Genomic DNA, 56,047 nt, shown 5'->3' with positions numbered 1-56,047 from the left:
GTCGAACTTGCCAAGATCGACGTTATCCGCGGTCCAGGTCAGCTGGTAGTAGTGGTTGCCGTCCCCGTCGGCCACGGAGCTCGTGCTGAAATAGATCGAGTCCGGCGAGCTCATCCGCACCGCCCCCGTGGATTCACTGAGGGTGAAGCCATCCACCGTGTTGCCGCCGGTGTTGTTGGTCCAGTAGATGTCGCCCAGCGACTGGTTTGCCGAGGGTAGCGCCAGCAGGTCGGCATAATCGGGGCCGCTGTCGGAAGCCCAGGGGCGCTGCGTCTCGATGCTGCCGGTGTGGGCTTCCAGCGTCCAGTTGCCGCCCAGGGCCGCGGCGCCGGTGCGATCGGTGGAGGCAGCCACGTCGGCGCGGGTGAGCGCCGATAGCTGCTGAAGCAGCACTTCGCCGGAGCCCTTGGCCACGTCGCAGCCGTACAGAAGTATGTCGCCATCGGCGTCCAGGCTGTCGCCGATGGCGGACAGCTGCGAAGCCTTGCTGGCCAGGTTGTCGGCGCTGAGCACGGTGTTGCCCAGATGCACTTCACCCTCTTCGCCGTGGCTGAGGATATGGATGGCGTCGATGCCGGTGCGGCCGTTGAGGTACTGGGCAATCTGCTGCAGGCCGTCCTTGTTGCCGTCGAGCACCACCACTTCGGTACCCGGCTTCAGGCTGGCGACCAGTTGCTGGTAATTGGCGACCTTGCTGTCGACGAACACCACTTCATGGCGCTGGTCGGAGGAAGCAGTGGGGGCTGCGGCGAGGGTGTCGTGGGAGGACGAGTCGGTGGGTGTCTTGTCCTGGGCGGCGGGATGATCGGCGCCCTGGCTGGCGGCGGTATCCGCGACGGTGGCGGCGACCGCGCCGTCGAACATCATCCTGGCTTCGAGGCTAAGGGCCAGTGGGGAGCGCATGGCGCCGGACTGATGCTTGCGAACGGCCGATGACGCGAACCAATGCCTGAACATATGGCCTCCTCCCTGAGAGCACACACGCAAAGCCGCACCGGCTCCGGTACGACGACTGCAAGCTGGCAAATTGTTATTGGATTGATCTCACCATAATGCCTGATGGAAAGCTGACGTCAATGGCCCGATAGCCGGCATTCGCCGGCAATTCGCTCAATAACCGCGAGCCCGACGCTCTCATGGATATCGTCTATGTTTCCTCTCGGCCCGATCGCCAGCGGAATGGTCGGCGGGCCAGTCCCGTGATGAAGCGATAACAACTCAAAGTAGGGAAATGATCATGAGTGAACAGTCCTATCTCGGCTCGATCAGCGGCTGGGCCCCGAACTTCGCACCGCGCGGCTGGATGATCTGCGCCGGGCAGATCCTCGCCGTCCAGCAGAACTCCGCGCTGTTTTCGCTGCTGGGCACCAACTTCGGCGGCAACGGCCAGACCACCTTCGGCCTGCCCAACCTGCAGGGCCGCGTCCCCGTCGGCGTGGGCCAGTCGCCGGGTACATCCATGTACGCGCTCGGCCAGGTGGGGGGCACGGAAAGCACCACCCTGACCACCGCGCAGATGCCGATGCACACCCACGCCGCCACCGGCACCCTCAGCGCCTCGTTGCCGACCAGCAGCGCAGCAGCCACCTCGGCCACGCCCAGCGCCACCTCGGTGCTGGCAGCCGCCAATGGCGCCTACGGCCGCGATGCCGTCGACGTGAAGATCTACGCGCCAGCACCGGGCTCGGTGAACCTGCCGCTGTCCAGTTCGGCGACGGTCAACGTCCAGATGACCGGCGGCTCCCAGCCGTTCTCCATCCTGCAGCCGTTCCAGGCCATCAACTACATCATCTGCGTTTCCGGGCTGTATCCCTCGCGCAACTGACGACTCAAGGAGCACCACATGGATGTCGAAAGCTATATCGGCGTCGTCGCGCCCTTTGCCGGCAGCTTCGCGCCGAGAAACTGGATTACCTGCAATGGCCAGCAAATGAGCATCTCGCAGAACCAGACGCTCTACGCGCTGCTGGGCACCACCTACGGTGGCGACGGTGTCAACACCTTCTGCCTGCCCAATCTTGGCGGACGCGCCGGCCTCGGCCAGAACGCCAGCTACCCGCTGGGTGCCGTGGCCGGTACGGAACACACCACCCTGCTCACCAGCAACCTGCCGACCCATACCCACGGCGCCACCGCGGAGGCCACCGTGCTGCTGTCGGAGTCCAGCAGCGCCGCCAGCGCCAGCCAGGCGACGACCAGCGATACGCTGGCGCAGTCGCTGGGGGCCGCCGGGCGTGATGCCGTCACGGTGCAGATCTACGGTCCCGCGCCGGGCTCGGTGCAACTGCCGGCACAGGGGCAACTGAACGTGACACTGGCGGCGGCCGGCGGCAGCCAGCCTGTCTCGATCCTGCAGCCCTATCTGGCGCTGACCCAGTGCATCTGCGCCCTCGGGGTCTTCCCCAGCCGCAACTGATCGACCCGGCCCGCTGCCAGGCCCTAGCTGAACAGGGCCTGGTAGTGGCGCTGGTCGCCGGGCGTTGCCGCCAGCGGCGCCAGGTAAAGTTCGTAATCGCGCCCGCTCGGGCTGCTCAGGCGATACTGGGCCTCGAGCAGCAGTACATTCATCGGCGTGGTGAAGATCAGCGAGAAAGGCGTGCGGAAACCACCGCCGACCTCGCGCCCTTCGATCACGTTGTGCAAAGTCAGCTGGACCGGATCGGGAACGGTGTGTGCAGTGAACACCTGGCCGAGTTCAGAACTGAATGCCTGGGCCGTCAGGCCCTGGAGGTCGATGAGCATGAGGTCACTCCCTGATCGTTGAATGGCAGGCTCCGCCGTCGCGAAGCCTGGAAAACCTGAGCCTGAAAATCTGCCCCTGAAAACCAAGGCCTGGAAAACTACAACAGCCCATGAGCGAGATAAAGACCCGCCCCACCCTGCTTCGCCGCCCCGCCGACAGCGCCGACGAACCCTGGCTGAAGCGCCTGTTCGCGCAACTGCGCGGCCTGGACGCGGCGCTGATCGCAGCCTGCCCCGCCCTGCTCGACCAGCAGTGGCAACTGCAGCAGCGCATCTTCGCCAGTGACTATCCAGGCGCCCTTACCGAACTGATCCTGCTCGACGGCGAACCAATCGGCGTGCTGACCCTGGACGACCGCCCGGACAGCCTGCGCATCCTCGAAATCGGTCTCGAACAGCATCAGCGCGGACGCGGTTTGGGTGAACAGCTGCTGCGCGAGGTCGTCGCCCACGCCGACCATCAGGGCAAGGCGCTTGAGCTCGCGGTGATGCGCCACAATCCTGCGGTGCGCCTGTACCAGCGCCTGGGCTTCGCGAGCCTGGGAGGAGCGCCGGACGAGGCGCAATGGCAGATGCGCCGCGAGCCCGTTCAACCCGCCTGATCCCTGCGCAACGCCTCCAGCTCCCGGTAAGGCGCATCGGCCCAACGAGCCACACTGTCACGCAGTAGCGCCGAAGCGGAGTCGCGCTTGTCGCGGGAATCCGCCACGAAAGCCTCGCCCGGACGCTTGGCATTCTGCCGGCTCACCGCCATGGCCTGCTCGACCTGCCCAGTCGTCAGCCGCAGGCGCTCGCGCAGGCGTCCGCCCAATACCTGCGGCAACTCCTCGTAAGCCACTGCCAGGCCGCCCTGTCCGCGGCACGCTTCCACCGCCAGCGCCAGCAACCGCCCCAGGCGACGAGCGATGTATTCCTCGCGGGGTGCCACCGGCTCATCGACCAGGTTCAACGGCGACGGACTCAGTTGGCCCGGGATCATCTGCATGCCCGGCATTTTCAGGTGCGATGCAGCGATCTCCAGCGGGTCGCGGTAGAGAAATATCCACGGCGTTTCGGGGAAGCAACGGCGAATCAGCGGCAACTCGAATAGATTCCACGCATCGAGCTTCACCACCAGATGCTGCGCCGGCGGCCCCGCGTTCTGCGCCAGCGCTGACAGCATCGCGATGACGGCCCGCTCCTGCTGGCCTGCCTCCCACTCGTGGAGGTAGTGACTGCGCAACAGGCTATCCAGCGGACCGGGCTCGGACAGCACCAGGTGACTGTCGAGCCCGGCGAGCATCTGTGCCAACAGCGTCGAGCCGCAGCGCGAGGCGTGGAAGACCAGCAGGCTCGGAGCCAAGCCGGGGCTCGCGCGCTGCCAATCGAGCAGCTCCGTCAGGCCGGTCTCGCGACGGAACGCCAGGTTGAAAGGCAGGCGCAGGGCCTGCTCCACGTCGTCATGGAAGAATGGTCGGGTCAGGCGCTGCTCGCCGAACCAGCACCAGTCCAGGCGCCAGTCCCGTGCGTCACACCAGGCACGAATGGGCCGCCAGCCACTGAGGTCCAGCACGGGGCTCAGGCTCTCCATTGGTCACTCCAGGCTCTGCGGGCCAGGCGCATCGTGGCGCGAACTTCAGCGGCGGAAAAGTGCAGGTCGCGGGCGGCCCCCAGAGCGACCACCCGCGCGACGAAGTCTGCGCTGTCGGTCATCGAGCGCAGCGCCTGGGCGAGCTCAGGCTCCTGCGCGACCTGCACGCGGAACTGCTCGAATGCCAGGGCCGCTCGACCAGGACGCAGGCTCGGCGTATCCGCCAGCCCCTGCTCGATCAACGCCAGCAGCCAGTCGTTGCGCTGGCAGTCGAGGACCAGATGGATGCGCTCCCCGGGCCCCGGATTGTCGACCCGGTGCGGGCGGGCGAGGTCGATGAACCAGCACTCGCCCGGACGCATCGGCACCTGCAGCCCGTCCACCAGGAACTCGACGCCCTCAGGGCTCAGCAACGGCAGGTGCAGGCGCAGGTCACTGTCGGGCAGCCCCAGATCAGGATCGCAGTGCTCGTGAATCCGCGAGCCGCAGCCCAGGCGCAGCAGGCGCGCGCTACGGATAGTCGTGCGGAAGGCGCCCAGTGCGGCCTGCCAGGCCGCGCTGCGCCGCAACAGGTCGCTGGCCAGCGGTGCGCCCTGCCCCGGCGCCAGCGGCATCAGGGCGTCGTCGGGGGTGATCAGCGCAACGCCGCTCCAGTCTCCTTCGTAGAAGCCACGGTTGAAATGCCCTTGCCACGCCGCCTGGTCCACGGCAGCCAATGCGTCGAGCAACGGCTGCAACGGGATGTCCAGCCCAAGCCGGGCGCAGCGGGGTAACGATGTCGCGCTCATGGAACTCTCCCTGCTCCGAGAAAAGCCGCCGCCTCAGAATCCGCTTTCCCTCACACCCAATGCCGCCAGCCGCCGCCAGGCGAGCCCCAGGATCGACTGCCCACTGCCGTCCAGTACGACCATGCCGCGCTGCGGCTGCGCCAGGGCCCACGGGGCATCGCGCAGGCTCAGGCGCACACCGTACTGCGCCTGGACCGGTTCGGCGCGCTGCTGGGCATCGCGGCGCACGGCAATCGGGCCATGATGATCGGAGCTCAACGCCTCCAGTTCGACGAAGACCGCGCCGTTGGCGTCCACTTCATCGAGCTGCACCGGCACGGCCGGGCGGGCCGGGTCGTCGGCGATGAAACGCCCCTGCGCACCGCTCTGCACACGCCACAGGTCGGCCTCCGCCAGATAACCGCGCAGGCGCAGGCCTGGCTCCACCACACGCACCAGCACATCGGCAGGCTTCAACCATCGGCCCGGGCTCAGGTCGGGCAGCAGGTCGCGGATGACCCCGGCCTGCGGTGCGCGCAGTTGCAGGCGCTCGCGTTGGGCAGCGAGGCCCCGGTACTGGGCCACCGACTCCGCCAGCCGTTGTTCGAGAATGCCGACATCGGCAGCCGTCTCGCTACGGCCCGCCTGGCGGCGCAACTGCAACTGCAGCAGATCGATCTCGCGGCGCACGATGAGCTGTCTGGCATCGAGGTCCGGTGAAGTCAGTTCCAGCAGCAACTCGCCCTGCTCCACCGTCTGGCCATCGCGCACCAGCAGTCGCCCGACCCGGGCAGCCGCCGGTGCATGCAGCACCACGGCACGCGTCGCCTCCAGCTGCGCCGGCACTTCCACGGCACTGCGCCAGGGCACGACCAGCAGCGCCAGCAGAGCCAGCAGCGCCAGGCCAAGCCCGACGACCTTGTGCGGTGCAGCCTGCTCGCGGCGCTGCCACCATTCCTGCAGCTCCCGCCAGATCGGCAGGCCGATGAACCAGACCAGCTCCACCAGCATCAGGAAGATGCCCAGCAGCTTGAAGAACAGGTGGTAGACCGCCAGGGCGATACCGAAGAACAGCACCGCGCGCCAGATCCACGAGCCATACCCCCAGATCAGCAGACGCCGGCGCAACGGCACAGGCCAGGGTTCAGGCATAGGCTCTCCATAGCCGAACAGCGCCTCGCGCAACCGCCAGCGACACAGGGCGAAAGCCCGCGCCTGGAGGTTCTCCACGCCGAGCAGATCGGTGAGCAGGAAGTAGCCGTCAAAACGCATGAACGGATTGAGGTTCACCAGCACCGTGGTGATCCAGGTGGCGCTGGCCAGCATGAAGGCCGAAGTACGCAGCGGCCCGTCCGGCAGCAGCGACCAGGCCAGCAGCGCAAGCACTGCCAGCACCAGTTCGGCCAGCACGCCACCGGCGCCGATCAACAGTCGTGAGCGTCGGTCGCTGACGCGCCAGGCGTCGCTGACGTCGGTGTAGAACATCGGCAGCATCACCATGAACGCCACACCCATGCTCTGCACCCGGCAACCGGCGCGCTTGGCCATGAAGGCATGGCCGAACTCGTGGCAGAGCTTGGCGAAGGTCAGCGAAACACCGAAGGCCAGCGCCCCGCCCAGGCTGAACAGATGCGGGAAGGTCGCCAGGAAGCGCTGCCAGTCCCGCGCCACCAGGACCAGCCCGAGGGCGAACACCAGCGGCAAGCCCCAGCGCAGTATCCACCCGCCGTTGCGCTGCAGGACCGGCCAGGCGCGATTGAGAAAGGCATCCGGGCGCCACAGCGGAATCCGGAAGAACAGGTACTGGTGCAGCACCTTCTGCCACAGGCTGCGCTTTTGCAGCTGCGCCTTCTGCCCGTAGCTGGCGCGCTGTTCGGCGTCCACGGCGGCGATCAGGTCATGCCCGCGCAGGAAGCGCAGGAACTCTTCCAGCTCCTGCGCCCCCAGGTTCTCGCCGGTTTCTGCATTGGCCGCCCCCAGCACCCGCTGCGGGTCGCCCAGCGCCCAGTGGCGCAACAGCCGCACCGCAGCGCCGCCAAGTTTGAAGTAGCGCCCGCGCAACGGGTCGGCCAGCGTCCATTGCGGTGCTCCGTCCAGCGCCGGTGCGGCTGGCGACAGCTGCAGGTCCGGTCGCAGCGCCGGCAGCATCACAGGCCCAGGCTCTGACGCGCTGCCGCCAGCGGCCGGCGCAACAGGTAATAGGCCAGCGGGGCGCGATCGCCATACAGCTTGGCGGTGCCGCGCAGGCCGATGCGCGGGGGCGTCTCGTCGAACGCCGCGTCCAGTCGATACGCCAGCTGCCCGGCGGCAGTGGTCTGGGCCTCGTAGGCCGCGCGCTGCAGGCGAGCGTCATGGCGGCGCAGCGGATCGCTATCGAGCAGCAGCACGACTTCCGAACCTGGCTCGAGGACGATGGCGTCCCCCACCGCCAGGTCGATGCGCAGCTCCGCCTGGTGCGGGTCCGCCAGATCCATCAGGCGCTCGCCGGTCTGCACCGGCTTGCCGGTCCAGCGTTCAGCGTCGGCAAACACCGCAATGCCGTCACGCGGCGCCCGCACTTCGGCACGGGCCAGCAGGTCGCGGGCATAGTCACGCTCGGCGCGCTTCTGCTCCACCCGTGCAGCCAGCAGATCGACCTTGGCGCCGGACTCTGCATCGGAAAAAGCACGTTGGGAGTTGGCCTTCAGCTCGGCTTCGGCCACGCCGAGGGAGCGTTCGGCAACATCGGCCTGGGCTTGCAACGTGGTGGCGTCGAAGCGCACCAGCAGGTCGCCGGACTTCACCGCCTGGTTGGGTTTGACCAGCACCTGCTGGATCACGCCATCCAGCGGCGCAGCGATCACCTGGCCATCCAGCGGCACCACTTCGGCCGGCGCCAGCACTGACTGGCGCACGGGCGCAAGCAGCAGCAGGCAGAGCACTGCGGCAATCGCCAGCAGCTTCTTCTTTGGCCAGCGCAGCCGCCAGGGCTTGCGCGGCTGCAGGGCCGTCCAGGCATGCGCGTACGCATCGCCCAACTGCACCAGCAACGCCTGCTCTGCCTCGCTCCACGACTGCTCGCGGGCCAGCCAGAGGCCACCGAAGACTGCGCCCTGACGATCAGCCAGCGGCAACCAGAAGACCTCGCCGGCGGAGAGCTCCTGCCAATCGATCTGCTGCTGTGCGCCCAGCTGCTGGAAGTCCACGCGCTGCGCCTTGCCCAGCGCATCGTGCTGGTGCAACTGGCCGCAAGCCTGCTCGACGAAAGCCACGAAGGGAGCGTTGGGCTCCACCACGCTGATGCCGGTGAGTGCCCGGACCTTGCCCGCGATCAGCAGCGCCGCATGGCGGTAACCGAACAGCGCCTGGGCGTCGTTGACCATGTGATACGCCAGCTGCTCCACCGTCGAGCAAGCCCGCGCCTGCCGCTCCAGGGCGAGAAACTGCGCGAAGACCCGCTCGGCCAGACCGACCTGCGGCGCGTTCATGGCGTCTCCGCGAAGCGCGCGGTGCCACTCATGCCAGCCAGCAGGCCCTTGGCGTCCCCCGGCAGCGAAGCGATCAGCGGAAGCATCTGGCTGCCCTCGTCGATCCGCGCGCCCAGGCGTTTGACTTCTACCTGCAGCGGCTGGCCGGTCTCATCGGGCACGAAGGTGAAGGACTGTCCCACTTTCAACCGGGACACCCAGCGCGAAGGCACCAGCAGGCGGATTTCCAGGCTGCGGTTGTCGACGATTTCCAGCAGCGGCGCGCCGCCGGAAACGCTCTCGAAGGGCTGCGCCTTGCGCTGCACGACCTGGCCGTCGAAGGGCGCAACCACCGCACAGCGGCCGACCTGGACCTTGTAGACCTGAGCCTGCGCCTGGGCTTCGGAGAGCTTGGCCTCGGCCAGTGCGACCTCGAAGCGCCCCACGGAGTTGAGCGCCGCCAGCTGGCGGTTGTGACCCAGCTGTTCGCTGGCCGCCTTGGCGCCGGCCTGGGCGGCATTGAGCTGTGCCTGATAGGCCGAGCAGTCGAAGCGCACCAGCACATCGCCCTTGCGGAAGGACTGCCCATCGGCGAATGGCATTTCCAGGATGCGCCCGGACAGCTCGCTCGACAGCATCGCCTGGTCCCGCGCCCGCAGGATGCCGCGGACATCGCCCGAACCAGCGGAGGACGGCGGGCTCGACAGCAAGGGGTCGTCCTGAGCGGGGTCCGCGGCATAGGCCGCTCCCGCCACGCACAGCGACACCCCAAAACCCAGCCAGATCCCTTTATGCATTGTCAGCTCTCCCTGCAGATCGGCGGAGTCTACGGTACTCCGCAAGCGGCGGATATTGGCCGCAGCAGAATTCCTCCGTAGGCTTGGCTGCCGGTCGGCGCCGGCGAAAACCCGGCTCAACGCGGCAACCGCTCTAGGCCGGGCCCATCGGACAGAGCACAAGGACGAAAGGCAAATGGATGCAGCCAAGCTCGACTACCAGCGACTCCACAGCGAAGGTTACGCCCTGCTGCGCCAGGCGATCCCGCGCGCCCTGCTGGAGGAGCTGCGCGCGGCTTTCGATGCCAACGTCCTGCCCTCGGATCGCTGGCCCGTGCCCCGTGGCGTGGACTGGCGCCACGCGCAGATCGACCTGGAGCCCTGCGCCCAAGCGGCTTGTCGACTGCCGCCGCTGCTGGAAGCAGCCGGCGCGTTGATCGGCGAGCGATTCTTCCTCGCCCAGGCAGAGGGACGTGAACCCCTGCCCGGAGGCGGCCATCAGCAACTGCACCGTGATCTGTCCGCCCTGCGTCCGGGGGACATGGTCAGCGCCCTCGCCTTCCTCGATGACTTCTCGCCAGAAAACGGAGCCACCCGCCTCGCACCCGGCAGCCATCGGCCCGCCCCTGGCCAGCCACCCTTCGACTTCCTTGACGAGTCCCATTCCCTGCAGCTGAGCGGCCAGGCCGGCGACATCCTGGTGTTCGACGTCGACCTCGTGCACGCCGGCAGCCTGAACAGCAGCGGCGCGCGGCGCCGCACGCTCCTGATCAGCTACCGGGCCGAGCCTCTCTATGCAGCGCACCTGGAGACTTTGGGCCTGCGCAATGTGCGGATGAATACCGCCGAGCGTTTCGATCCGCCGCAGTCGTGCTGAGCGGTACGCCGACTAGCCGGCAACCGCAGCGGACTTCTCCCCCAGCCGCTGGACGAACCGCTGCAGATCGATGATCGCGCGACGATGGGTGCCGGCGCCGATGACACCCGCCTCGTCGCGGCACTCGACGCGGAACACCAGCGACTTTCCATCGATGGCAATGAGCTCCACCGCCGCCGTCACCTTCATCCCCACCGGCGTGGCAGCGATGTGGCTGACATCCACCTGGGTGCCCACCGTGCGCTGCTCAGGTGTGAGGACGGGCCGCAGCCCTTCGATGCAGGTCTGCTCGATGAAGCCGATCATCATGGCGGTGGCGAACACCGGCGGCATGTCGGCAAAGCCAGGCCAGTCGGTCGCCACCTGGGGCACCGTGTGCCGCTGCGCCACGATCAGGGTTTCATTGTGAGTCAGTCCAACGGCAAGCACTGGCGGGTTCATACGCGTCCGATCCTCATGTTGATGGGCCAACTGACCCGGTGCCGCGCAGTGGGATCGCCCCAGCGCTCGGCCATGTCGGCTGCGAAGTCATGCAGCAGGTCTTCGCGCCCGGCCTCGCGGGCGCTGCGCACCGCCGACCAGGTGGAGACGTAACCGAGGAACTCCCCGAGGTTCCACTCCAGGCGAATGGCGATCTCCGGGCCGGGAAACTCGGCGAAGGGGAAGTCGAGGGTGGCGTAGCCGCTGTCCACCAGCTTGCGTTCGGCCGGCCAGTAGGGGCCGATCTCCTTCCAGTAGAACTGCTCGAAGCGCTCGCCCAGCGCCCCTTCCAGCCGGAGCACGCCATAGCTGATCAGCGCCAGGATCGCGTTGGGCTCGGCGACCCGCCGCACTTCGGCGTAGAACCTCGGCAGATCGAACCAGTGCGCGGCCTGCGCGGCGGTGATCAGGCTGGCACTGCGGCTGAGCAGCGGCAGGTCCTCGGCCGGGGCACAGGCGTAGTTGACGTTCTCCTGCTGCGCGGTATGGGCGATCTGGTCCGCACTGGGATCGAAGCCGACCACTGCATTGAAGTGCTCGGCCAGTTGCCGGGTCAGTTGGCCGCTGCCGCAACCGACATCGACCGCGAGCACCCGGTCGGGTGCCATCGCTGCCAGATGGGCGGCCAGCTCGACGGGATATTCGGGACGGAAGCGCGCGTAGGCCTGCCCACCCTGGTCGAACCAGTTACGCAGGTCGCTCGACGGGTTACTCATGGCTGGTGGCTCCTGTCTTCAGGGCTTGCTTGGCGTGGCTCAGACGCTCGGAGAAGCCCTGTGCTTCCAGGGCGCGTGCGGCGTCTTCCAGCACGCGACGCAGCGGATGGCCGATCTCGGTTTCCAGCTGCTCGATGGCTTCGAAGGTCGCCGCCCAGTGGGTGTTGAGCTTGCTCACCAGCTTCTTCCCTACCGGCGTCAGTTGCAGCACGCTCTTGCGGCCGTCTTCGGCGCGCTGGCGGGTGATCACACCGTCGGTTTCCATCTGGCCGACGGTCTGGCTGATGGCGCCCTGGGTCAGGTGGGTACGCGCGGTTATCTCGGTGACCGTCTGCGCCCCGGAACGGATGGCGCGCAGCACCGGCGTGTAGCGGGCCCGGTAGTTCATGCCCATCTGCTGGTAATGCTCCTCGGCGCCCAGCTCTACCAGTTCCGAGACGTAGCGCAGCAGTTCACCCAGGCCGGGTTCGTTCTTTCTGTTCATCGCAGCCCTCTCCATCGAGGGCTTCAAATTACATTAGAGCTAATGCAAATGGCAAGCCGGTACGCAGATGAAAGCGGCAGGACCGGCCAGAGCTTGCGCCCTGCCCGGTCCATTGCGCGGTCAGACCTGAGCCATGCCGCCGTCGACGAACAGCTCGATGCCGTTGATGAAGCTGGCCGACTCCGAAGCCAGGAAGGCCACCGCCTTGCCGATCTCCCGCGGCTCGCCCAGGCGGCCCAGCGGCACCTGGCTGGCCAGCGCGTCGAACAGACCCTGACGTGCCTCCTCGGGCACCAGGTCACCCAGGCCGGGAGTGCGCACCGGGCCGGGGCTGACGACATTGACGCGGATGCCACGGTCCTTGAGGTCAAGTGCCCAGGAGCGGGCGAAGTTGCGCACGGCGGCCTTGCTGGCGCTGTAGACGCTGAAGTTGGCGGTGCCCTGGATCGAGGTGGTGGATGAGGTAAGGATTACCGACGCGCCGTCGGTCAGCAGCGGCAGCGCCTTCTGCACGGTGAACAGGACGCCGCGCACGTTGGTGCCGAAGATGCGGTCGAAGTGCTCCTCGGTGATCGCCCCCAGCGGCAGCATGTCGCCGCCGCCGGCGTTGGCGAAGAGGATGTCCAGGCGACCGGCGGACTTGGCGATCTGCGCATACACCGCATCGAGATCGGCGAGCACCGAGGCGTCGGCGCGGATGGCCGTGGCGCTCGGGCCGATGGCTTCCACGGCGGCGTCCAGTTCGGCCTGGCGGCGGCCGGTGATGAACACCCGGGCGCCTTGCGCGGCAAGCTCCTGGGCGGCGCCGAGGCCGATGCCAGTGCTGCCGCCGGTGACCAGTGCAACTTTTCCAGTGAGGGACTTGTTCATGATGAGCTCCTGAGATTCGCGGTTGAGGGTTCTGCCTCGCAGCCTGCGTCTGTCGCGGCTTTGCGGTGAGGCATGGCGCTACTCTAGGGCCCGTCGATTGCTGGAAAAAGCGCATACAATAGAATGACTATCCATATCCATGGATAATCAGATGATCCCTTCAGAGGAATTACCATGGATCAGTTCCAGGCCATCCGCGCCTTCGCCCGCGTCGTGGAGGCCGGCAACTTCACCCGCGCCGCCGACTCGCTGGACATGCCCAACGCCACGCTGAGCAAGCTGGTGCAGGAGCTGGAAGCGCACCTGGGCGTGCGCCTGCTGCAGCGAACCACGCGGCGCGTCACGGTAACGCCGGAAGGCCAGGACTATTACGCCAAGGCCACCCGCGTGCTGCGCGACCTGGAAGACATCGACTCGACCTTCAACATCGCCCGCAGCAAGCCACGCGGCCACCTGCGCATCGACGTTGGCGGCTCCACCGCTCGGGACGTGCTGGTGCCGCTGCTGCCGGACTTTCTCGCGCGCTATCCGGACATCCGCATCGACCTGGGCGTGTCCGACCGCTCGGTGGACCTGATCGGCGACAACGTCGATTGCGTGATCCGCGGCGGCGCGCTGGACGCCTCGTCACTGGTGGCGCGCGGTATCGGCCAGGCAACCATGGTCACCTGCGCCTCACCCGAATACCTGCGCCACAACGGCATCCCCGCCTACCCCGAGGAACTGCGCAACGGCCATCGGCTGGTCAGCTACCTGTCGCCGCAGAACGGCCGGGCGGTGCCCTTCCGCTTCGAGCGCGACGGCGAACGCAGCGAGCTGAAGCTCGAACACCGCATAGGCGTCAACGAAAGCAACGCGCACCTGGCCGCCTGCGTGGCCGGCCTGGGTATCGTCCAGACCTTCTCCTACGCCGCCGGCGCCGCCCTGCGTGATGGCTCGCTGGTGGAGATTCTTGCGGACTGGCGCCCGGCGCCCTACCCCTTCCACGTCGTCTACCCGCACAACCGCTACGTCACGCACCGCCTGCGGGTGTTCATCGACTGGCTGGTCGGGTGCTTCCCGGCGAAGGTCGCCGGCTGAGTCCTCAGGGCTGCTTGTCGGCCAGCGCCTCGAGCAGTTCGGCCGAAGGCACGAAGAACAGGCTGCCGGTCACCGCCTTGCTGTAGTCCAGCAGGCGGTCGTAATTGCCGGCCGGGCGGCCGACGAACATGTTTTCCAGCATCTCCTCCACCGGCGCCGGCGAGCGCGCGTAACCGATGAAGTAGGTGCCGAACTCCCCGGCTCCGGGCCGGCCGAACGGCATGTTGTCGCGCAGGATCTTCACCTCCTGGCCGTCCTTCTCCAGGGTGGTCAGCGAGCTGTGCGAGCAGCTGGGCTTCACATCGTCGCCCAGCTCGATGTCGGCCAGCTTGGTGCGCCCGATGATGCGTTCCTGGGCTTCGGTGGAGAGCTGGTTCCAGCCGGTCATGTCATGCAGGTACTTCTGCACCAGCACATAACTGCCGCCGGCGAAGCCCGCGTCCTCGTCGCCGATCAGGGTGAAATGCGCGACCTCGCGGCCTTCCGGATTCTCGGTGCCGTCGACGAAGCCGATGATGCTGCGCATGTCGAAGTAGCGGAAGCCCTGCACTTCGTCGACCACCGTGACCGCATCGCCCAGGCGCCCCACGAGTTGCGCCGCCAGCTCGAAGCACAGGTCCATCTGCTCGGCGCGGATGTGCAGCAGCAGGTCGCCCGGCGTGGACACCGCGACCCGCTCGCCGCTGCCGATCTCGCGGAAGGCATGCAGGGACGCCGGGCGTGGAGCGCCGAACAGCGCATCCCAGGCCGCCGAACCGAAGCCCACCACGCAGGACAGGTTGCCCGTAGGTACACGCTTGCCGACCGAGCGCACCAGCGCGGCAACGTCTTCGCAGAGTGCGCGCACCGGGCTCCAGTCCTTGCCTGGCGTCAGGGTGGCGACGAGGAAGATCGCGCTGCGGGTGATCGGGCTATCGACGGATTGGGGTTCGGGGGATTCGTTGAGCATGGTTTCCATTCGCCGCCAGTGGAATCAGGGGGATGAGATTATCAAAGCAGCCCGCTCGCAGCGTTGACAATGCGGGTTGCAAAAAACAAAGGGCCGGTCTTTCGGGCCGGCCCTTCGCTCAAACGGATGCAGCGTCGCTCCCTAGCGCATCGCCGCCAGCTTGATGCCAAAACCAAGCAGGCAGGCGCCTGCCAGGCGTTCCAGCAGATTGGCCACCCGCGGGTTGGCGCGCATGCGCTCGGCCAGCTTGTGGGTCAGCAGCACAGCCACCAGCCCATAGAGGAAAGTCACCACCGCCACGGTCGCCGCCATGAAGGCGAAGGTCACCAGCCCCTGGTGCTTCACCGGATCGACGAACAGTGGCAGGAAGGCCATGTAGAACACGATGGCCTTGGGGTTGAGCAAGGTAATCAGCATCGTCTGGCGCAGGTAGTGACCGTTGTCCATGCGGCTCTGCCGCGGCGCATCGCCGGGCTTGCTCATCAGCATGCGCAGGCCCAGCCAGGCCAGGTACCCCGCGCCGAGCCATTGCACCGCGTGGAAGGCCGCCGGGTAAGTCGCGAGCAGCGTCGCCACGCCAGCCACCGCCATCCACAACAAGACCTGGTCGCCGAGGATCACCCCGCAGGTCGCCGCGAGGCCTGCCTTCACACCGCCCTTGCCGGTCGCGGTGATCAACGCGAAATTGCCCGGACCGGGAATTGCCAGGAGCACCACGAAGGCAATCAGGAAGGCGCCGTAATCGGTCACTCCGAACATGGGGGAAGCTCCAGGGCAGGACAAGGCGAGACTTTAAGCGTGCAAGTCTATCACCCAGGGTTGCATGCGGCGCCCTTCGCACCATCGCCCGGCCGCTGCCGGGCGATGGCAGCTTTCGGCTGCGGACCCAGCAGGTCGACGTAACAGCGCACTCAAGGCGAAGGCTTCGGCGCTCCGTGCACGCCAGGGGCCGGCCGCTCAGCCTTTCGGCGCCTGCAATTGCCCTACGGCACCGAGGAAGATCTTCAGGGTCGCCTCCACCACCACGCCGATCGGCGCCGAGTAGCGGCTGCGCACCCAGGCCGCGGCGGCATGGATGGCGGAGCCGGCCAGGGCCGCACCGACCAGGGCCATCTCACGCGGATCATGGGAAGTGATCGGCACGCCCGCGCGCTCGAGGTACTCCATCATCAGCTCGGCGAACTCGCCCATGTGACGGCTGTACAGCTCGTCGACCCGCGGGCTGACACCCAGCACTTCGCGGTGGGTCACCTGGGCGAACTGGGGATTGGTCATGGCTTCGAAGAAGCAGGTCAGGCCCGCACGCAGGCGTGGCTCGACACCGCCCTCCGCCGCGTCCAGCACCTGGCTCAGGCGCTCCCGGTAATCGCCCATGAGCTGCTCGTAGCAGGCCACCAGCAGGTCCTCCATGGTCGCGAAGGACTCATAGAAGTAGCGGTTGGTCAGGCCCGTCGCCGCCGTGAGGGTGCGCATGGTGGTGGCGTGGTAGCCCACTGTACCGAACAGCTCGATACCGGCCTCGATGAAGCGCTGCCGCCGCTGGGCGGCTCGCTCGGCCACTGCCACACCGGAATAGGTGCGCTCCGCCGACGCATCGGCGGGGGAAGGTAATTCACTCATGGCGAAATCTTACTCCTTGACAACAAGCGTTGTCACACTCCAGAGTTAATTGACAACAATCGTTGTCACAACCGTTCGTTGTCACGGCCATTCGTTGTCACAACCAGGGTGCAACTCGATGACTACAACAAAAAACCACTGTCTTGCTTCCGTTGACGTTCTGATCATCGGTGCCGGCATCTCCGGCATCGGCGCCGCCTACCACCTGCAGAAGGACTGCCCGACCCTCTCCTACACCATCGTCGAGGCGCGCGCCGACCTGGGCGGTACCTGGGACCTGTTCCGCTATCCGGGCATCCGCTCCGACTCCGACCTCTTCACCTTCGGCTATGGCTTCAAACCGTGGAAGGAGAACAAGGCTATCGCCGACGGCGCCTCGATCAAGGCCTACATCGCCGAAACCGCCAGGGAGAACGGCATCGACCGGAACATCCGTTTCCAGCACCGGGTGACCGACACCGACTGGTCGAGCGAACGCCAGCGCTGGCAGGTCACGATCCGCCGCGAAGACACCCAGGAAACACAGGTCATCGAGGCGCGCTGGATCTTCACTGCCGCCGGCTACTACCGCTACGACCAGGGCTTCGCTCCCGACTTCCAGGGCCAGGACGAATTCCGGGGGCAGATTGTGCACCCCCAGCACTGGCCGGAGAACCTCGACTACCGCGGCAAGCGCGTGGTCGTCATCGGCAGCGGCGCCACCGCGGTGACCCTGATTCCCTCGATGGCAGACGAGGCCGCGCACATCACCATGCTGCAGCGCACACCGACCTACGTGCTGCCGGTGCCCGCACAGGACCCGATCGCACGCCGGCTGCGCCCGTGGCTGGGCGTCGACCTGGCGTTCGCCCTGACGCGCCGTTTCAACATCGCCAAGCAGCGCTGGGTCTACGCCTTCTGCCAGCGCTTCCCGAACAAGGCGCGCGAGATCATCCACAAGCTGAACACGCGGATGCTGCCCGAAGGCTACCCGGTGGACGTTCACTTCAACCCGCCCTACAACCCCTGGGATCAGCGCATGTGCGCAGTGCCTGGCGGCGACCTGTTCCGGGTGATTTCCTCGGGCAAGGCGTCCATTGTCACCGACCACATCGAGCGCTTCACCGCGACGGGCATCCAGCTTCGCTCCGGCGAGCATCTCGAAGCCGACCTGATCGTCACCGCCACCGGCCTCAACCTGCAGCCGTTGGGCGGCATCCAGCCGAAGATCGACGGCCAGCCGGTGCCGCTGTCGCAGTGCGTCACCTACAAGGGCATGCTGCTCAGCGGCATCCCCAACTTCGCCATCGCAATCGGCTATACCTCCTCGTCCTGGACACTGAAGATCGGCCTGCTGTGCGAGCACTTCACACGGCTGCTCGGCTACATGCACAAGCGCGGCTATGAGGTCTGCACCCCTAGGGCCGACCCGTCGATGAAGACCGAACCGCTGCTGAACTTCGGTGCCGGCTACGTCCAGCGCTCCCTCGACAAGCTGCCCCGGCAGGGCAGCACGCAGCCCTGGTCCATGTCCTGGAACTACGCCGCCGACGTGAAGGTATTCCGCAAGGGCCGCATCGACGACCCGGCCCTGGAATTCGTCTCCGCCAAGGCAGGAGGAGCGCACGCATGAGCCTAGCCCTGCACGAAGAACGCTTCGCCACACTGCCCAACGGCCTGCGCCTGTGCTACTCGGAACACGGCAGCGAAGCCGCGCCGGCGCTGGTGCTGATCGCCGGGCTCGGCCTGCAGATGGTCTACTGGCCCGCCGCGCTGATCGACCGACTGGTGGAGAGCGGGCTGCGGGTGATCTGCTTCGACAACCGTGACGCCGGGCGCTCCGGCCGCAGCTCGACGCCTCATCCGAGCCAGCTCCAGCAGTTGCGCGGCAAGGCGCCGGACGCCTGCTACGGCCTGGAACAGATGGCCGACGACACCGCCCAGTTGCTCGAGCACCTGAATATCGGCGCCGCCCACCTGGTCGGCATGTCCATGGGCGGGATGATTGCCCAGACCCTCGCCTACCGCCATCCCGGCCGGGTGAAGTCGCTGGTGTCGATCTTCTCGACCACGGGCAGCCGCCGCGTCGGGCAGCCTGCGTACTCGACGCTCTGGCGCCTGTCGCGGGCCAAGGCGCCGAAGTCGCGGGACGAAGCCATAGCCAGCTACAGCGCCATGATGAGCCACATCGGCGATGCCAACGCGCCGGATGCCCTGGCCCAGTGGCAGGACTACTCCGCGCTGGCCTGGGTGCGCAACGGCGAACGCGCCGACGCCAGGGCGCTGTTCCGGCAGATCGGCGCGATCCTGCGCTCCGGCGACCGCACGGCCCAGCTGAAAACCATCAGCGCGCCCAGCCTGGTGCTGCACGGCGACCTCGACCGGATGGTCCACCCCAGCGGCGGCGAAGCCACCGCCCGGGCGATTCCCCGCGCGACTCACCAGGTAATCCGCGGCATGCGCCACCAGATCGACTCGTTCCAGGCGCATCAGCTCTCGCGCCTGATCGCCGACCACATCCAGCGCACTCAGGACAACTCTCATGAAGCTCGATAATCAGGTTGCCGTACTCACCGGGGCAGCCAGCGGCATCGGTCGCGCACTCGTCGAGCAACTCGCCGCGAAAGGCTGCCACCTGGCCCTGGTCGACCGCGACGAAGCCGGCCTGCGCGAGACCCTCACCCGCCTCCCGCGCACCGGCCGCCACGTCAGCCTGCATGTGCTCGACCTGGCGCAACGGGATGCTGTTCGACAGCTCCCGGAGCAGGTGCTGCAGGAACACCCGACGGTCCACCTGGTAATCAACAACGCCGGTGTAGCCGTCGGCGGCAGCTTCGACCGGGTGAGCGAGGAAGACTTCGACTGGCTCATGGCGATCAACTTCCACGCCGTCGTCGACATCACCCGCGGCTTCCTCCCGGTACTTCAGCGCAACGGCGCGCCCGGCAAGTTCGTCAACGTCTCCAGCCTCTATGGTCTGGTCTCCCCGCCCGGCCAGGCCGCCTATAGTGCGAGCAAGTTCGCCGTGCGCGGTTTCAGCAATTCCCTGCGTCACGAACTGCGCGGCAGCAACGTGGACATGATGGTCGTCCATCCGGGCGGCATCGCCACCTCCATCGCCACCAATGCCAAGGCGCCGAAGGACATCGACCCGGCCGAGGTCGAGCGCCAGCGCAAGGAGATGAACCGCCTGCTGCGCATGCCACCGCCCAAGGCCGCCGGCATCATCCTCAACGGCATCGAGAAGGACCGCGCGCGGGTCATCGTCGGCATGGATGCGCTGATCCTCTCGCTCATCGAGCGGCTGGTGCCGGTGAACTACTGGGGCATCATCGAGCGGCTGATGAACCAGCGCAGCAGGACGAAGTAGAACCCATCCCCTGCAGGCAGAACCCGAGGCCAGCCCTGCTGGCCTCTTTGCTCTGCACCGAATCCGACGCGTGCGGCGTTCGCTGCGCCGGTCAGGGAGGAGCCGGGAGGCGAATAGAGCAGGAGCATCGAGCCTGAACCGGCACCAGCCTGCGGCGATCCGCCGGCGCGCCGGGTATGATCGGGTTTCCCCAAACTTCAGCGAGCCCCCGAACGTGAGCAGCACCCTTCCCTTCGGCACAGGCGATGCCTCCTACCAGGCCGCTGGCGGCATCGACGGCCTGCGCCGCCTGGTCGATGACTTCTACCGGTTGATGGATGAACTCCCGGAAGCGGCCAACCTGCGCCGCATGCACCCGCAAAGCCTGGAGCAGTCCCGCGACAAACTGGCCTGCTTCCTCAGTGGCTGGCTGGGCGGCCCAAGGCTGTTCAGTGAAAAATATGGTTCGATCTCCATCCCGTCCTTCCACGCCCAGTGGCCCGTCGACGAAGCTCTCAGCGCCGCCTGGCTGGGCTGCATGGAGCGCGCCATTGCCCTGCAGCCCTTCTCCCCGGAGTTCGCCGACTACCTGCTGACGCAACTGCGCGTGCCGGCGCACCGGGTGGTGCAGGCGAGCCAGGCGCGGCACAGCTGAGCCACCTCCGTCGCCTGCCCGCCCAGCCGCTTCAGAAACTGTACTTGACCGACAGCATCATGTTCCTCGGCTCGCCATACACGTTGCTTGGCACCGTGACGGAGGAACTCAGCGAGTTGTAGTACTTCTTGTCGAACGCATTGTTCAGGTTCAACTGTGCATCGATATGGGCGGTCGGCTTGAACCCCACCATGAAGTCCACCAGCGTGAAGGCGTCCTGTTCGACCATGTAGGTGGTGCCTTTGTTGTAGATGCGGTTCTGCCTGTAGAGGGAGCTGCCGATGCGCCACTGGTCAAGCGCGCCGGGCAAGGTGTAGGTCGTACTCATCTTGAACAGGTGTCGTGGTATGTCGGTATCGAACAGGCGCCCTTCGTTGGCCTTGTTCGCATCCTTGCGGTATTTGGCTTCGGTGAAGGTGTAACCGGCGCCCAGCTGCCAGTTGGGCGTGAGCTGACCTTGCAGTTCCAGTTCGATGCCTTTGCTGCGCACCTCGCCGGCCGCCTCGTAGCACGAGGTCGTGGGGTAGCTGGGGCAAAGGCTCTGGTCGGTGATGGCCTTGGCGCGGTTCTCCTGGTCCAGCTGGAAGATGGCGGCGGAAGCGTTCAGCGCACCATCGAAATACTCCCCCTTGATGCCCAGCTCGTAGTTCTTGCCGGTGATGGGTTCGATGACCGAGCCTGAAGTATCGAAGTAGCTCTGCGGCTTGAAGATGTCGGTGTAGCTGACGTAGACCGAGTGATGCGCGTCCAGGTCATAGACCAGGCCGGCGTACTTGGTGACGTGACGGTTGACCTTCAGTTCAGTCTCCGTGCCTTTGTAGGGTGCGCTGGTATCGTTTTCGTACCAGTCCAGGCGACTGCCCAGAATCAGCTTCAGCGGGTCGGCCAGGCTCAGTCGGGTGGTCGCGTAAACGCTGTTGAGCTTGGCGTTGGTGTTCTGCCAACCGTATTTGGTCTGGCTGGCAATCTTCGGGGTGTCGCCGTTCCAGTTGTAGATATCGATATTGCTGTGCAGCAGCACGTTTGGCGGCACATCACCATTGAACACCACGCGGCGATGGCTGGCGCCGAACACCAGTTCGTGGTCGCGGTCCATCAGGCGGAACGGGCCACTGGCGTAGGCATCGAAGCTGTTCTGGCTCTCCCGGTAATGGCCGGCGCCGACGTACTGGTCATAGGTCTGGGTGGCGGTGCGCCCGAGTATGTAGGTGCCCAGCATGTCCAGGTCGGCCCAGGTCCTGGTGGCCGACAGGTTGAGTTTCCAGCCATTGTCGAGGGCGTGTTCGAGGGCGGCATACGCGGAGGTGCTGGTCTTGTTCCAGTACTCCCAGTCATTGCTCAGCGAGGTGGAACGCGACAGCTTCAGGTCGCTGCCGTCAAAGCCCACGGGCAGGCCGGTCCAGCCGTTGCCGTTGTAGTCGTCCTGCTGGCGCGACGCGCTGACTGTCAGGGTGGTGCTGTCGTTCAGATCGGCTTCCACGATTCCGTAGAACAGGTTGCGCTCGTTATCCAATGAATCGCGGAAGCTGCCCTGGGTCTGGTAGGCGGTGACCAGCCGGCCGCGCACGGCACCGTTGTCGGTCAGCGGGCCGGACACGTCGAGGTCGGTGCGATAGCGGTCCCAGGTGCCGGCGCTGCCCTGGATGCTGGCCTGGAAGGTTGGCGTAGGACGCTTGCGAATCAGGTTGATGGCCGCGGCCGGGTTTCCGGCACCCTGCATCAGGCCGGTGGCACCGCGCACCACTTCCACCCGGTCGTACATGGCCATGTCTGCGGACAGCAGGTCCTGGGACAGCTGGGAACTGTCGAGGCTGGTGGGCAGGCCGTCGTACATGATGTTGTCGAGGGCAAAACCGCGGGCGTAGTAGGTGGAGCGCTCCGGCCCCGTGCGCCGGATGACCATGCCCGGGGTGTTCTGCACAACGTCATTGAGGTCGGCCAGGGCCTGGTCGTCGATGCGCTGGCGAGTCATCACCGTCACCGACTGCGGCGTTTCGCGCAGCGACGACGGCAGCCTGGTGGCGGTGCTGGTGCTGCCGGTGGTGTAGGAACCGGTGTGTTCGGTGGTTTCTCCCAGGCCCTGGCCGATCACCGAAGTGGCGTCCATCTCCAGCGCGCCTTCGGTGGACGCGGCCACCAGGGTAAAGCGGCCATCACTTTCCCGCACGGCGCGAATGCCCGTTCCGGCAAGCAGGGTGCGCAACCCCTCTTCCACCGGGAAGCGGCCGTCCAGACCCGTGCTGTTCAGGCCGCGGGTCAAGCGCGAATCGAACGACAGCACGATCCCCGACTCGGCAGCAAAACGCGTCAGTACCTGGCCAAGGTCGCCCGCAGCAATCTGGTAGCGCTGTGCGGCGCCGGTATCGGCCAGCGCCGGCACCGGCGCGAGCAAGGCGGAACAGAGGATGGCCAGCCGCACACGAGCGCGCAGAGGGTGCAGGGAATTTGCCGGGGGGAAATGCGGGGAATTCATCGTCGTCCTTCTCTCATGTTCACCGACCGTATGAATCGGCCGTCTTTCATGGGTCGAACGAAGATGCGAATTGATATCACCCCACATGAATTATTTCTTGTCGATCAGGCCGGCACGACCGTGATCCAGAAGCGTGTGCGACGCTCCACGCGCACCGGCAAGGCGCTGGCCAGCGCACGAAAAGTCTGTTCGGTGTCGTCCAGCTCGAAGGTGCCGCTCAGGCGCAAGTCCGCAACCTGCGGGTCGCAGCGCAGCAGGCCGGGCCGGTAGCGCCCCAGGTCGGCCAGGAAGTCGGCCAGGCGCTGGTCGTTGGCGATCAGCAGCCCGCGAGACCAGGCATCCGCTGCGTAATCCAGCCTCCGCGTGGAGACCACCTCGACAGCACCGAACCGACAGGCCCGCCCCTGATCCAGCGTGGTAACACCCGATGCGTACTTCGGCTGCACCTGCACCTGCCCGCTGTAGGCCTCTACCTGCGAGACAGCATCGAACTGGCGCACCGAAAAACGCCCGCCCACGGCACGGACGTCGCCCTGCCCCGTTGTCACGCTGAGGCTCGAGCCGGCCAGGGCGTTCACCAGCACTTCACCGCTGCGCAAGGTCACCCGGCATTGCCCGTCGGCATAAGCGACGTCCAGGGCGCTCTGGGTATTGAGCAGCAACTGGCTGCCATCGGCGAGGGTGACCGGTAGCCGCTCGCCAATGGCACTGCGGTAATCGGCGAACAGCGCGCCCTGCTCGACCTCGCGGTACCCGGCCAGCCCGAGAGCGCCCGTCCCGAGGGCCAGCAGCATGCCTTTGAGTACGGTGCGACGGTTGCTGCGCCTATCCTCTTGCGCAAGGCCGAAGACACGTCCGCTGAAATCACCGGGCATCCGCTGCATGCGCCGCTGCAATCTCTCAGCCTGCTGCCAGGCCCAACCGTTGTGCGGGGATGCATTCAGCCAGCGCTGCCAGGCTTCGCGATCCGCGGCAACCGCGTCGCCGCTGGCAAACAGGCTGAACCAGTCTGCCGCCTGTTCGATGGAATCCAGTTGCGCGGCGCTGATGCCGGCGCCGCTCACAAGCCGTGCTCCAGGCTGTAGAGCATGCAATGACGCGAGGCCTTGGCGATGTAGCGGTTCACCGTGACGAGCGACACCCCGAGGGTCTGGGCAATGCAGCGGTAGGTCATGCCGTCGAGCTGGGATAACAGAAAGGCCTGGCGCACCTTGTCGCCGAGCGCGGCAAGCATGGCGTCGAGTTCGACCAGGGTTTCCATGAGGATCAGCCGATCCTCGGCGGATATGTCCAGGGCTTCCGGCACCTCGGCCAGCGCCTGCAGCCACGCACGCTCCAGGCGCTGACGACGGAAGTGATCGATCATCAACCGGCGTGCGACCGTCGCCAGAAAGCTGCGTGGCTCACGCACCGCTTCGATGCGCCCCTGCCGGTCGGTACTGCCGAGCAGGCGGAGGAAGACGTCCTGAACCAGGTCAGCCGCCAGTTGGCTGCAATCCACACGACTGCGCAACCAGCCACGCAGCCAGCGATGCTGTTCCTTATAGAGGTCGCCGACCTCCAGCTGCCGGATCGGGCCCTGGCTCGTCATCACCAATCATCTTCCAGGCGCAAATGGGAATAATTATCATATCAATCCCATGGGAAGCTGGGCAATCTTCATGAATGCGCGGCAAGGTGTATTGCTGCGGTATTTATCTGGCTGATGTCTGCCAGGGGCCGATAGCTACCGCTGAACAAGGGCAGCGAACGGCCAATCGCGGATGTATGCGGGAGGAAGGATTGTGGCCGCTCCTTGCCTCCCGACCTGGTATGGCCGTCTAGGCACCAGGGAGAAGATGCCGGTACCCGGCAGCTCGGGTGAAATCGGCCAGGCGCCAAAGACTGCCGTTCGCACCCCATGTGCCATCGGGAATGTCCGTCAGCTGTATCGAAGTCATCAGCATGCGTCCGTCATCCGGCTCTGTGCTTTCTTCGATTGCCTGGTGCAGGCCGAGCACGTAGTCCTTGCGCATCTGCTCATCGAGGACACCGGCAGGTACCTTGACCATGACGATGCAGGGAATGGCATGGGCATGCACGCCAAGGCCGCCACAGGTCCAGTCGGCAGCCCGAACCTCCTCGATGAGCACCCAGCACAGGCTGCGCTGCCGAGGATCGTTTCCTATGCGCTCATGAGCGACGGCTGTCTCGCTGACGCGAGTCAACAGTCGCGCTCGCTGCTGATCGCTGAATGCGCCGGTCGGTACCTTGATCAGGATGTTGGGCATGGCTGAAACCTTGACGATGGATTGAGGCGCTATTGAGCCTGGGGTCCGCCGCTGGCAAAAGTGTCCTATCCGTCCTCTTTCGAGCATAATCGGACAATGCACGATTTCACCATTGTGGTCATACCGGGAGCATTCGCCTCGAGCGTGGCCTCCACTCTGGACATACTCGCCACCGCAGTCAGCGTCGGCGAGCGGCACGGCCTGGCCGCACCACGTTGGCGGATATGTGGCCCTCAACCCGGATCGGTGACGCTGGGGCATGGTCTGCAACTGCAGGTGGCCCCCATCGAGCATGACGCCCAGGACAACTCCTGCTGGGTCATACCGGGTATTGGCGTCAGTGACATCGACCTGCTTCAGCAGCGCCTCGAAGAGCCTTGGGCGAGCCCGTTGATCTCGGCGCTAAAGACTCACGTCGCAAACGGCAAGGAGATTGCCGCGTCATGCTCTGCCGTCTTCCTGCTGCATGCGGCAGGGCTACTGGACGGGCGACGGGTGACAACCTCCTGGTGGCTGGCGCCACATCTGCAGGAAACCGCTCCGGGCTGCCGTGTCGACCCGGACTTCATGGTGCTGGCCGATCCTCCCTTGACCACCGCGGGGGCCGCCTTCGCTCAAACAGACCTCATGCTGCATCTGCTACGGCGGCGCTTGTCGCCCGAAATCGCCAACTCCGTAAGCAAAGCTCTCCTGCTCGACCGCCGACAACTGCAGTCGCCATTCGTGATCCCCGCCATGCTGGTGCAGGGAAATGCCCTGGTCTCACGCCTGACCGCACAGATCGAGGACTCGCTGCCGGAGCTGCCCGGCGTCAAGGCACTTGCCGCGAGCGTCGGCATGTCCGAGCGGACCCTGTCCCGTCACGTCCACAAGGCGACGGGGCATTCCACTCGGCAACTCATCCAGCGAGTGCAGTTGAGCAGGGCCCGAGCGCTGCTCGAGTCTGGCGAATACTCCGTCGAAGCGGTCTCGGCGCAGGTCGGTTACCAGGACGCAACAGCTCTGCGGCGCTTGATGCGTCGATTCCTGAACGCGACACCACGGCAATTGCGCCAGGGCTGATCGAGCGGCTGCTTTAGCATTCCTGAACGTCCTCCATGGGTCGGCAGCTGCCCACGTCGCTGGCAGAAATCGGCCAGGAACGGACGTTGCGAGTATTCGATCCATCGTCCCGACCGTGTGCGACGCTCGGTTACTTGGCAGCCAGATGCAGTTCCAACGCCTCGCTTGCCCGCCGCGATGCGTCGGCACTGAACTGTTCGGCGAGCACCCGGATCAGCTGACGGAGTTGCTGCGGCGTAACCCCGGTGTTCATGGCGATACGGATATGGGCCTGCAGTTGTGGCGCTACGCCCTCCAGTGCAGAGAGCATCGCCACGGTGGCAATTTCCCGACTTTGCCAGTCCAGGTTGTCACGCTCGAAGATGTCGCCGAAAAGATGCGTGCGCAGGTATTCATTGGCGACCGGCGCGAAGTCGAACAAAGCACCTTCCACCGGGGCGCCGGACAACCTGGTCTGGTTTGCGGTACCCGCCGCCAGAAGCTCATCCCCTTTGGGAATCGATTTGCCGGGTCCGCGCCCCGGTTGGTCCACGATTCCTTGCTGTTTGCGTGCCTGTACCACCTTCATCAACTCGCCCAGTGCATTCAGGCTTCGAGGAAAGCCTGCATAGGCGTACAGCTGGACCAGCACCTCGCGCGCCTCGCTGATGGTCAGCCCGGCATCCAGTCCCTGATTGATCGCACGGTTCAGACCAGCCATATCGCCCGCTGCCGCGAAGGCGGCGATGGGCACGATGCTTCGCTGGCGATCATCGAGCGTGTCACTGTGAGGGGTTGATGTGTCGTTCTCAGCCATGGATCGGTTCTCCTGTGCGGCCAGTGTCTGTGTCATGACGCCCAGCGTACAAACCAGGCCCAGGGCAACCCCGAGTGCGCGGGCCGCCCGGCGCGGGTCAGTCAGCCCGCTCGGCGTTGTATTGTTCATCGGTGACTTTCTCCATCCATTCGACATTCTTTCCATTCACCGAGCCAGTGACCGCCAGGTGGGTCATGGCGGTACCCGGTGCGGCGCCATGCCAATGCTTGACGCCGGCCGGGCACCAGACCACATCGCCAGGGCGAATGACCTGAACCGGCTTGCCCCACTCCTGGGTAAGGCCGACCCCGGTAGTGACTAACAGCCGCTGCCCTGCCGGGTGGGTGTGCCAGGCCGAACGGGCTCCGGGCTCGAAGGTCACCAGACCACCCGAGGCATTGATCTGATCGTCGGCAGGCCAGACCGGATCGATCCGCACGCGCCCGGTGAAGTACTGCTCCGGACCTGCCATTGACGCCTGCGCTCCGGCACGGCTGATCTGCTGCGTGTTTGCAGTTGCCGGCTCAGCGGCGCTGGCCACGGCAGCCTGCATGGCCGCTCCGCACAGGACGGCATCGACAATTTTCTTGCTCATGCTGGTCATCTCCGAAGATAGGTTGGCGTGATCGATCAGGCCCGGCGGCGCCGATCCTGCAGTTGCTTGGCATGGGATACCGCGAGTTCCGCAGGCAGAGCGACGGCGTTCTTGGCAGCGAGAACTTCCGCCATGACACTGACTGCGATTTCCGGCGGGGTCTTGCTGCCGATATAGATGCCGATGGGCCCGCGCAGTCGTTGGAGCGACTCCTGCGTCTCGCCAAAATGCTCGATCAGGCGAGCGCGCCGGCTTTCGCTGTTGCGCCGCGAGCCAATGGCCCCGATGTAGAACGCCGGGCCACGCAGCGCCTCCAGCAAAGCCAGATCGTCCAGCTTCGGATCGTGACTGAGCGCGATGACGCAACTGCGGACATCCGGCGCGAAAGCTCTGACGACGTCATCCGGCATGTCCTGAATGCGCTGCACGCCAGCAACGCTCCAACTCTCCAGGTACTGTGGCCGAGGGTCGCAGAGGGTGACCTGGAACCCGTTGAACTGCGCCATCGTGGCGACGTACTCGGCCAGCGCGCCGGCACCGATCAGCAACATGCGGTAGCCCGGGCCCAGCGTGCTGACCATCCGCCGGCCGTCGAAGATGAACTCATCCGGTGTTGCCGTGCTCTCGAGGCTCGTTCGCCCCGTCTCGATGTCCAGCTTGCGCCGCATCAGTTGCCCCTGGTCGAGGCGCCCCAGCAGTTGTTGCAGAGCAACCAGGTCGGGCTCGAACTCAAGGATCAGCTCCAGCGTGCCGCCACAAGGCAAGCCAAAACGGTGTGCTTCTTCAGCGCTCACGCCATAGCGAACCAGCTGGGGGCGAGCTTGTGGCAACCCTGTTCCGCCGTAGGCAGTGGTATGTCGATGAATGAGGTCATCCTCGATGCATCCGCCCGACACGCTGCCTACAACCCGGCCGTCGTTGCGCAGGGCCATCATCGAGCCCACCGGCCGCGGAGAAGAACCCCAGGTGCGCGCCACCGTCACCAGCATCACGCGCTCGCCCGCGGCCAGCCAGTCACGGGCGTTTCGCAGGACCAACAGATCGATACTTTCCATCCAGGCTCCGCAACCTCATTGCCCAGCCGGCACAAAAACGTGCTCGCCGGCGGTGTCGTTCAATCGGATTCCCCGGCGCTGCAGTGAGTCCTCCAACGCCCTCCCCTGCACCTGTACAGTCCACTGCGAAGCGATCACCTGCCGCTGCGTCGCGGCGGAAAAAGCTTCGACAAGACGTTGCCGCTCTGGCAGGTAAAGCGTCAGCCCATTGCCTTTCCAACCCGCCACCGAATATCCCAAGTCCTGGCAGATAGACAGCTTCGATGCAGCATCGCGTCGATCAGCCTCGCGCGACGCCTCGATCAACGCGGCGAACTCGGGATTCACACGGTGATCGGTGGCTATCAGCACGTCACTGTCGGCGCGGCCCCAGGATTCCGGCGGACAATCCTTCGCCAAGGGGTTCAGCGGGATGAAAGGATTGATCTCCATCGGATAGATCCGGCAAACCAGGGGCCGCTCCGCATAGATTGCACAAAGGTTATCGTCGCCGAGGTTCGGGCATTGCGGCTGAGCCACGCCGGCAAATATGGCGATGACATTGAGGTCTGCAGAGCCCGACCGGCCAACGCCAGCGCGACCACTGTCATGGGCGTAGCGTGGCTCATGGCTTCGCGCCGGCTCGAGCAGGAATGCTTCCAACAGGATCGCCACATCGCCACCGCGGGCCAGCCAGGCAAAGGCTTCGTCCCGGGTCAGCGGTACGAACCGGCCACGGCAACAGGCACCGCAACCCACGCAGGCAAACTTCACCGCGCCAGCGTTATCCATCAGCGAACTCCCGCGAGCGGCTCGCCGGCGTTCCCGGCCATGGCCTGGCAGTGCTTGAGATGGGTGGAGTCAGTGTGTATGTCATGCCTGCCTCAACGCATATGCAGCACGATCGGCGTCGGACTGGCCGGATCGGTATGCTCGCGCAGCCGGGCGACTGCCTTAGGGTCCACCTTGCCGCCCTGGTTTCCCCAGGTGGTTCGCACGAAGCTCACGACAGCGGCGATCTCCTGGTCCGACAACTGCTCGCGGAAGGCCGGCATGCGGTACGCATCCGGCACCCCGGCGCTGACCACGCGCAGCGCCCCGTTGAGGCTGATGTTGATGGCCGAATCGGCGATTGGCGTCATCGCCGAAGTAGCGCCGGCCAGCGGCGGCATCCATTCGTTCTGGCCCTTGCCGTCGGCGCCATGACAGCTCGCGCAGCGTGTCAGATAGAGATGGCCGCCGGGCGAGTTGAAGGCCGCAGCCTCGGCACTCTGGTACTGCCAGGCAGGCCCGTCACGAACAGGGTCGCCAGGCAGGGACTTGAGGTAATGGGCGATAGCGCCGAGGTCCGCATCGGTCAGGAATTGCGTGGAGTTGTTGAACGCCTCGGTCATCGATCCGTAGACCACCGCATGCTGGTTGCGGCCCGTCTTGAGGAACCGCGCAACCTCCTCTTCGCTCCAGCGTCCCAGCCCGGTGTTGGGGTCGTTGCGCAGACTCGGGGCATACCAGCCATCGAGCAGAGCGCCGGCCAGGAATGGCGCGCCTGACTCGCTCAGGGCCTTCTCGTTGAAGGCCAGGCCGCGCGGGGTGTGGCAGCTGCCACAGTGCCCGGCGCCCTGTACGAGATAGGCGCCACGGTTCCACTGTGCGTCCTTGCCCGCTTGATCGGTGAAGGGCGAGGAGTCGGTGAACAGCGCATTCCACAGCGCGATGGGCCAGCGCATGTTCAACGGCCAGGGTATCTCGCTGGCCGTGTTGGCCCGCTCCGATGGCCGGACGCCCGACATGAAGAAGGCGTACAACGCGCGCACATCCTCATCGCGGAGCTTGGCATAGGACGGATAGGGCATCGCCGGATAGAGTCGCCGGCCGCCCGGCGCCACGCCGTGGCGCACAGCACGGTCAAAGTCCGCCAGGCTGTACTTGCCGATTCCCGCGTTGTCGTCCGGCGTGATGTTGGTGGCGTAGATCGCACCCAGCGGGGTGGCCATCTTCAAACCGCCGGCGAAGGCCGGGCCGTCTGGCAGGCTGTGGCAAGCCACGCAATCGCTGGCACGGGCGACGTACTCACCCTGGCGGACCAACGCTTCGTCGGTTGCGTTGCTGACGGCGGAATCGAAAGTCGAACCTGGCTGGCGAGTCCCATACCAGGCCATCAGGCACGCGGCTGCGACACCGGCCAGCGCCAGCGCGCCGACATATCCTGCGAATGGGCGTCTGCTCATGGGCAAGGCCTCCGGTCAGGCGGTTTTGCTGAAGTCATAAGCCGACAGCGGCATGCTGCGGATGCGCTGGCCGGTGAGCCTGGACACCGCGTTGGCTACTGCCGGCGCCACAGCCGGCAATGGCGGCTCGCCGATCCCGCCCATCTTCGCGCCGCTCTCGATCACCTTCACATGCACCCGCGCCATGCGTGAGGGCGGCAGGATGGGATAGAGGTCGTAATTGCGCGCAAGTGGCTTACCGTCAACGTAGACGGCTTCCTCCACCAGGGCCTGGGACAAGCCCAGGGACACCGCGCCATTGACCTGGGCCTCGACGATGGCCGGGTTGACGATGCTGCCCGGGTCGATTGCCTGCCAGATGTCATGCACCCTGACCTGCCCATTCTCGATGGACACTTCGGCAATCACGGCGGTCTCCGTGCCGAAAGGCGAAGCCATGGCCACGCCGCGCGCTCGGCGCGAACCATCCGGGGCGTCGAACGGCCCCCGCTTCCAGCCCCCCGAGAGTTCGCCCACGGTTTTCAGCAGGTGCAGCAGTCGCGCATTGCCCTGCAACAGGTGCAGGCGCAGCTCGAAGGGATCGTGGCCACCCTTGTCAGCCAGTTCATCGAGGAAGGCTTCGTAGAAGAAGTCGTTGAGCGAATTGCCCACCGAGCGCCAATAGCCCAGCATCACCGGCCCCTTGGCATAGACCTGGGCGATGCGTCGATTGGGGATCGCATAGGACTTGCCGGCCAGGCCCTCGAGCGCGGTGGGGTCGAGCTTGTCGCCCTGCTTGCCGGCAATGCCCTCCGTCGGCCCTTCGGTAGCGCTGACGGCTTCCAGCGCCACGGGCAGGCCCTTGTCGTCCAGCGCGGCACGGAACCTGACCACCGCCATCGGCCGCAACACGTCACGCAGAAACTCTTCCTCGCGGCTCCAGATCAGCTTGATCGGGCGACCCACGGCCTTCGCCAGCTCGATGGCCTGCGGATAGGGATTGGCGGTGGGGTAGAGAAAGTGCCGGCCGAAGAAGCCGCCAAGCAACGGCGTGTGCAGCTTGACCCTGGAAGGATCGAGCCCTGCGCGTTTAGCGATATCCCCCAGGAACATGTCCTGGGCCTGGTTGGGCAGCCAGATGTCCAGCGAGCCATCGGCATTGAACCGCGCCAGTGTGGCGGGCGGCTCCAGCTGGGCGTGGTTGAGGTACTGGTTGTAGTAGGTGGCCTCGACCCGGGTGGCGGCCTTGGACAGGACACCTTGCGCATCGCCTTCCTTCTCGGCTTCGCGCCTAGGATCGGTCTGCCTGGCCAGTTGCTCGCGATAGGCCACGCTGGAGAAATCCGCCGGCATGATTCGCAGCGGCGAATCCGCCGCCGGCTCCTGCCATTGCACCTGGATGGCTTCCGCCGCGCGCCTGGCATGCCACCAGCGCTCGGCGACCACCGCTACCGCACCGTCGAGGCGGTGTACCGAATGCACACCCTTCATCGCCCTGACCTGATCTTCATTGCGCAGTTCGCCCACCGTCATGCCCAGGCGCGGCGCATGCTGGACGGCAGCATGGAGCATGCCGTCGACCTTCATGTCGATGGTGTACAACGCCTTGCCCGTGGACTTCTCGTAGCTGTCCACCCGGCGCACCGGCTTGCCGATCCAGCGGAACTGGGCGGGGTCACGCAGGGTGACACTGGCGGCGTCGGGTACCGGCAGATCCAGCGCGTGGGCGGCCAGTTCGCCGTAGGTCAGCGAGCGGCCCGAGGCGGCATGCAGCACCCGGCCCGGCTCGGTGCTCAGGTTCGCGACAGGCACCTTCCACTGCGCGGCCGCCGCCTGCAGCAGCATCGCCCTGGCCAGCGCGCCGAGCCGGCGCATGGTGTCGTAGCTCATGCGCACCGACATGCTCCCGCCGGTGATCCGCAGGCCGTTGTCCATCACCACGTAGGCTTCGCCCGGCGGCGCGCTCTCGACCAGGAAGGTCGAAGGATCGGCGTCCAACTCCTCGCCGACGATCTGCGCCATCGCGGTATAAGTGCCCTGCCCGCCTTCGATGAAGGGGCACAGCAGGCGCACTCGGTTGTCCGGGCGGATTTCCAGGAAGGCGCCCACCTGCGTGCCGCGCTCGCCGGGCGCCGCCAGGGCTTGCATCCTGGCCGACCCCAACGGCAGGCCGAAGCCCAGGACCAGCGCGCCAGCCGCCGCACCGGCGGAGGCCAGGAGGAAGCGTCGGCGCGACAGGTTGACGGCCTCACCGCGGTCTTCGAACTCGATAGGCTGGCTCATCAGACCTTCTCCTGCGAGGTGGCGGCAGCCGTTGCCAGATCGTGGACGGCGGCATGGATGGCGTTGTAGGTGCCGCAGCGGCACAGGTTGATCATCGCGGCATCGATCTGTGCATCCGTCGGTTCCGGGGTCTGCTTGAGCAGGGCCGTGGCCGCCATGACCTGCCCGGACTGGCAGTAGCCGCACTGCGCCACCTGGTGCTCGACCCATGCCGTCACGACCCGCTTGCCCACCTCGTCCTCCTCGATGGCTTCGATGGTGGTGACTTCACGGCCCACCACGCCAGCGACGGGCGTGACGCAGGAGCGCACGACATTGCCGTCGACCAGCACCGAGCAGGCGCCGCACTGGGCCAGGCCGCAGCCGTATTTGGTTCCGGTCAGTCCCAGGTCGTCGCGAATGACCCACAACAGCGGCGTGTCCGCCTCGGCGTCGACCTCATAGGTTTTCTGGTTGATCCGCAGTTCCATGGCTCACCCGCTATCACGTTGGTTGGTCTTGGTGTTCTCTTCGGACGGTAGCATGGGCCCCGCCCTGCACAGCCGCCGCTTGCCGATAGCTCTCATTAGCAGGGCTCATGAATCGCCCCGCTCAGCACCCGCTCGGGGAAGCCGACGCGCAACCGGATGCGTTCTCCCGTGAGGCCATGAACGCGAACCCAGCGGCCAGCAACAGCACGAAAGCGCTGAGTTCGAAGGTTGCCCGATAGCCTTGCAGATCGAAGACCACCCCGCCCACGGTGGCCCCCAGCGCGATGGCCAGCTGAACGATAGCCACCATCAGGCCGCCACCTGCCTCTGCGTCATCCGGCAGACTGCGAGCCAGCCAGGTCCACCAGCCTACCGGCGCGGCCGTCGCAACCAGGCCCCAGAGCCCCAGCAGCGCGCCGGTGGCCACCGAGGAAGCTCCGACGCCGATCAGCGCGAGCGCCAGCAGCGCCATCAGCAGCGGGATAAGCATCAGCGTTCGGTAGAGCCCGCTCTTGAGGAATGCCTCGATCAGGAAGGTTCCGGCCAGCCCGGCCACCCCCAGCACCAGAAGCGTGAGCGACAGACCCGAAGGGCTGACCTGGGTAACCGTCTCAAGGAACGGGCGCAGGTAGGTGAACAACATGAACTGGCCCATGAAGAAAACGCTGACGGCGAGCATGCCCCAGGCCACCGGGCCCCGGCGCAACAGACGAAAGACATTGCTGCTGGCGGCACGGGACTCGATGCGAAGCGCCGGCAGGCTCATCCATAGCCAGAGCGCGGCGGCCACGGCCACCGGAACGACGCAGAAGAACGCACCGCGCCAGCCGATCAGCGCGCCAAGGTAGCTGCCCAGGGGCGCGGCGATCACCGTGGCCAGGGCGTTTCCGCCATTGACGATGGCCAGCGCGCGCGACACCTGGTCCTGTGGCACCAGGCGCATCGCGGTAGCGGCTGACAACGACCAGAAGCCGCCGATGGCGATGCCGATCAGCGCGCGCCCGACCATGAACCACGCGTAATTCGGGGCGAAAGCCACCAACGCACCTGACAGCACCATCAGCAAGGTCAGTGCAATCAGCAGCGGCTTGCGGCTGACCCGCGCCGCGACTGCGGCAATCATCAGACTGGTGAGCAAGGCGAACAACCCGGAGACCGAGATGCCCTGCCCTGCCTGACCTTCGGAGACCCCCAGGTCGGCGGCGATGGGCGTCAGCAGGCTCACCGGCATGAACTCGGAGGCAACCAGGGCGAAGGCCGCCATCGAAATGGCGAGCACCGCGCCCCAGGAACCCTGTTCCGCGGCGGCTGGGCGGAAAGAAGACGTCATCGGCAGCGCCCCTCAGCCGGCGAGGCTGGCGTTATCGATCACGAAGCGGTACTTGACCTCGCCGCGCAGCATGCGCTCGTACGCTTCGTTGATCTGCTCGGCGCGCACCAGTTCGATATCGGCAACGATGCCGTGCTCTGCGCAGAAATCGAGCATCTCCTGGGTTTCCGCAATGCCGCCGATCATCGAGCCAGCCAGCGTGCGGCGCTTCATGATCAGGTTGAAGACGTTCGGCGAGGTATGCGGCGATGCCGGCGCACCCACCAGCGTCATGGCCCCGTCGCGCTTGAGCAGGACCAGGAAGGCATCCAGGTCATGGGGCGCCGCCACGGTGTTGAGAATGAAGTCGAAGCTCTTGGCATGGACCGCCATCTGACTGGCGTCGCGGGAGACCACCACCTCGTCGGCACCCAGTTCCAGAGCGGCTTCGCGCTTGTTCTCGGACGTGGTGAAGGCCACCACATGAGCCCCCATGGCGTGGGCAAGCTTGATACCCATGTGACCAAGGCCGCCGATGCCAACCACACCGACCTTCTTGCCGGGGCCGGCATTCCAGTGGCGCAACGGAGAGTAGGTGGTGATGCCCGCACACAGCAGCGGCGCGACCGCGGCCAACTGCTCCTCGGGGTGGCCGATGCGCAGAACATAGCGCTCGTGCACGACAATCGCCTGGGAGTAGCCACCCAGCGTCCAGCCCGGCGCGTCCGGCGTCGGGAAGTTGTAGGTGCCGATCATGCCATCGCAATAGTTCTCCAGGCCGGCATCGCAGTCTTCGCAGTGCTGGCAGCTATCGACAATGCAGCCGACACCAACCAGATCGCCCGGTTTGAAGGCAGAGACATGCGCGCCGACCTGGGTCACCCGTCCGACAATCTCATGGCCCGGTACGCAAGGGTACTGCGTACCCTCCCACTCGGAGCGCACCTGGTGCAGGTCCGAGTGGCAGATGCCACAGAAAGCGATCTCGATCTGCACGTCGTGGGCATTCGGAGCACGTCGGTTGATACGCAGCGGCTCAAGGGGTTGATTGCCCGCGTGGGCACCATAAGCGTTGACTTGCATGGGAATGGCCCTCCTTCAATTCGTGGAGGCCATTGTCCGGGCAGGCGCGGCTGAATCAGTAGCGCAATCCACTGGATTACTTGCCTGATCCTCTGGGCGTGCAGCTTATTGATGGAAAGCGAGCCGAAGCTCGCGGTAGCTTCTAGCGAAACAGGTGCCAGACCCGAACAGCATGACCAATCTCACCCCGCATCCAGCCCAATCGATGGCACAGGCCATTACCGCGCGCATCGCCGAACCGAGCGACGTTTCCACTGCAATCGCCGGGCTCAGCCTGTTCCGCCGCAACAGCCCGTCACCGCCGTGCATCTGCATGGTCGAGCCCAGCATCGTCCTCGTCGCCCAGGGCGAGAAACAGCTCTGGGTGGGCGCTGAGGGATATGCCTATGACCCATCGCGCTTTCTCGTCACCTCGCTGGATCTGCCGGCCAATTCGGAAGTGCTGCAAGCCAGCGAGGACGCCCCTTGCGTAGGACTGGTGCTGAAGCTCGACCTTCGCATCCTGGCCGAACTCATCGCCCAGGGCGGCCTGCCACTGACCCGCGAGCGGGCTGTCAGCAGAGGGGTGGGGATCGGCACCATGAGCCCAGGCCTGCTCTCCTCGTTCGGACGTCTGGTGGACTTGCTGGACGACCCCGATGCGATTCCCGTGCTGGCCCCGCTGATCCAGCGCGAGATCCACTTCCGCCTGCTGCGAAGCGACCAGGCAGCGCGTTTGCGGCAAATCGCCTCGGTGGATAGCCAGGGATACCGGATCGCCAAGGCCGTCGACTGGCTGAAGCAGAACTTCCACTTGCCCCTGCGGATCGAAGAGCTGGCGGCAAGGGTTCAAATGAGCCCGCCGACCTTCCATCACCACTTCCGCCAGCTGACCGCCATGAGCCCGCTGCAATACCAGAAGTGGTTGCGCCTGAACGAGGCTCGTCGGCTGATGCTCAATGAGCACCTGGATGTGTCACGGGCGGCCTTCTCGGTCGGGTATGAAAGCCCCTCCCAGTTCAGCCGCGAGTACAGTCGTCTGTTTGGCATCGCGCCCAGGCTGGACCTCAAGTCCTTGCGCGGCCACGCCGACGCGGCAGCACCGCGAGAATAGGCAAGAAGCCTGGGCAGGGTCGAGGCCGCGCGGATACCAAGCTCAGGGCTTGTAACCTGGCTTCTTGTAGAGGTTGTCGCCTGCACCGAGGATATCGGTGTCGTAAACCGTCCGTTTCCAGTCCGCAGGCGTCACATCCTCAATGGCTACGGATATCGATTCGTCCCCGCACCCGACTACCGCCTTCAATGCATTCGCGATTTCTTCTGTCAGCTCGACCTTGAGAGCCTCACTTCGGCCTTCGAGCATTTTGATAATGACATGTGGCATGGGTGTCTCCGCGTTAGGGGGCAGGATCAGGTCAGCCTGAGCCAGGCTCCATTGATAGCAGATCCAGCAGACGGGCGACTGCCACCCTTGAAGCGAAGCCATTCAGCACGGATTCGAATTTCAGCGCAACACTGAACATCCAACCTGATTGCATCGGCCGTTCTACTTGCCGCCGGACAGGGCAAATGAGCGTCCGCCATGGGTCGGTAGCGGTCTCTCGCCAGAGGCAGAAAACGGCCAGAAGCGGATGTTCTGAGGCCTGTGTAGTATCTATTGTCAATCTGCCCCACGGGAGCAACCTGATGTCTGGCCGCCTTTCGTTTTCATCCCACAGAGCCGCGCGAGATCTACGCGACGCCCGCTTGCTTATGGGCAAACGACTGAGCGCGCTGTGGCATGACCAATACTATTTCAATGGCGAGAAAAACCCAGGAGACGTGGGCTTTCTTGAGTGGTGCTTCGGCGAAGGTGAGGTTTTATCCATGTACCTCTTGAGTGATGGCGAGAGCGTTGGAGCGGACTCATTACCGCTTGATACGACTGTCTTCTTCGAGATAGAGCCCAACGCTTCTTGCGCTTGGAAGAGAGAAAACCTCCTTGCTGGCTTATCGGCGGATCATCTGGAGGGAGCGATCGTTCGTGACGTCGAGGGGGTGCTCGATACTGCGACTGGACAGGAGCCTCGGCTTGTCGGATTTAGAGTTTCTTTTGAGACCGGTGACTACTTAGTCTTTCTGAACAACGGAGATGAAGCAGCCGTATTCATCAACTCGCAGCCCTCACCGTGTCTCGGTATCGATACCCGCTTCGTAACATCTATCGACTGACCGCTATGGGTCGGCAACTGCCCCACATCACAGGCACCAATCGGCCGAAAGCGGGCGTATGACCGGATACCCCTACGGCTTTCCCCCCCCTCTGTCACGCAGCCTTGGCGCGATAGGCTGCAAGGTATCCAGCGCCACCCGTTCGAGGCAGAGCGTGCGCGGCGCCAGCCGGGGCTGAGCGGCCGTCTGTAGTGGCCCACTCCAGCTGTAGGACGAATGACCCGCCGTGTTATCCGCCTTCCTTCCAGTCGCAGCGAACCAGCCTACATACGCGAACCACCTGGACTGTCACCCTCTCCCACCTTTCCTGAACCTGGCTCCTACGCCGCGAAGTATCCTTCCGGCGCAGCGCTGGCTTCCGGGAAGTTCCTGACTCGCCATCGGCATTGCGGTCCTACAAAGCCTCTGCTTAGCGTTTCTCCCGCCACGGAACAGCCGTGGCCAGGTGTGGAAACCTGTTTGATCAGACTTATGCCGTAGCGGAGATAGCCCGGTCTCTTACCAGACCGGGTAACTCTGGCTGTCTATGGCGGACCGTGCGAGGCGGGCTTCGGCCCGGCCGGTCTTTGGTTTGATCAACCGGTTTTCCACCCTTGCACGGTCCGCCTCCCTTCCCTTTCGGGGGCGGTTTTCTCGCTGTACTTCCTGCCCTGAGCAAGGAGAACGCCATGACCCCAAGGATCGAATTCCCGGCCAACCCCGGCCTGATTGCCCAGACCTTCCACCGCTTCGACCGCACCCTGCGCGCGCTGATGATCGACCACCAGGCCTGGTTCGTCGCCCGCGACCTGGCGCGCCTGACCAACACCCACTTCAGCGCCCGCGTGCCGCGCAAGCTCGACCCGGACCAGTACCGCTGGGAGCAGTTGGCGGGCTGCCGCGAGGACGAATTGCTGGTCAGCGAAAGCGGCCTGTATACGCTGCTGTTGCTCTATTTCTTCCACCCGGAAAACCGCAACCTGCGGCAGTGGCTGAGCAACGAGGTGGTGCCGGTGCTGCGGGATTCGCAGCTGCAGCAAGGCAACGGCCCGCGCTATTTCCAGCGCAGGGTGCAGGACCATTCGCTGGCCATGCTGGAATGGCAGGGCGGCGTATGGATGCGTGTGGGCGACGCGGCCAGACTGCTGGAGGCGGAAGCCCGCGCGTCACGCTGAGGCCCCGCGCGAACCTGCCACAGTTTTCAGCCCGCCCTTGTGCGGGCTGTTTCTGGCCTGCGAGTAGCTGGGCGATGCCTTGCACGACTTGTTGGCCGTTCAGGCATCAGGAATGCTGAAGCTCCACTCTGGATCGAAAGCCTTCTGAAGATCGGATATCGTCCTGCGGTAATCCAAACGACCGCAGAGGCGGACTCCCCATGAACATCGTCATCCCCGATGACTACCAGGACGTGATACGCACGCTGGACTGCTACAGCCAACTGGCCGGGCACGACGTGCGCGTGCTGCATGACCTGGGCCCCGCTTCGGCGGACGAGCTGGCCGCGCGCTTCGCCGAGGCCGACGCGCTGGTGCTCACCCGCGAGCGCACCCGCATCGACGCTGCGCTGCTCGACAGGCTGCCCAGGCTCAAGCTGATCAGCCAGACCGGCAAGGTGTCCGGCCACCTCGACCTGGACGCCTGCACCGAGCGCGGCATCGTGGTGACCGAGGGACGGGGCTCGCCCGTGGCGCCTGCGGAACTGGCCTGGGCGCTCATTCTCACGGCGCGCCGGCAACTCGTCCCGGCCATCGAAGCGTTCAAGGCCGGGCAATGGCAGGTCAACCTGGGCCACGCGCTGGCCGGGCAGACGCTGGGCATCTGGGGCTACGGCAAGATCGGCCAGCGTCTGGCGCGCTATGCCCAGGCATTCGACATGCCTGTGCTGGTCTGGGGCAGCGACAACAGCCGGGCCGCCGCCATCGCCGACGGTCATCAGGCGGCGGCTTCGCGCGCGGCCTTCTTCGCCGAGGCGGATATCCTCAGCCTCAACCTGCGCCTGTCCGAAAGCACTCGCCATGGCGTCACCTTCGCGGACCTCGCGGGCATGAAGCCCAGCGCCCTGCTGGTGAACATCAGCCGCGCCGAGCTCATCGCCCCCGGCGCGCTGTTGCAGGCCCTGGACGCCGGTCGGCCTGGCTACGCGGCCGTGGACGTCTTCGAGCAGGAGCCGCTGCTCGCCGCCGACAACGACTTGCTGAAACATCCCCGCGCGCTCTGCACCCCACACCTGGGATACGTGGAGAAGAACGGCTACGAGCTGTACTTCGGCGATGCCTTCGACAACGTGGTGGCGTTCTTCGGCGGAGCACCGAAGAACGTGGCGAATCCGCAGGCCCTGGCGAACAGGCGGGCGTAGAACGCCTGGCAGAGACTGCTTCGCCGGCGCACTGTCGTGCCAGGTTGCAATGCCAGCAGTTGAGGGCGCCGCTGACAGATGGAAAAACGTCGCTGCGCCGCCTTCCCAAGCGCCACGGGCGCCCGGCAAGATGGACGCATTCGCCGCCGCTTTTCGGTGGCCCTCTTCTGCCTTGTGCCACCGGAGTCGTATGCAACCGCGCGACCTTGCCGCCTATCTGTTCCTTGCGATCGGCTGGGGGCTGTCCTTTCTCGTGCTGCTCAAGGCCATCGCCGGGTTCGGCTGGGTTGGCGCAGTCAGCTTCCGCGCGCTGATCGCCAGCTTCACGTTGTTCGCGGTGGCCAAACTATCCGGGCGCCGGCTGAATTTCGAAGGGCTGTGGAAGCCACTCTGCGTGGTCGGCGCCACCACGGTGGCCGGCCAGCTGATCGGCATGACCTACGCCACCCCGCGCATCGGCACGGCCATGGCGGCGATCTTCGTCGCCGGCATTCCGCTGTTTTCCATGCTCATCGGCCGCCTCTGGGGCCTTGAGCGCATCACCTGGAGCGGACTGGGCGGGCTGGTGCTGGGCTTCTGCGGGATGGTGCTGCTGGTGGGCTTCCCGGCGGTGCCGATCACCCACGAATTCATCCTCGGCAGCGCGGCCTCGGTGTTCGGCGCGGTGTGCGCGGCCTTCGGCAGCAACTACGCCAGCCTGAAACTGCGCACCGCCGGGCCCTGGGAGGTGACCTGCGGCGCCTTCGGGATCGGCGGGCTGATAACCCTGCCGCTGTTGATCTGGGTGCCGGTGCCGGGCACGCCACAGCCCGTCGACTTCCTCTTCCTGCTCCTCTGCGGCTGCGTGCTCAGCGCGGTGAACTACGTCGTGTACTTCCAGCTCGTCGCGCGTATCGGCGCCACGAAAACCATCAGCGTGGAATTCGTCGTCACCGTGGTCGCCGTGCTGGTGGGCGCGCTGGTGCTGGGCGAAAGCCTGTCGCTGATGCAGGGCGTGGGCGCGCTGATCATCCTGCTCGGCTGCGCCCTGGTGCTCGGCCTCGTGCCCGGCACCAGGGCACGCGCGGTCAGTTGACCACCTGCACCGGGACGGCGTCTGGCGCGGCGTCGTCGCGGTCGATCACTTCCATGGGCAGGCGCGAGGTTTCCCGCAGCAGCCAGGAGCACACCGCCACCAACAAGAGCGCCGCCGCGCCGTAGAGCGCCACGCCGAACGGGTTGCGCCCGGTGGCGATGAGGATGGCGGTGGCGATGCTCGACGCCGTGCCGCCGCCCAGTGCCGCGCCGATCTGGTAGCTGAACGAGATGCCCGAGTAGCGCATTTCCCGCGGGAACTGCTCGGCGAGGAAGGCCGGGATCGGCCCCTGGGTCGCGCCCATGAAGAAGCCCACGGCGACATAGGCCAGCAGCGCCAGCGGCAGGTTGTGCAGGCCGATCAGCGGGAAGAAGGCGAACAGCCCGAGCGCCATGATGGCCGCGCCGAAGATCATCACCGTGCGGCGGCCGAAGCGGTCCGACAGGTGCCCGAAGAACGGCGCGGAGGCGACGATGGCCACCGACAGCGAGAAGTCGAACAGCAAGGCATGGCTGCTGCTGTAGCCGATGTCGGTCGCGTAGGCGAGGAAGAAGGTACTGCCGATATAGGCAATGGTGACGTAGCCGAAGGCGATGCCGATGCACAGCAGCAGCTCGCGCGGGCGACGGCGGAAGGCTTCCATCAGCGGCATGCGCGCCTCGGCTTGCGGCGCGGCCTTGGGCTGCGGCGCGGTGTTCTGCAGGCGCGCATAGAGGCCGACCAGCACCAGCAGGCCACCGAGCCAGAACGGGATGCGCCAGGCGATGCCGCTGAGGTCGTCGTCGAAGGCGAAGCTGACGATGGCGAACACCGCCGAACCGAAGATGCCGCCGATGCCGATGCCCATGCTCGTGAAGCTGCCCCACAGGCCACGGCGCCCCTTGGGCGCGACCTCGATGCCGAACAGCGCTGCCCCGCCCCACTCGCCGCCGGCGGCAAAACCCTGCACCAGGCGCAGCAGCACCAGCAGAACGGGCGCGGCCGCGCCGATGCTGGCGTGGGTCGGCAGGAAGCCGATCAGCAGGGTGCTCAGGCCCATCAGTACGAGGGTGGCGACCAGCGCCTTCTGCCGACCGTAGCGGTCCCCCAGGTGGCCGAACACCACGCCGCCCAGCGGGCGGGCGAAGAAGCCGGCGCCGAACGCCGCGAAGGCGACCAGCACGGCGGTCAGGCGATCCATGCCGGGGAAGAACAGTTGCGGGAAGATCAGCGCAGCAGCGTAGCCGTAGATGACGAAATCGTAGAACTCCAGCGCGGTACCCATGCCGGAGACGCAGAAGGTGCGAAAGGCCGAGCGCGAGCCGGGAGCTGCGGGCGTGTGGTCGATCATGGCGGTTCACTCTTGTTTTTGTGGCAACACGAAACCCGCGCGGCGGCTGGCGGGCCGTCACGGGGCGTTGGTTTGGCAAGTGGTGATACGTAGGGCGCGCAATCCAAAACGGGTTATCTGCCGGTAGCTCGGCGGCGGATAACGCTGGCGTGTTATGCGCCCTACGACGGGAGGAAGAGCGTCAGAACCGCAGGAACCCCTCATCCGCCAGCTTCTTCGGCGTGCCGGCCACGTACTCCAGCGCACAGCCAGTGGTATCCAGGCCGATGCTCAGCAAGGTTTCCCAGCGTTCGGTGTCCGGCTCGGACATGTCCGGGTGGAAGCACACCACCGCCTGGTCGCCATCGGCGCCGCAGAAGGCGTCGGCGCGCTCGCGCAGGGCCTTGCCAGTCATGCCGGCAGTGCCGGCCTTGAGGTGCTCCAGGCGCGCGTAGGTGGTGGACACGTCGGCCGTGCGCTCACCCCAGCTCAGTTCGCCGTCGAGGAAGTGGTTGGTGTGCAGCAGCCAGCCATCCTCGCGCGGCACCACCACGGCGGTGTGCGCCGGGCTCATCTCGATGCTGGCGGCACGGGCACGGACGTCATTGCGGGTGAAGACGGTCAGCACGGTGGACGCACTGACCCGCGCCGAGCGCGCCATGTCGATGGCCTCGGTAACGCTGGTGGCTTCTTCCAGCACGCGGCGGGCGATGGCATGCACCGGCACGCCGGCGCTGCCGTCGTCACTGGCGTGGTGCAGGATGTTGAAGTGCACGCCAAGCCCTGCGCTGTTCACGCCGATCTTGCCGAGCATGCCGAACTCGGTGAACAGCTTGGCGGTCAGGCCGGTGCTACCGGTGAAGCCCAGCAGCAGGCCGTGGGGCACCAGGCTGTCGTGCCAGTCCCAGGTCTGCAGGCTGCGCGGGGCAGCAGCGCCAGCCGGGGCATGGACGGAGGTGGAGCACTCGCCTTCCACCGGTTGCTCGGGCATCACCGCGAGAATTTCGGTGCGCGCATTCAGAGCCGCCAGCTGCCACAGCGGCAAGGACACGCCCAGCGCCAGGCCTTCGACTTCCCTGGCCAGGGCCGGGCACCAGTCGGCCAGCGCCGCGAGGCTGGCTTCGCCGATGGCGCGCGCCTTGTCCAACTCCACGCCGACGCGCGGGAAGAAGTCCAGGTACAGCGCCACGGTCTGGCGGATCTGTTCGGCGAAGGTTTCGCCGATCTGCCGGCCACGCTGCAGCGGGTCGCGGATGTCGGTGGTGAAGGTGTGAAGAATCACGGCAAGGCTCCTGCAATTGCTTTTTAAACGGGCCGGAGCGCGGGGCGCTCCGGTTGGATCAGAGTTTGTCGCCTGGACGACTATAGACTTCGCGGCCGGCGAACCAGGTCTTGAGCACCCGCGTGTCGCGCAGTGCTTCGGGCTTGACCGTGAACACGTCGCGGTCGAGCAGGATCAGGTCGGCCTGCTTGCCCGGCTTGAGCGAACCGATGCTCTGTTCCAGGCGCATGGTGCGCGCGGCATTGAGGGTGTAGGCCTGGAACATGGTCTGCCGGTCGATGTCCTCGGCGGCGTTGAGCACGCCCTTAGGGCCGACGCGCTGGATCGCCTGGTAGATGGCCTTCCAGGGATCAGGCGTGGTGATCGGCCAGTCGCTGGCGCCGGAAAGGGTCGCGCCGTTCTTCAGCAGCGAGCGCGCCGGGTACATGTGCAGGAAGGCCATGGCACTGACGTAGGGCTTGACCAGGTCGACGCTGTTCTCGTCGGCGGCGGCCCAGTACAGCTGCATGGCGGCGATCACGTCGAGCGCCTTGAAGCGCGGGAAGTCCCTGGGGTTGACCATCTGCAGGTGGGTGATCGAATGCGGGATGCCGCTGTGGCGATCCTTGCGCGCCTGCTCGATGCCGTTGAGCGATTCACGTACCGCGCGGTCGCCGATGGCGTGGATGTGCACCAGCCAGCCACGGGCGTCGGCCGCGCTGACCAGCTCACCGAAGTGCTTGGGGTCGATCAGCAGTTCGCCGTACTTCTTCGAGTTGCTGTAGGGCTCCAGCATGGCCGCACTCTGCGCGGGTACCTCGGCCACTCCGTCGGCGAAGATCTTGATGCCCGGCAGGGTCAGGTTGTCCACGCCGATGAACTGCTGGCGCACCTTGTCCAGCTCGTCGAGGTCGGCAGGGGTCGCCTTGGAGTCGGCCATCAACAGGGCGGCGACGTGCGCGGTCAGCCCGCCTTCTTGCGCCAGCATCCTGTAGGCCGGCAGTACGCCGACGGAATCGTTGTGGATGTCGCCGCCGGGGTTCTCGTTCGCCAGGGGTTCCATCCAGGCGGTGATGCCCAGTTCGTGGTAATAGCTCTGCGCGCCCTTCAGGGCCTTGAGCAGCTCGTCGTTGCTGGCCAGCGGCAGCAGTGCCTGCACCGGGTAGAGGCCGGCATCCACCAGGAAGCCGTTGGGCTTGCCGTCAGCGTCGTGGCCGATGGTAGCCTGCTCCTCGCCCTTCAGCGACTTGACCTTGGTGGCGTCGATCCCGGCGAGGTCGAGCAGCGCCTGGTTGGCCCAGCCGGTGTGATAGTCACCGCCGGCCAGGAGGATCGGCTGCTTCGCCCATTCGCCCTGGTTGAAGCGCTGCTGCAACTCGCCGAGCTCGTCCCAATACGCCGTGGGCACACCACCGACATAGAGGAACTGGCCACGCCGCGCACGGCCGTCGTCGCGCCACTGGCGCAGCTTGCTCTCGAACTCGGCGAGCGGCAGGTCCTGGTTGTCCAGGTTGGCCTGGAGCATCTGCAGGCCGCCCTTGACCAGGTGGGTGTGGGCGTCGATGAAGCCGGGCATCAGCACCTGACCGTGCAGGTCGATGACCTGGGTCGCCGGTTGCTGCAGCTTGAGGATCTGCGCGTCGGAGCCGACGGCGAGGATGCGACCGTTCTCCACCGCCACCGCCTGTTGCAGCGCCTGGCCGGGTTCGGCGGTGTAGACCTTGCCGCCGTGGAAGATGAGGTCGGCGGCGGCCATAGTTTCCATCGAGGAAAAAGCGCAAGCCGCCGACACCAGCGCCGGAATCAGTAGTTTCATCGCAGAGCCTTCGTTATTGTTGATCTGTGACGAAGGTTAAGCAAAAGCCCCGGCAGCTTTAACACTGACTTCCCGCACAACTTTTATTCCTATCAGGAAGCAATCCTTGGACAAGATGACTGCGCTCACCATGTTCGTCGCCACCGCCGACCACGGCGGCTTCAGCCGCGCCGCCGAACAGCTGGGAAAAACCCCGTCGGCGATCACCAAGGGCGTGGCGCAGCTGGAGGCCGACCTGGGCCAGCGCCTGTTCGAGCGCACCACAAGGCGCATGGCGCTGACCGAGGCCGGGCACATCTACCTGGAAGGCGCGCGCTCGGCGCTGATGCAGTTGCAGCGTGCCAGCGAGGAAGTCGAGCAGTTGCAGACCGAGCTGCGCGGCAGCCTGCGTATCGTCTCACCGCCCTCCTTCGCCCCGGCCTTTTTCAATGCGGTGTGCTGCCGCTTCCTGCGCGAGCACCCGCAGGTACGCCTGGAAGTAGACCTGCTGGACGAGTTCGTCGACCTGGTGGAAGGCGGCTACGACATCGCCCTGCGCGACGGCCCCATCGACCTGCCGGACGTGATCGCCCAGCCGCTGCTCGAAAACCGCCTGATGCTCTGCGCCAGCCCCAAATACCTCGCGGAAAAGGGCCTGGACGTGACGCTGGAGAACTACGAGCAGCACGACTGGCTGATCTTCCGTCATCCGCTGCTGAACCGGAACTTCTGGTGGGTGCAGAAAGACGGCGAACGCATCCGCATCCGCCAGCCGGTGCCGCGCATCGCCAGCGACAACTACGACTTCCTGCTCTCCTGCCTGCTCGATGGCCAGGGGCTGCAGTTCCTCCCGCAATGGAGCGCACTGCCCTACCTGGAAAGCGGCGAACTGGTGGAACAGCTCCCCGACTGCTGGCGCGACCAGAGCGCCTTCGGACCCTGGGTGCATGTGCTCTACCTGCCGCACCGGCGCAGCACGCGCAAGGTGCGGGTGTTCATCGACTACCTGCGCGAGCACCTGCAGGGGAAGGGGTTGGTCTGACAGCGGCTCAACGTAGGATGGCGTGGAGCGCAGCGATACCCATCAATGCCTCACACCGACAGCATGGGTATCGCTGCGCTCCACCCATCCTACAAATACGCAGCGACCGGCTTTGGCTTTGGCTTTGGCTTTGGCTCTTAAGTCTTCCAGCGAAACATCCGAGCACTCCGAATACCCCGTTCAGGAGGCCTCGTTGAAGCGGAGTTTCAGGGGTTGAGCGACATGGATGTCGCGAGAGCCACGATGGGCCAGGGATGGCCCGTCGTGGCGTGCCCCTGAAACTTCGCTTCAACGAGGGTATTTTTCGCCCCAAGCGAAAAACCGGATGTCCGGGGCAAGACCTTTGCCTTCTTTGGGTCGTTTGCCAAAGAAGGTCGCCCGAGGGGGCGAAACAAGAAGCCCGCGCGCACGCCGTGGCGGCGCAATACACCCAAGCCGAAGCAACTCTGCAATGCTGGCGCCGCCCCTGCGGACGGATCGCGGGCATGGCCCGCTCCTACAATGGAGCGGCGTACCACCGCGAACGGTTGTACGTCTTACACCAACCTCTGCTCCCGCAGGTAATCCCGCAGATGCTCGATGAACGCGATGATCTTGCGCGTTGCCCTTCGCGTGCTCGGGTACACCGCCAGCAACTCCGACCCCAAGGCCTTGGGGTCAAAATGGCAGTCATCGAGGATCGTCCGCAACCGCCCGTCCCGCAGGTACGGCAGCACGCTCCAGACCGGGCACGGCAGCACGCCCTGCCCGGCCAGGCAGGCCTCCAGCAGCAATTCCTGGTTATCGCTGTTCAAGCGCCCGCTGCGCGGTAGCAACAGCCGCTCGCCAGCCCGCTCGATCAGCCAGCTCTCGCCCAGCGCCGGGTGGCGATAGACCAGGCATTCGTGCTCCACCAGTTGCTCGGGCCGCTCCGGCACGCCGCAGCGCTCCAGGTAGTCGGGGCTGGCGCAGAACACGATGCGACTCTCTCCGACCGGTTGCGCGATCAGCCCCGGCAGGTCGCTGTGTCCCAGGCGCAGGGCAAGGTCGTAGCGACCATCAAGCATGTCGATGTAGGCATCGGTCAGGTCGACCTGCAGGCTCATGTCCGGGTGCTTGCGCATGAAGCTGGCGCAGGCGCCGTTGAGGAAGGGTCGACCGAACGCCAACGGGCCATTGATGCGCAGGCGCCCCTTGAGGCTGTGGTGCAGCTGAGCGATTTCCTCCTCGGACTCGCGCATGCGCTCCAGCACTTCCCGTGCTGTTTCCAGATAGAGCTGCCCGGCCTCGGTCAGCGCCATGCTGCGGGTGGTGCGCTCGAACAGCCGCGCACCCACTTCCTGCTCCAACTGCCCGACCGACTTGGCCACCGCCGAAGGCGTCTTGCCCAGCTCCTCGGCGGCGCGGCTGAAGCTGCCGAGTTCGGCGCTGATGACGAATAGCTGCAGGCTGTTGAGCTTGTCCACGATTGAGTCCGAATTTTCCCAAGTGTTATTCCAGGGCGCCGCTTACTCGCCGCCTGGAAGGCCCTTAGCCTCTGCGCAACGCCAACAAGAATCAAGAGAAAGGCCCTTTCCCCATGGAAAGCCACCCTGCCTCATCGTCACGCATTTTGAACTCAGAAATGAAAATAAGCTGCCTTGCCCGCCTACCTGCGCTCGTCCTGATGCGTCCCCGTGCCGCGTTCGGTGACGCGTTTGGCAAGTCCGCCCTGCTCTCTCTCCAGCGCCGTTTCAAGCGTGGACGAACGAACGTCATCCGGGCGATACGCAGCCTCCGCGATGACGCCCCGTTCGATCCCGTCAGGCCCTGATCCTTTCGAACCCTTCCGCCTTGCCTGGAGTCACCATGTCCACCGCCGCCGAACTGATCATCACCCACGCCGACATCCGCACGATGAACGAGCGCCAACCGCGCGCCGAGGCCATCGCCATTCAGCGCGGTCGCATCCTCGCCGTCGGCAGCAATGTCGAGATCGAGGCGCTGGCCAACAGTGCCACCCGCCGCATCGACGCCGGCGGCCGGCTGATGCTGCCGGGCCTGCAGGACACCCACGTACACTTCCAGCTCAGCGCCGCCGACCTCTACCACAACGCCTCGCTGTATGACGCCACCACCCTCGACGAGCTGCTGGAAACCATCCGCACCTTCGCCCAGGCGCACCCGGAAAAACCCTGGATTCGCGGCGTCGGTTTCTCCTCCGCGCGCTTCACGCCCGAACAGCTCACCAAGGAGCGGCTCGACAGCGTCACCGACGGCCGTCCGGCGCTGATGTTCGCCAGCGACTACCACAACGGCTGGGCCAACAGCGCCGCATTCGAACTGGCCGGCGTGCGCCCGGGCAGTGCCGAGCCGGATAACGGCGAATACCTGCGCCAGGCCGACGGCACGCCGAAGGGCTGGCTGGTGGAAGACGCCATCTGGGCGATGAACCGCATCGCCCCCGGCTATACCGACGACGACTACCTGCAGGCCATGGCGCACTACAGCAAGGCCTTCAACGCGCGCGGCATCACTGGCGTGCTCGACGCCATGGCCGCGCGCAACTACCTGAAGAACTACCAGGCCTCCCATGATCGCGGTGACCTGACCCTGCGCGTCTGCGCCACGTCGAAGATCTTCGCGCACAAGTCGCTGGCCGAGCAGATGGCCGAACTCAAGGACCTGCGCGCCACTTACCAAGGCGACCGGGTGCGCCTGCATTCGGCCAAGTTCTTCCTCGACGGCGTGCTGGAGAACGGCACGGCGGTGCTGGCCGCGCCCCGCAGCGATACCGGCGGGAATGCCGAGCTGATGTTCAGCCAGGAGCAGATCGACGAGTTCTTCAGCGCCTTCGACCGCGAGGGTTTCCAGATCCACGTGCACAGCATCGGCGACGGCGCCGTGCGTGCCGCGCTCAACGGCCTGGAGGTCGCCCGCGAGCGTAACGGCCAGTGGGATTCACGCCACCAGCTGGCGCACCTGCAGGTGGTCGACCCGGCGGATATCCCGCGCTTCAACCAGCTCGGCGCGCTGGCCAACTACCAGACACTGTGGGCGCAACCCAACCCCGAGGCCGACGCCATAGTCGAAGCCATGATCGGCCCCGAGCGCAGCCAGTACATCTATCCGCTGGGCGAGTTCGTGCGCCAGGGCGTGACCTGCATGCTCAGCAGCGACTGGGGGGTGACCGGTTTCGATCCGTTCCAGATCATCCAGTGCGCCCTCACCCGGCAGAACCCGGCGCTGGGCGACGACAGCCCGGTGCAGACCGCGCAACACCGCATCGGTATCGCGGATGCGATCAAGGGTTACACGATCAACGCCGCCCACGCCGCCTGGCGCGACGACTGTACCGGCAGCCTTGCTCCGGGCAAGTACGCCGACCTGATCCTGCTGGACCGCGACCTCTATGCCATCTCCCCCTACGAGATCGGTCAGACCCAGGTCCTGCTGACCCTGCTCGAAGGCCGCGAGGTCCACCGCGACGCCGCCTTCGCAGGCTGAGCCAGCGGCCCGCCAGCGAGGCGGGCCCTTCTTCCAACAACAATAAAAGTGGAGCCTGATCATGGGCGTTGCAGTTCCCCACGGGGGCGCGCAGCTCAAGCGCACCCTCGGCCTGAAAGACCTGGTGGCCTATGGCATGGCCTACATCGCGCCAATGGCGCCACTGACCACCTTCGGCTTCGTCTGGGACGCCTCGGGCGGCCTGATCGCGCTGGCGTACCTGCTGGGCGCGATCTGCATGTACTTCACCGCGCAGAGCTACGCCACGCTGTCCAACGAAGTACAGAGCGCCGGCTCCGTCTATGGTTTCGCCCGGCACAGCCTGGGCGAGGTTCCGGGCTTCGTTGCCGGCTGGCTGATCCTGCTGGATTACCTGCTGATCCCTGCCCTGGTGTTCCTGATCATGTCGGTGGGCCTGCAGATCCTGGTTCCCGGCCTCGACCGCGCGCTGTGCCTGGTGCTGCTGGTGGCGGTGTCACTGGGCATCAACTGGTTCGGCGTCGCCGTCACTACGCGCGTCAGCATGGTTTCGGTGGTCCTGCAGTTCACGGTGATGTTCGGCCTGCTGGCGCTGGCGCTGTTCGCGCTGGCGCAAGGCAAGGGCGCCGGCACACTGACTGCCGCGCCGTTCTTCGACAACAGCGCCTTCGATGTCGGCAAGGTGTTCACCGCCACGTCCATCTGCGTGCTGTCGTTCCTGGGCTTCGATGCCATTTCCACCCTCGCCGAAGAAGTGAAGGACAACGACCGCCGGCTGGTCGGCCGCGCCATCCTGCTGGTGCTGTTCATCTGCGCGACGCTGTTCGTGGTGACCACCTGGGTGCTGGGCAACCTGATGCCGGGTGTGGCGATCAAGGACGCCTCGGCAGCCATCTACGAACTGACTGCAGCACAGATCGGCCCCTGGGTCGCCCTGCTGCTGGCCTGGGTGATCGCGGTGATGGTCGGACTGACCAACGCGCTGCCGATGCAGGTCGGCGTCTCCCGTGTGCTGTTCGCCATGAGCCGTGACCGCCAGCTGCCAATGCTGTTCGCCCGCCTGCACCGCCGCCACGGCACTCCGCATGTGGCGCTGGTGCTATCGACCCTGCTGTCGCTGGGCATCGCCCTGGTGATGCGCGAGCGCATCGACACCCTCGCCTCCTTCGTCAACTTCGGCGCGCTCACCGCCTTCGTCCTGCTGCACCTGTCGGTGCTGGTCAAGCTGGGCATCAAGGGCCGCAGCCGGCGCTGGTTCGCCCACTGGCTTGTGCCCATCGTGGGCATCGCGGTGGTGCTGACGGTGCTCGATGGCATGGATATTCATGCGCTGACCATGGGGAGCGCGTGGCTGGTGATCGGGCTGATCTACGGCCTCTACCTGCGCAGCAAGGGGCGGGTGGCGCTGAGCGTTTGATGCCCCGTGCCGTGCGGTTCGCGAGCAAGGACTAGGCGTCCCCTTCGGTCCTACGAAGGGCCCCACCGATCCAGCTTTGGCTTTGGCTCTTAAGTCTTCCAGAGAAGCATCAGCGCACTCCGAACGCCCCGTTCAACGAGGGAATTTTTCGCCTAAGCGAAAAACCGGATGTCCGGGGCAAGACCTTTGCCTACTTTGCGTGGTGCGGCCATCCGTCGTTTGGCAAAGTTGGTTGCCCGAGGGGGCGAAACACAGAATCCGCGCTTACGCCGAAGCGCTGCAGAAACACGCACAACAACGCAGGCAACGCCAACGGCAGATAACGCTGGCGCGTTATGCGCCCTACAAGGGCATGCCGGCGTAGGGCGAATAACCTGGAACAGGTTATCCGCCGCCCCCTCACATCACTTGATGTACCAACCCCACGGCTGGTCGCTGAGGTACTCGGTGACCTGCTTGGTCTCCAGGTAGTTGTCCAGCCCCCATACGCCCAGCTCGCGGCCGATGCCGCTCTGCTTGTAGCCGCCCCACGGCGCCTGGGTGAAGGTCGGCTGCGAACAGTTGACCCAGACGATGCCCGCGCGCAGGCCGCGGCTCACGCGCTGGCAACGCGCCGGGTCGGCGGACATCACCGCCGCTGCCAAGCCGAACTGGCTGTCGTTGGCCAGGCGCAGCGCCTCGGCTTCGTCCTTGAAGCGGCGCACGGCGAGGACCGGGCCGAAGATTTCCTCGCGCCATACGGCGCTCTCCAGCGGCGCGTCGATGAACACTGTCGGCTCGACGAACCAGCCCTTGTCGCAATGGGCCGGACGCTTGCCGCCAGTGACCAGCTTCGCCCCATCGCGCACGCCGGCTGCGATGGCCTGCAACACCTTGGCGTGCTGGCCGACGCTGACCAGCGGGCCGAGCAGCACGCCCGGCTCCAGGCCGTTGCCGATGGTGATGCGGCGGGTTTCTTCCACCAGGCGCCCGATCAGCCGATCATGCAGCCCGTCCTGCACCAGCAGGCGCGATGTGGCGCTGCACACCTGGCCCTGGTTCCAGAAGATGCCGAACAGGATCCACTCCACGGCTGCCTCGACATCCGCGTCATCGAAGACGATGAACGCCGATTTGCCGCCCAGCTCCAGGCTGACGTTCTTGATGTCCTGGGCCGCCGCCTGCATGATCGCGCGCCCGGTCGGCACGCTGCCGGTGAAGGCCAGCTTGTCCACGCCCGGATGCGCCGAGAGCGGCGAGCCGGCGTCACGGCCCAGGCCGGTGACCACGTTGAGCACGCCCCTGGGCAAGCCCACCGCATCGGCGGCAGCGGCCAGTTCCAGGGAAGTCAGCGGGGTCAGTTCCGAAGGCTTGAGCACGGCGGTACAACCGGCGGCCAGCGCCGGCGCGACCTTCCACGAAGCCATCAGCAGCGGGTAGTTCCACGGGATGATCTGCCCCGCCACGCCGACCGGCTCGCGCAGCACGCGGCAGGCGAAACGCTCGTCGGGCAGCGCGACCACGTCGCCCTCGTCATTCAGCCCTTCGGCCAGCTCGGCGTAGTAGTCGAAGCAGCCGATGGCGTCGTCGATATCCCACTGCGCCTCGGGCAGCGGCTTGCCGTTGTCCTGCACCTCCAGGCGGGCCAGGTCTTCGCGGCGGCCACGCAGGTTGTCGGCGATGGCGCGCAGGTAGCCGGCGCGTTCCTTCCCACTGCTGCGGCCCCACTCGCCCTCATCGAAAGCCCGGCGCGCGGACTGCACGGCGCGATCCACGTCCTCGCCGGTGGCAGCGGCGACTTCAGTCAGTACGGCTTCGCTGGAGGGTTCGTACACCTCGAAGCGGCCGCCTTGCGCGGGTGCCTGCCATTGGCCATCGATATAGAGCTGGTCGCGCATGCGAAGGTCTCCTGAGCTTGTTGGAATGCTTGTGGGCCGAGCATAGGGAAATGGGCACGGGGTTGATAACGCGGGCGCCGTGCATGCGGGCACGCGCGGAGGGGACTGTCTGTAGGAGCGAGCTTGCTCGCAAACCGCCCGGCTGCGAAGCCGAGGGGAAGCCCCGTAGGATGGGTGGAGCTTGCGATACCCATCGCCAGGGTCACCCGTGATCGATGGGTATCGCTTCGCTCCACGCCATCCTACAAAAGCACTCCGCTCACGAAGCCGCCTTCTGTTCCAGGTACGCCTTGGGCGACAACCCCGTCTCCTCGCGGAAGCAGCGGTAGAAGGTCGACAACGAGCGGAACCCCGCTGCCCGCGCCAGCTCATCGATGCGCGTGACGCTGGTAGCGCCGTCGAGCTGGCTGAGCAGGTGGCGCAGCCGCAGCTGGTTCAGGTACTGGTAGAAGCTCAGCCCCAGTACCTGGTTGAGGAAGTAGGAAATCTGGTTGCGCGTGTAGCCGGTGGCCGCCGCGACCTGGGGCATGTCCAGGTCGGGGTTGAGGAAGGGCCGGGTCTGCTGGAAGTACTGCTGGATGTCGCCGCCGAGCAGGCTCAATTGCCGCGCGGAGAGCCCGAGGCGGCTGTCGGCCATGCGCGGCTGCGGCTCGCTGGCGGTTTTCTGCGGCTGGCCGATCAGCGCTGCGTGCTCGTTGACGCGGATGATCCGCCCGTCGCGCACGGTATAGGCCTCGGTGGCGCGGAAGGACACCAGCCCCTGGGTGCCCCGCAGGGTCACCTGATACTGCAGGAAGGCGGTGTCGCCATCGACCCGCAGGCGGTCGGCGTAGACCTGTGACTCATCCCCTGCTGCGGGCATGCTGGTCTGCAGGTACTCGCGCAGTTCGTTCGGCGCAATCCGACGACCCTGGAAGAAATCGTTGTACTCCACCTGCGGGTCGAACAGCGCCATCAGCGCCTCGATGTCATGACGACGCCAGGCCTGGTGATAACGCATGACCACCGCGTGGGTAACGGCGCTCGCCGGGTCGGGCTGGTAAGTCGTGCCTTCGAGCGTGGCGCTCCAGCCCTGCTCTTCGCTCATGCTTCTGCGCTCATGGTTTTCCCCTGCCGGTCTTGGCCGGCTTGTCCTGCTCCGGGCGTGCCCGCAAAGAGCGACTAGCCGTATGCCTTGGCACCCCGGAGCGATTACAAAACTCGGACGCGGCCCGAAGACCGCTTTTTCTTCCGACATTCTGCCGGAGTTTTCCGATGACATCCGCCCTTCTTGCGCACGCCACTCCCCGACCTTTCTGGCTCGACACTCTCGATCCCGCTCCCGCCGCACCGGCGCTGGAAGCGGATCGCCGCTTCGACCTGGTGGTGGTCGGCGGCGGCTTCACAGGTCTCTGGACCGCCCTGCACGCCCGCCTGCGCTGGCCCGGCGCGAGCATCGCGGTGGTCGAGGCGCGTCGCTGCGGTGGCGAGGCGAGCGGGCGCAACGGTGGCTTCTGCGCGCCGAGTATTTCCCACGGCGTAGGCAATGCCCTGCGCCGCTGGCCGGAAGAAGCTGAAACCCTTGTACGCCTGGGCCGTCAGAATCTCGAAGAGTTCGAGGCGGACTTGAAGCGCTTCGGGATGAACGTGGAGTTCGAGCGTCGCGGCAAGCTCAGCGTCGCCATGCAGCCCTGGCAGGTCGAAGGCCTGCGCGGCATGCAGAGCAACTACCAGCGCTTCGGCATCGACTGCGAGTGGCTCGAAGGCGTGGAACTGGCGCAGAAACTCGACTCGCCGCTGTACAAGGCCGGCGTTTTCGAACCCAACTACGCGCTGCTCAACCCGGCGAAGATGGCCGCCGAGCTGCGCCGGGTATGCCTGGAGCAGGGCATCGAGCTGTTCGAGAACACCCCGGTGCACGAGCTGCACCAGCGCGGCGACCGCCTGATGCTGCGCTGCGATCGTGGCGAGCTGGAGGCCGGGCAGATCGCCCTGGCCACCAACATCGCCCCGCCGCTGCTCGGCCACCTGAACTCCAGCGTGATCCCGGTGTACGACTACTCGCTGGTCACCCAGCCGCTCACCGACGACCAGCTGCGCGCCATCGGCTGGGTCGACCGCTACGGCATCGCCGATGCCGGCAACCAGTTCCACTACCTGCGCAAGACCGCCGACAACCGCATCCTCTGGGCCGGCTTCGACGCCATCTACCACTTCGGCAGCCGCCGCGACGAGGCCCTGACCCAGCGCCCGGAAAGCTTCCAGCGCCTGGCCGGACAGTTCCGCGAGGCCTTCCCGCAGCTCGGCCCGGTCGAGTTCAGCCATGCCTGGGGCGGCATCATCGACACCTCGGCGCGCACCACGCTGTTCACCGGCTGCGT

Annotated in this window: 53 protein-coding genes (2 of these 53 only partly in view); 19 read left to right on the top strand and 34 right to left on the bottom strand. The window is 65.9% G+C overall.

Annotated elements, in window-relative coordinates; translation table 11 throughout:
* Positions 1-903: the beginning of a DUF4347 domain-containing protein gene (locus tag IB273_RS03040; protein WP_225610065.1), read on the bottom strand. 6,204 nt of this gene lie to the left of the window's left edge; only the first 903 of its 7,107 coding nucleotides appear in the window; it begins with the start codon at positions 901-903; its stop codon lies off the left edge, out of view.
* A 334-nt stretch (positions 904-1,237) separates the two neighbouring features.
* On the opposite strand from IB273_RS03040, the gene IB273_RS03035 reads away from it, so the two are divergent.
* The gene (locus tag IB273_RS03035) at positions 1,238-1,825 is read left to right on the top strand and encodes a phage tail protein (protein ID WP_192223196.1); all 588 of its coding nucleotides are present in this window, start codon (positions 1,238-1,240) and stop codon (positions 1,823-1,825) included.
* Positions 1,826-1,843: 18 nt separating this feature from the next.
* Entirely contained in the window at positions 1,844-2,416 is a 573-nt protein-coding gene (locus IB273_RS03030) for a phage tail protein (RefSeq protein WP_192223195.1), read from the top strand.
* Positions 2,417-2,439: 23 nt separating this feature from the next.
* Here IB273_RS03030 and IB273_RS03025 read toward each other — a convergent pair whose 3' ends face one another.
* Complete coding sequence (locus IB273_RS03025) at positions 2,440-2,742, bottom strand: DUF6916 family protein (protein ID WP_081516909.1); 303 nt, start codon at positions 2,740-2,742, stop codon at positions 2,440-2,442.
* A 110-nt stretch (positions 2,743-2,852) separates the two neighbouring features.
* Between IB273_RS03025 and IB273_RS03020 the strand changes: the two genes are divergently transcribed.
* Entirely contained in the window at positions 2,853-3,344 is a 492-nt protein-coding gene (locus IB273_RS03020) for a GNAT family N-acetyltransferase (protein WP_192223194.1), read from the top strand.
* Here the strand turns inward: IB273_RS03020 and IB273_RS03015 are convergent.
* From IB273_RS03015 to IB273_RS02995, 5 genes are read right to left on the bottom strand one after another with little or no spacing between them, the layout of a single operon-like run.
* Positions 3,332-4,312, bottom strand: a complete 981-nt coding sequence (locus IB273_RS03015) for a sulfotransferase (protein WP_151186806.1) — start codon at positions 4,310-4,312, stop codon at positions 3,332-3,334. The genes IB273_RS03020 and IB273_RS03015 overlap by 13 nt on opposite strands.
* Positions 4,300-5,100, bottom strand: coding sequence for an aspartyl/asparaginyl beta-hydroxylase domain-containing protein (locus IB273_RS03010; protein WP_081516906.1), 801 nt, complete (start codon positions 5,098-5,100; stop codon positions 4,300-4,302). Before IB273_RS03010 ends, IB273_RS03015 begins: the two co-directional genes overlap by 13 nt.
* Positions 5,101-5,133: 33 nt before the next feature.
* A complete protein-coding gene (locus IB273_RS03005; protein ID WP_192223193.1) occupies positions 5,134-7,230 on the bottom strand; it encodes an HlyD family efflux transporter periplasmic adaptor subunit in 2,097 nt (698 codons plus the stop codon).
* The gene (locus tag IB273_RS03000; protein ID WP_192223192.1) at positions 7,227-8,546 is read right to left on the bottom strand and encodes an efflux RND transporter periplasmic adaptor subunit; all 1,320 of its coding nucleotides are present in this window, start codon (positions 8,544-8,546) and stop codon (positions 7,227-7,229) included. The genes IB273_RS03005 and IB273_RS03000 overlap by 4 nt, the downstream gene beginning before the upstream one ends.
* A complete protein-coding gene (locus tag IB273_RS02995) occupies positions 8,543-9,322 on the bottom strand; it encodes an efflux RND transporter periplasmic adaptor subunit (RefSeq protein ID WP_192211094.1) in 780 nt (259 codons plus the stop codon). The genes IB273_RS03000 and IB273_RS02995 overlap by 4 nt, the downstream gene beginning before the upstream one ends.
* Positions 9,323-9,497: 175 nt before the next feature.
* Between IB273_RS02995 and IB273_RS02990 the strand changes: the two genes are divergently transcribed.
* Positions 9,498-10,178, top strand: a complete 681-nt coding sequence (locus tag IB273_RS02990) for a phytanoyl-CoA dioxygenase family protein (RefSeq protein ID WP_192223191.1) — start codon at positions 9,498-9,500, stop codon at positions 10,176-10,178.
* Positions 10,179-10,190: 12 nt separating this feature from the next.
* Here the strand turns inward: IB273_RS02990 and IB273_RS02985 are convergent, their stop codons facing one another.
* The 4 genes from IB273_RS02985 to IB273_RS02970 all read right to left on the bottom strand — a co-directional run bounded on the left by IB273_RS02985 (position 10,191) and on the right by IB273_RS02970 (position 12,728).
* A complete protein-coding gene (locus IB273_RS02985; RefSeq protein WP_192223190.1) occupies positions 10,191-10,619 on the bottom strand; it encodes a thioesterase family protein in 429 nt (142 codons plus the stop codon).
* Positions 10,616-11,374 carry a class I SAM-dependent methyltransferase gene (locus tag IB273_RS02980; protein WP_192223189.1) on the bottom strand — a complete coding sequence of 253 codons (759 nt, stop codon included), beginning with the start codon at positions 11,372-11,374 and terminating at the stop codon, positions 10,616-10,618. The genes IB273_RS02985 and IB273_RS02980 overlap by 4 nt, the downstream gene beginning before the upstream one ends.
* Positions 11,367-11,858: a MarR family winged helix-turn-helix transcriptional regulator gene (locus tag IB273_RS02975; RefSeq protein WP_081516899.1), complete on the bottom strand. Its 492-nt coding sequence runs from the start codon at positions 11,856-11,858 to the stop codon at positions 11,367-11,369. The genes IB273_RS02980 and IB273_RS02975 overlap by 8 nt, the downstream gene beginning before the upstream one ends.
* 120 nt (positions 11,859-11,978) lie before the next feature.
* Entirely contained in the window at positions 11,979-12,728 is a 750-nt protein-coding gene (locus IB273_RS02970; RefSeq protein WP_192223188.1) for an SDR family NAD(P)-dependent oxidoreductase, read from the bottom strand.
* A gap of 174 nt (positions 12,729-12,902) precedes the next feature.
* On the opposite strand from IB273_RS02970, the gene IB273_RS02965 reads away from it, so the two are divergent.
* Positions 12,903-13,808: a LysR family transcriptional regulator gene (locus IB273_RS02965; RefSeq protein WP_192223187.1), complete on the top strand. Its 906-nt coding sequence runs from the start codon at positions 12,903-12,905 to the stop codon at positions 13,806-13,808.
* A gap of 4 nt (positions 13,809-13,812) precedes the next feature.
* On the opposite strand, the gene IB273_RS02960 is transcribed toward IB273_RS02965, so the two are convergent.
* The 3 genes from IB273_RS02960 to IB273_RS02950 all read right to left on the bottom strand — a co-directional run bounded on the left by IB273_RS02960 (position 13,813) and on the right by IB273_RS02950 (position 16,377).
* Positions 13,813-14,757 carry a Dyp-type peroxidase gene (locus tag IB273_RS02960; protein ID WP_192223186.1) on the bottom strand — a complete coding sequence of 315 codons (945 nt, stop codon included), beginning with the start codon at positions 14,755-14,757 and terminating at the stop codon, positions 13,813-13,815.
* Positions 14,758-14,898: 141 nt separating this feature from the next.
* The gene (locus IB273_RS02955) at positions 14,899-15,516 is read right to left on the bottom strand and encodes a LysE family transporter (RefSeq protein ID WP_192223185.1); all 618 of its coding nucleotides are present in this window, start codon (positions 15,514-15,516) and stop codon (positions 14,899-14,901) included.
* Between the two features lie 198 nt (positions 15,517-15,714).
* Entirely contained in the window at positions 15,715-16,377 is a 663-nt protein-coding gene (locus tag IB273_RS02950; protein WP_081516894.1) for a TetR/AcrR family transcriptional regulator, read from the bottom strand.
* Positions 16,378-16,495: 118 nt separating this feature from the next.
* On the opposite strand from IB273_RS02950, the gene IB273_RS02945 reads away from it, so the two are divergent.
* The 4 genes from IB273_RS02945 (at position 16,496) to IB273_RS02930 (ending at position 20,360) form a co-directional block, all read left to right on the top strand.
* Positions 16,496-17,989, top strand: a complete 1,494-nt coding sequence (locus tag IB273_RS02945) for a flavin-containing monooxygenase (RefSeq protein ID WP_081516893.1) — start codon at positions 16,496-16,498, stop codon at positions 17,987-17,989.
* Entirely contained in the window at positions 17,986-18,912 is a 927-nt protein-coding gene (locus IB273_RS02940) for an alpha/beta fold hydrolase (protein ID WP_192223184.1), read from the top strand. The genes IB273_RS02945 and IB273_RS02940 overlap by 4 nt, the downstream gene beginning before the upstream one ends.
* Complete coding sequence (locus IB273_RS02935) at positions 18,899-19,726, top strand: SDR family NAD(P)-dependent oxidoreductase (protein WP_192223183.1); 828 nt, start codon at positions 18,899-18,901, stop codon at positions 19,724-19,726. The genes IB273_RS02940 and IB273_RS02935 overlap by 14 nt, the downstream gene beginning before the upstream one ends.
* Before the next feature lie 214 nt (positions 19,727-19,940).
* Positions 19,941-20,360, top strand: a complete 420-nt coding sequence (locus tag IB273_RS02930) for a group II truncated hemoglobin (RefSeq protein ID WP_081516890.1) — start codon at positions 19,941-19,943, stop codon at positions 20,358-20,360.
* Between the two features lie 31 nt (positions 20,361-20,391).
* On the opposite strand, the gene IB273_RS02925 is transcribed toward IB273_RS02930, so the two are convergent.
* The 4 genes from IB273_RS02925 to IB273_RS02910 form a co-directional block, all read right to left on the bottom strand.
* The gene (locus IB273_RS02925; protein WP_192223182.1) at positions 20,392-22,833 is read right to left on the bottom strand and encodes a TonB-dependent siderophore receptor; all 2,442 of its coding nucleotides are present in this window, start codon (positions 22,831-22,833) and stop codon (positions 20,392-20,394) included.
* A 104-nt stretch (positions 22,834-22,937) separates the two neighbouring features.
* On the bottom strand, positions 22,938-23,897 hold the full coding sequence (locus IB273_RS02920; protein WP_318652460.1) for a FecR domain-containing protein: 960 nt from the start codon (positions 23,895-23,897) through the stop codon (positions 22,938-22,940).
* Entirely contained in the window at positions 23,894-24,424 is a 531-nt protein-coding gene (locus tag IB273_RS02915; RefSeq protein ID WP_081516888.1) for a sigma-70 family RNA polymerase sigma factor, read from the bottom strand. Before IB273_RS02915 ends, IB273_RS02920 begins: the two co-directional genes overlap by 4 nt.
* A gap of 229 nt (positions 24,425-24,653) precedes the next feature.
* On the bottom strand, positions 24,654-25,103 hold the full coding sequence (locus IB273_RS02910) for a tautomerase family protein (RefSeq protein ID WP_192223181.1): 450 nt from the start codon (positions 25,101-25,103) through the stop codon (positions 24,654-24,656).
* Positions 25,104-25,199: 96 nt separating this feature from the next.
* Between IB273_RS02910 and IB273_RS02905 the strand changes: the two genes are divergently transcribed.
* The gene (locus tag IB273_RS02905) at positions 25,200-26,165 is read left to right on the top strand and encodes a GlxA family transcriptional regulator (RefSeq protein WP_192223180.1); all 966 of its coding nucleotides are present in this window, start codon (positions 25,200-25,202) and stop codon (positions 26,163-26,165) included.
* Between the two features lie 130 nt (positions 26,166-26,295).
* Here the strand turns inward: IB273_RS02905 and IB273_RS02900 are convergent, their stop codons facing one another.
* From IB273_RS02900 to IB273_RS02860, 9 genes are all read right to left on the bottom strand, one after another.
* Positions 26,296-27,090: a carboxymuconolactone decarboxylase family protein gene (locus tag IB273_RS02900; RefSeq protein ID WP_412548057.1), complete on the bottom strand. Its 795-nt coding sequence runs from the start codon at positions 27,088-27,090 to the stop codon at positions 26,296-26,298.
* Complete coding sequence (locus IB273_RS02895) at positions 27,059-27,556, bottom strand: cupin domain-containing protein (RefSeq protein WP_192223178.1); 498 nt, start codon at positions 27,554-27,556, stop codon at positions 27,059-27,061. The genes IB273_RS02900 and IB273_RS02895 overlap by 32 nt, the downstream gene beginning before the upstream one ends.
* Before the next feature lie 35 nt (positions 27,557-27,591).
* The gene (locus IB273_RS02890; RefSeq protein WP_192223177.1) at positions 27,592-28,611 is read right to left on the bottom strand and encodes an XdhC family protein; all 1,020 of its coding nucleotides are present in this window, start codon (positions 28,609-28,611) and stop codon (positions 27,592-27,594) included.
* A 15-nt stretch (positions 28,612-28,626) separates the two neighbouring features.
* Positions 28,627-29,382: a YkgJ family cysteine cluster protein gene (locus IB273_RS02885; protein WP_081516883.1), complete on the bottom strand. Its 756-nt coding sequence runs from the start codon at positions 29,380-29,382 to the stop codon at positions 28,627-28,629.
* A gap of 92 nt (positions 29,383-29,474) precedes the next feature.
* On the bottom strand, positions 29,475-30,818 hold the full coding sequence (locus IB273_RS02880) for a c-type cytochrome (RefSeq protein WP_192223176.1): 1,344 nt from the start codon (positions 30,816-30,818) through the stop codon (positions 29,475-29,477).
* Between the two features lie 15 nt (positions 30,819-30,833).
* A complete protein-coding gene (locus IB273_RS02875) occupies positions 30,834-33,080 on the bottom strand; it encodes a xanthine dehydrogenase family protein molybdopterin-binding subunit (protein WP_192223175.1) in 2,247 nt (748 codons plus the stop codon).
* Positions 33,080-33,550, bottom strand: a complete 471-nt coding sequence (locus IB273_RS02870; RefSeq protein ID WP_081516880.1) for a (2Fe-2S)-binding protein — start codon at positions 33,548-33,550, stop codon at positions 33,080-33,082. The genes IB273_RS02875 and IB273_RS02870 overlap by 1 nt, the downstream gene beginning before the upstream one ends.
* A 121-nt stretch (positions 33,551-33,671) precedes the next feature.
* Positions 33,672-34,880, bottom strand: a complete 1,209-nt coding sequence (locus tag IB273_RS02865) for an MFS transporter (protein WP_192223174.1) — start codon at positions 34,878-34,880, stop codon at positions 33,672-33,674.
* Between the two features lie 12 nt (positions 34,881-34,892).
* Positions 34,893-35,942, bottom strand: coding sequence for an NAD(P)-dependent alcohol dehydrogenase (locus tag IB273_RS02860; protein ID WP_192223173.1), 1,050 nt, complete (start codon positions 35,940-35,942; stop codon positions 34,893-34,895).
* 172 nt (positions 35,943-36,114) lie between these two features.
* On the opposite strand from IB273_RS02860, the gene IB273_RS02855 reads away from it, so the two are divergent.
* Complete coding sequence (locus IB273_RS02855) at positions 36,115-37,035, top strand: AraC family transcriptional regulator (protein WP_192223172.1); 921 nt, start codon at positions 36,115-36,117, stop codon at positions 37,033-37,035.
* A gap of 42 nt (positions 37,036-37,077) precedes the next feature.
* On the opposite strand, the gene IB273_RS02850 is transcribed toward IB273_RS02855, so the two are convergent.
* A complete protein-coding gene (locus IB273_RS02850) occupies positions 37,078-37,305 on the bottom strand; it encodes a tautomerase family protein (RefSeq protein WP_192223171.1) in 228 nt (75 codons plus the stop codon).
* 302 nt (positions 37,306-37,607) lie between these two features.
* On the opposite strand from IB273_RS02850, the gene IB273_RS02845 reads away from it, so the two are divergent.
* The 4 genes from IB273_RS02845 to IB273_RS02830 all read left to right on the top strand — a co-directional run bounded on the left by IB273_RS02845 (position 37,608) and on the right by IB273_RS02830 (position 41,542).
* A complete protein-coding gene (locus IB273_RS02845; RefSeq protein ID WP_192223170.1) occupies positions 37,608-38,132 on the top strand; it encodes a hypothetical protein in 525 nt (174 codons plus the stop codon).
* Positions 38,133-38,800: 668 nt separating this feature from the next.
* Positions 38,801-39,286 carry a hypothetical protein gene (locus tag IB273_RS02840; protein ID WP_081516874.1) on the top strand — a complete coding sequence of 162 codons (486 nt, stop codon included), beginning with the start codon at positions 38,801-38,803 and terminating at the stop codon, positions 39,284-39,286.
* Positions 39,287-39,486: 200 nt separating this feature from the next.
* The gene (locus IB273_RS02835) at positions 39,487-40,467 is read left to right on the top strand and encodes a D-2-hydroxyacid dehydrogenase family protein (RefSeq protein WP_151186783.1); all 981 of its coding nucleotides are present in this window, start codon (positions 39,487-39,489) and stop codon (positions 40,465-40,467) included.
* Positions 40,468-40,657: 190 nt separating this feature from the next.
* Positions 40,658-41,542 carry a DMT family transporter gene (locus IB273_RS02830; protein WP_081516872.1) on the top strand — a complete coding sequence of 295 codons (885 nt, stop codon included), beginning with the start codon at positions 40,658-40,660 and terminating at the stop codon, positions 41,540-41,542.
* On the opposite strand, the gene IB273_RS02825 is transcribed toward IB273_RS02830, so the two are convergent.
* The 3 genes from IB273_RS02825 to IB273_RS02815 form a co-directional block, all read right to left on the bottom strand.
* Positions 41,535-42,872 (bottom strand): MFS transporter, encoded by a 1,338-nt coding sequence (locus IB273_RS02825; RefSeq protein ID WP_192223169.1) that lies wholly within the window; start codon positions 42,870-42,872, stop codon positions 41,535-41,537. The genes IB273_RS02830 and IB273_RS02825 overlap by 8 nt on opposite strands.
* 181 nt (positions 42,873-43,053) lie before the next feature.
* Positions 43,054-44,133 carry a C45 family autoproteolytic acyltransferase/hydolase gene (locus IB273_RS02820; RefSeq protein ID WP_192223168.1) on the bottom strand — a complete coding sequence of 360 codons (1,080 nt, stop codon included), beginning with the start codon at positions 44,131-44,133 and terminating at the stop codon, positions 43,054-43,056.
* A gap of 58 nt (positions 44,134-44,191) precedes the next feature.
* Complete coding sequence (locus IB273_RS02815) at positions 44,192-45,928, bottom strand: amidohydrolase (RefSeq protein WP_192223167.1); 1,737 nt, start codon at positions 45,926-45,928, stop codon at positions 44,192-44,194.
* A gap of 106 nt (positions 45,929-46,034) precedes the next feature.
* On the opposite strand from IB273_RS02815, the gene IB273_RS02810 reads away from it, so the two are divergent.
* Positions 46,035-46,949, top strand: a complete 915-nt coding sequence (locus IB273_RS02810) for a LysR family transcriptional regulator (RefSeq protein WP_151186779.1) — start codon at positions 46,035-46,037, stop codon at positions 46,947-46,949.
* Positions 46,950-47,485: 536 nt separating this feature from the next.
* On the opposite strand, the gene IB273_RS02805 is transcribed toward IB273_RS02810, so the two are convergent.
* Positions 47,486-48,394: a LysR family transcriptional regulator gene (locus IB273_RS02805; protein ID WP_192223166.1), complete on the bottom strand. Its 909-nt coding sequence runs from the start codon at positions 48,392-48,394 to the stop codon at positions 47,486-47,488.
* 382 nt (positions 48,395-48,776) lie between these two features.
* On the opposite strand from IB273_RS02805, the gene IB273_RS02800 reads away from it, so the two are divergent.
* Both IB273_RS02800 and IB273_RS02795 read left to right on the top strand, forming a co-directional pair.
* Positions 48,777-50,414: an amidohydrolase gene (locus IB273_RS02800; protein WP_192223165.1), complete on the top strand. Its 1,638-nt coding sequence runs from the start codon at positions 48,777-48,779 to the stop codon at positions 50,412-50,414.
* A 61-nt stretch (positions 50,415-50,475) separates the two neighbouring features.
* The gene (locus IB273_RS02795; RefSeq protein ID WP_192223164.1) at positions 50,476-51,810 is read left to right on the top strand and encodes an APC family permease; all 1,335 of its coding nucleotides are present in this window, start codon (positions 50,476-50,478) and stop codon (positions 51,808-51,810) included.
* A 404-nt stretch (positions 51,811-52,214) separates the two neighbouring features.
* Here the strand turns inward: IB273_RS02795 and IB273_RS02790 are convergent, their stop codons facing one another.
* The gene (locus IB273_RS02790) at positions 52,215-53,687 is read right to left on the bottom strand and encodes an aldehyde dehydrogenase family protein (protein ID WP_192223163.1); all 1,473 of its coding nucleotides are present in this window, start codon (positions 53,685-53,687) and stop codon (positions 52,215-52,217) included.
* Positions 53,688-53,946: 259 nt separating this feature from the next.
* Positions 53,947-54,687 (bottom strand): nuclear transport factor 2 family protein, encoded by a 741-nt coding sequence (locus tag IB273_RS02785; RefSeq protein WP_225606138.1) that lies wholly within the window; start codon positions 54,685-54,687, stop codon positions 53,947-53,949.
* A gap of 254 nt (positions 54,688-54,941) precedes the next feature.
* Here IB273_RS02785 and IB273_RS02780 point away from each other — a divergent pair, with 254 nt between their 5' ends.
* On the top strand, positions 54,942-56,047 hold the 5' portion of the coding sequence (locus IB273_RS02780; RefSeq protein WP_192223161.1) for an NAD(P)/FAD-dependent oxidoreductase. The gene runs 280 nt beyond the window's last position; 1,106 of the gene's 1,386 nt are visible here — the first part of the coding sequence; it begins with the start codon at positions 54,942-54,944; its stop codon lies off the right edge, out of view.

This window comes from Pseudomonas sp. PDM19 (assembly GCF_014852215.1).
Classification (GTDB): Bacteria; Pseudomonadota; Gammaproteobacteria; order Pseudomonadales; family Pseudomonadaceae; genus Pseudomonas.
This window is presented reverse-complemented; position numbering and strand designations above follow the sequence as displayed.

Bases quoted from the DNA above. Each gene is read 5' to 3' on its own strand.
- IB273_RS03035 (WP_192223196.1), top strand. From the start codon at position 1,238: ATGAGTGAACAGTCCTATCTCGGCTCGATCAGCGGCTGGGCCCCGAAC.
- IB273_RS03030 (WP_192223195.1), top strand. From the start codon at position 1,844: ATGGATGTCGAAAGCTATATCGGCGTCGTCGCGCCCTTTGCCGGCAGC.
- IB273_RS03025 (WP_081516909.1), bottom strand. From the start codon at position 2,742: ATGCTCATCGACCTCCAGGGCCTGACGGCCCAGGCATTCAGTTCTGAA.
- IB273_RS03020 (WP_192223194.1), top strand. From the start codon at position 2,853: ATGAGCGAGATAAAGACCCGCCCCACCCTGCTTCGCCGCCCCGCCGAC.
- IB273_RS03015 (WP_151186806.1), bottom strand. From the start codon at position 4,312: ATGGAGAGCCTGAGCCCCGTGCTGGACCTCAGTGGCTGGCGGCCCATT.
- IB273_RS03010 (WP_081516906.1), bottom strand. From the start codon at position 5,100: ATGAGCGCGACATCGTTACCCCGCTGCGCCCGGCTTGGGCTGGACATC.
- IB273_RS03000 (WP_192223192.1), bottom strand. From the start codon at position 8,546: ATGAACGCGCCGCAGGTCGGTCTGGCCGAGCGGGTCTTCGCGCAGTTT.
- IB273_RS02995 (WP_192211094.1), bottom strand. From the start codon at position 9,322: ATGCATAAAGGGATCTGGCTGGGTTTTGGGGTGTCGCTGTGCGTGGCG.
- IB273_RS02990 (WP_192223191.1), top strand. From the start codon at position 9,498: ATGGATGCAGCCAAGCTCGACTACCAGCGACTCCACAGCGAAGGTTAC.
- IB273_RS02985 (WP_192223190.1), bottom strand. From the start codon at position 10,619: ATGAACCCGCCAGTGCTTGCCGTTGGACTGACTCACAATGAAACCCTG.
- IB273_RS02980 (WP_192223189.1), bottom strand. From the start codon at position 11,374: ATGAGTAACCCGTCGAGCGACCTGCGTAACTGGTTCGACCAGGGTGGG.
- IB273_RS02975 (WP_081516899.1), bottom strand. From the start codon at position 11,858: ATGAACAGAAAGAACGAACCCGGCCTGGGTGAACTGCTGCGCTACGTC.
- IB273_RS02970 (WP_192223188.1), bottom strand. From the start codon at position 12,728: ATGAACAAGTCCCTCACTGGAAAAGTTGCACTGGTCACCGGCGGCAGC.
- IB273_RS02965 (WP_192223187.1), top strand. From the start codon at position 12,903: ATGGATCAGTTCCAGGCCATCCGCGCCTTCGCCCGCGTCGTGGAGGCC.
- IB273_RS02960 (WP_192223186.1), bottom strand. From the start codon at position 14,757: ATGCTCAACGAATCCCCCGAACCCCAATCCGTCGATAGCCCGATCACC.
- IB273_RS02955 (WP_192223185.1), bottom strand. From the start codon at position 15,516: ATGTTCGGAGTGACCGATTACGGCGCCTTCCTGATTGCCTTCGTGGTG.
- IB273_RS02950 (WP_081516894.1), bottom strand. From the start codon at position 16,377: ATGAGTGAATTACCTTCCCCCGCCGATGCGTCGGCGGAGCGCACCTAT.
- IB273_RS02945 (WP_081516893.1), top strand. From the start codon at position 16,496: ATGACTACAACAAAAAACCACTGTCTTGCTTCCGTTGACGTTCTGATC.
- IB273_RS02940 (WP_192223184.1), top strand. From the start codon at position 17,986: ATGAGCCTAGCCCTGCACGAAGAACGCTTCGCCACACTGCCCAACGGC.
- IB273_RS02935 (WP_192223183.1), top strand. From the start codon at position 18,899: ATGAAGCTCGATAATCAGGTTGCCGTACTCACCGGGGCAGCCAGCGGC.
- IB273_RS02925 (WP_192223182.1), bottom strand. From the start codon at position 22,833: ATGAATTCCCCGCATTTCCCCCCGGCAAATTCCCTGCACCCTCTGCGC.
- IB273_RS02915 (WP_081516888.1), bottom strand. From the start codon at position 24,424: ATGACGAGCCAGGGCCCGATCCGGCAGCTGGAGGTCGGCGACCTCTAT.
- IB273_RS02910 (WP_192223181.1), bottom strand. From the start codon at position 25,103: ATGCCCAACATCCTGATCAAGGTACCGACCGGCGCATTCAGCGATCAG.
- IB273_RS02905 (WP_192223180.1), top strand. From the start codon at position 25,200: ATGCACGATTTCACCATTGTGGTCATACCGGGAGCATTCGCCTCGAGC.
- IB273_RS02900 (WP_412548057.1), bottom strand. From the start codon at position 27,090: ATGAACAATACAACGCCGAGCGGGCTGACTGACCCGCGCCGGGCGGCC.
- IB273_RS02895 (WP_192223178.1), bottom strand. From the start codon at position 27,556: ATGAGCAAGAAAATTGTCGATGCCGTCCTGTGCGGAGCGGCCATGCAG.
- IB273_RS02890 (WP_192223177.1), bottom strand. From the start codon at position 28,611: ATGGAAAGTATCGATCTGTTGGTCCTGCGAAACGCCCGTGACTGGCTG.
- IB273_RS02885 (WP_081516883.1), bottom strand. From the start codon at position 29,382: ATGGATAACGCTGGCGCGGTGAAGTTTGCCTGCGTGGGTTGCGGTGCC.
- IB273_RS02880 (WP_192223176.1), bottom strand. From the start codon at position 30,818: ATGAGCAGACGCCCATTCGCAGGATATGTCGGCGCGCTGGCGCTGGCC.
- IB273_RS02875 (WP_192223175.1), bottom strand. From the start codon at position 33,080: ATGAGCCAGCCTATCGAGTTCGAAGACCGCGGTGAGGCCGTCAACCTG.
- IB273_RS02870 (WP_081516880.1), bottom strand. From the start codon at position 33,550: ATGGAACTGCGGATCAACCAGAAAACCTATGAGGTCGACGCCGAGGCG.
- IB273_RS02865 (WP_192223174.1), bottom strand. From the start codon at position 34,880: ATGACGTCTTCTTTCCGCCCAGCCGCCGCGGAACAGGGTTCCTGGGGC.
- IB273_RS02860 (WP_192223173.1), bottom strand. From the start codon at position 35,942: ATGCAAGTCAACGCTTATGGTGCCCACGCGGGCAATCAACCCCTTGAG.
- IB273_RS02855 (WP_192223172.1), top strand. From the start codon at position 36,115: ATGACCAATCTCACCCCGCATCCAGCCCAATCGATGGCACAGGCCATT.
- IB273_RS02850 (WP_192223171.1), bottom strand. From the start codon at position 37,305: ATGCCACATGTCATTATCAAAATGCTCGAAGGCCGAAGTGAGGCTCTC.
- IB273_RS02845 (WP_192223170.1), top strand. From the start codon at position 37,608: ATGTCTGGCCGCCTTTCGTTTTCATCCCACAGAGCCGCGCGAGATCTA.
- IB273_RS02840 (WP_081516874.1), top strand. From the start codon at position 38,801: ATGACCCCAAGGATCGAATTCCCGGCCAACCCCGGCCTGATTGCCCAG.
- IB273_RS02835 (WP_151186783.1), top strand. From the start codon at position 39,487: ATGAACATCGTCATCCCCGATGACTACCAGGACGTGATACGCACGCTG.
- IB273_RS02830 (WP_081516872.1), top strand. From the start codon at position 40,658: ATGCAACCGCGCGACCTTGCCGCCTATCTGTTCCTTGCGATCGGCTGG.
- IB273_RS02825 (WP_192223169.1), bottom strand. From the start codon at position 42,872: ATGATCGACCACACGCCCGCAGCTCCCGGCTCGCGCTCGGCCTTTCGC.
- IB273_RS02815 (WP_192223167.1), bottom strand. From the start codon at position 45,928: ATGAAACTACTGATTCCGGCGCTGGTGTCGGCGGCTTGCGCTTTTTCC.
- IB273_RS02800 (WP_192223165.1), top strand. From the start codon at position 48,777: ATGTCCACCGCCGCCGAACTGATCATCACCCACGCCGACATCCGCACG.
- IB273_RS02795 (WP_192223164.1), top strand. From the start codon at position 50,476: ATGGGCGTTGCAGTTCCCCACGGGGGCGCGCAGCTCAAGCGCACCCTC.
- IB273_RS02790 (WP_192223163.1), bottom strand. From the start codon at position 53,687: ATGCGCGACCAGCTCTATATCGATGGCCAATGGCAGGCACCCGCGCAA.
- IB273_RS02785 (WP_225606138.1), bottom strand. From the start codon at position 54,687: ATGCGTTATCACCAGGCCTGGCGTCGTCATGACATCGAGGCGCTGATG.